Genomic DNA, 53,371 nt, shown 5'->3' on the forward strand with positions numbered 1-53,371 from the left:
GAGCGGTGGCTTGTTGTAGTGGTGGCGCTTGAGCAGCTCGACCACGTTCAGGCTGGCGATGATCTGCTCGCGGTCGGGCTGCAGGTAGTCCCAGTTCTCCGGGCCGGTCTTGGCGGCTGCCGGCAGGGCGTGCAGGCCCAGGACGAGGGCGAGGGCGGTGGTGGAGAAGGAACGCAGCATAGTGATTCGACGCGATGGCAGGTGATAACGCATATTAGGCCGTCTTTTGAGCGCCCGGTTCCATCCGAACCCGGCAGCATAATGCAGAAATCCCGGCACACTGCGCCGGGAGGCACATTCACTATGGAGGCAGCATGAGGGCATTGCAAGGCGTCGAGGGGCAGGTTGAATGGTGCGAGCGGCCCAGCCCGGCCTGCGATGTGGGGCAGATTCGCGTGCGCGTGGCGGCGGCCGGGCTGAATCGCGCGGACCTGCTGCAGCGCGCCGGAATGTACCCGCCGCCGCCCGGTAGCAGCGACATCCTCGGTCTGGAGTGTGCCGGGGTGGTCAGCGAAGTCGGTGCCGGCAGCGCCTGGCAGGTCGGCGACCGGGTCTGCTGTCTGCTGAGCGGTGGCGGCATGGCCGAGGAGGTGGTGGTCGACGCCCGCCATGCCCTGCCGGTGCCGCAGGGGCTGTCGCTGGCCGAAGCGGCGGCGCTGCCGGAGGTGTATGCCACCGCCTGGCTCAATCTGTACCAGCTGGCGGCCCTGAAACCGGGCGAGAAGGTGCTGCTGCATGCCGGTGCCAGTGGCGTAGGCTCGGCGGCGATCCAGCTGTGCAAGGCCTTCGGCAACCCGTGCTGGGTCAGCGTCGGTTCCGCCGAACGGCTGGCCTATTGCGAGAGCCTCGGCGCCCAGGGTGGCGCGCTGCGTGGCGAGAACCTGGAGAGCCTGCGCGATTTCGCCCCGTTCGACGTGATCCTCGATCCGGTCGGCGCCGCCTATGCCGAGCTGAACCTGGCTCTGCTGGCGCGCGACGGGCGCTGGGTGAGTATCGGCCTGATGGGCGGCAGCAAGGCGCAGCTGGACATGGCCCTGCTGCTGGGCAAGCGCATCCAGCTGAGCGGTTCGACCCTGCGCAACCGCGACGACGAGTTCAAGGCCGCGCTGCTCAGCGATCTGGGTCAGCATGTCTGGCCGCTGTTCGCCGAAGGGCGGCTGAAGCCGCAGCTGGAGCAGAGCTTCGCGGCCAAGGACGTGCAGGCCGCCTTCGCCGCCCTGGCGAGCAATCAGGTGTCCGGCAAGGTGGTCTTGCTGATCGACGAGAGCCTGGTCTGAACGACCAGGCGTGTTCGTTCAAGGCACGTCGATACAGCGCAGGCTGTCAGGTTCGACGGCCTCCCGCTGTGGGTCATAGGTGAAGTGCAGAAAGCGGTTCCAGCCCTCCGTGCGCTTGTGCTCGCCGAATGACCAGATGCACTGGCGCAGGCCGTTGCCCTCGCAGCTGAAGCTGCGCACGCTGCTGCTCTGTGGCTGAAATGACCAGCTCAGGTAGCTGGCGATGAAGTCGCCGACCGTCACCGGATTGTTCAGCGTCCCGCCAGCGGGGTGGGTGGAGGTGCCGTTGATTTCACAGGCCAGGTGGGTCTCTGGGATCTCGGCGCTCGCCAGGCGGCTGAGGGCACGCAACGCGCTGCGTGTGTCCTCATCCAGCGGTTGCGCGGCGGCGCAGGTGGTCAAGGCCAGTAGGCAGAGGCCGGTGCTCAGTGTGGTCACGGGGGACATGCTGCGGTGCTCCCTGCAGCGCATGAAAACAGAGGTGCAGCCTAGCCGGCCTGAGCGGCGAGCGCTCAGGCACAGTGCGCACTTCGCATGGGGCGCTTTAGTGCCAGGCGAGGATAGGCCAACCCGCCTGCTCGGCATGGGCGCGCAGGGTCGGGTCCGGGTTGACCGCGCGGGGGAAGTCCACCAGCCCGAGCAGCGGCAGGTCGTTGCGCGAGTCGGAATAGAAGTAGGTGCCGGCCAGGCTTTCCCCTTGCTGCTCCAGCCAGGCCTGCAGGCGCAGCACCTTGCCTTCGCGGTAGGTCAGCACGCCGCGGGTCTTGCCGCTGTAATGGCCGTGCTGCTGCTCCAGGTCGATGGCCAGCACTTCCGCGATGCCCAGACGCTCGGCGATGGCGCTGACCAGGAAATGCGCCGAAGCGGAGATCACCAGCAGGCGGTCGCCGGCGGCGCGGTGCTGGGCCAGGCAGCGCATGGCATCGCTGTAGATGATCGGCTCGATGACGTCCTCGACGAAGGGGCCGACGACGAACTCGACTTCCTCCTCGGTACGGCCCACCAGCGGCGACAGGGTGTAGGCCATGTACTCCTCCATGGCCAGCTCGCCCCGGGAATAGAGGGCCATCAGCTCCTGCTCGCGGGTCAGGAAGCTGTCTGCGTCGACCCACTGGATGGCGGCCATGTGCTTGGCCCACAGCGAGGCGCAGTCGCCGTCGATCAGGGTTTCGTCGAGGTCGAAGATTGCCAGGGCCATCATGCCACCTCCCGGATTGCCTGCTCGTCGATGGTCAGGCCGATGCACTGGCCCTTGCCGATCAGGTCGCCTTCGCGGCGGTTGAGCACGTCGACCACCAGTTGCACGCCATTGGCCTCGACGCGGTAGCGGATGACGTTGCCGAGCAGGCTGTGGCCGAGGACTTCCGCGGCGATGGCGCCGCTGTGGTGCAGCTGGATGGCCTCCGGGCGGATGGCGATGCGGCTGCTGACCGGGCGCAGCAGCAAACGGCTGGCGGTTGGCGCGTCGAGCAGGTTGTAGTTGCCGATGAAACCGGCGGCGAAGGCATCCACCGGCGCGGTGTAGAGGGTCTCGGCGGAACCGCTCTGGACGATCCTGCCGGCGTTCATCAGGAAGATGCGGTCGCTCAGGGTCAGCGCCTCCTCCTGGTCGTGGGTGACGAAGATAGTGGTCAGGCCGAGGTCCTGCTGGATGCCGCGGATCTGCTCGCGCAGGTGCTTGCGGATGCGTGCATCCAGCGCCGACAGCGGCTCGTCGAGCAGCAGCAGGCGCGGGCGGGTGACCAGCGAACGGGCCAGGGCTACCCGTTGGCACTGACCGCCGGACAGCTGGTGCGGGTAACGGCTGGCGAAGTCGCCCAGCTCGACCATCGCCAGGGCCTCCTGCACGCGCTGGGCGCTTTCTTCCTTGCCGACCTTGTGCATGCGCAGGCCGAAGGCGACGTTCTGCGCCACGCTCATGTTGGGGAACAGCGCGTAGCTCTGGAACACCATGCCGATATCGCGCTTTTGCGGTGACAGCGGCACCAGGTCCTGACCGTCGAGGAGGATCTGCCCACCGCCCACGTCGGTCAGGCCGGCGATGCAGCGCAGCAGGGTGGACTTGCCGCAACCGGAGGGGCCGAGCAGGGTGACGAACTCGCCCTGGGCGATTTCGCAGTTGATGTCGCTGAAGATCGAAGTTGCGCCGTAGCTTTTATGCAGGCCGCGGATGCTCAGGTAACTCATGAGAAAGTCCTTTAAGTCTGGTACTCGCTGCGCTCGACGCAGCCTACGGCTTGTCCTTGTTCAGGCGGCTCGCCGCCCAGGTGAAGATCAGCACGAAGAAGAAGTAGGAAATCACCAGCGCGCTGTTGAAGTGGCCGCTGCTGTTTTTCATGTTGTTGAGGTACACCTGCAGGGTTTCGTAGCGGGTGCCGACCAGCAGGTTGGCGAACACGAACTCACCGAACAGAAAGCTGAAGGAGAGGAACAGCGAGACCATCAGGCCCTTGCGCAGGTTGGGCAGCACCACCAGGAATGCGGCTTGCCAGGTGCTGGCACCGAGCAGCTGGGCGGCGTCCATCAGGTCGCGCAGATTGATCGCTTGCAGGTTGTTGGTGATCGCCCGGTACATGAATGGCAGGGCCACGGTGAAGTAGCAGCCGATCAGAATCCATGGCGTGCCGACCATCGCCAGCGGCCCGGAGCCGTAGACCTGCAGCAGGCCCACCGAAGACACCACCGGCGGCACGGCGAAGGGCAGCAGGATCAGGATGTTCATCAGCCCGTCGAGCTTGGGGAAGTGGTAATGCACCACAAACAGCAGCGGCAGGATCAGCACCGTGGCCAGCAACAGGGAACCGAAGCACACCAGCAGCGACTGGCCGAAGGCGGCGAGGAAGCGCGGATCGCTCCACAGCGCCACGTACCACTTGAAGGTCAGGCCGGACGGCAGGATGGTCGCCGACCAGCTGGTGGACAGCGAGTAGAGCAGGGTGCCGGCCAGCGGCAGCAGCAGGATCAGGAACAGTAGCCAGACCACCGTGCGGTGATACAAGGCAGCCGGTTTGGCATCAGCGCGCGACATGGTAGCTCCTCTTCAGCAGCCACTGGTGCGCGGCGGTGATCACCACCATCAGGCCTACCAGTACCATCGCCAGGGCGCTGGCCATATCCGGGTTGAGGCTGATATCGCCGGCGACCATGGCGGCAATGCGGATCGGCAACACGTTGAAGTTGCCGGTGGTCAGCGCGTACACCGTGGCATAGGCGCCGAGGGCGTTGGCCAGGAGGATGACGAAGGTGCCGAGCAGTGCCGGGGTCAGCACCGGCAGGCCGATATGCCGCCAGAAGTCCCAGGTGCCGGCACCGAGCAGCGCGGCGGACTCGCGCCAGTCCTCGCGCAGGGCGTCGAAGGCGGGGTAGAGCAGCAGCACGCCGAGGGGAATCTGGAAATAGGTGTAGAGCACTATCAGTCCATTTTTCGAGTAGAGGTTGAAGCTCTCGATCAGGCCGATCTTGATCAGCAGCAGGGTCAGCGCGCCGTTGAAGCCGAGGATGATGATGAAGGCGAAGGCCAGCGGCACGCCGGCGAAGTTGCTGGTCATGTTGGAGAAGGCCATGACGAAGTCGCGCAGCCTGGAGTCGACCTGGCGCAGCGAGTAGCTGCCGAGCACGGCGATGACGATGCCGAACAGGCTCGACCAGAAGGCAATCTGCAGGCTGTGCTTGATCGCCTGCAGGTAGAACTTGGAGCCGAAGATCTTCTCGTAGTTGCCCAGGCCCCAGGCGTCGCCGACGCTCAGGCTGTGCACCGCGACCCACAGCAGCGGGGCGATCTGGAAGGCGATGAAGAAGATCGCAAAGGGCAGCAGGCACAGCAGGGCCAGCCACTTGCCGCGGTTGGCGCGGGTTTTTTCGACCGTCACTTGAGCAGTTCCTTGCACCAGGGTTTGTCATGCGCTGCGCCGAGCAGGGCGCAGATGGTGCCGCACAGCTCGGTCTGCCGCGGCAGCGCGCTGCCATCCAGGCTGAACGCACTGCCGGCGACGAACAGCGGCACTTCGCGTTCTTCCGCCAGCAGGCCGTTGTGCGAACGGTCGTTGTTCATGCCGTGGTCGGCGGTGACCAGTACCTGGTAGCCGGCATCCAGCCAGCGCTGCAGGTATTCGGCCAGGAGGATGTCGGCGCGGCGCGCGCTGTTGCGGTATTGCGCCGAGTCCAGGCCATGCTTGTGGCCGGCGTCGTCGATGTTCATCGGGTGCACCAGGAGGAAGTTCGGCTGGTGCTGCACGCGCAGGTGCTCCGCGTCGGCGAACAGGTGCGAGTCCGGGTAGTGGTCGGCGTAATAGAAGTGGCCGTGCTGGATCGGCAGGCTGCTGTCGCTGGTGTGGCGGTCGCGGGCCGCATCGAAGGGCGCGCGGTTATACAGCTCGCTCATCCAGTGATAGGCCGCGGCGGCGGTGGACAGGCCGGCTGCGCGGGCGTAGTGGAAGATGCTGCGCTGGTTAGACAGGCGCACCACCTCATTGTGCACGATGCCGCTGTCGATCGGCGCCACGCCGGTCATCAGGCATTCGTAGAGCGGGCGCGACAGCGCGGGCAGCTCGCATTCGAGCTTGTACAGCGCAGCGCGGCCGGCGCCGCAGTAGGCCTGCAGATGGCCCAGCGCATGGCGGGCCACCTCGTAGTTCAGGCCATCCAGTAGCACCAGAATGACGTTGTGTTTCATCGCGCGATTTCCTTGAGCCAAAACGCAGCCCGGCGAGTGCCGGGCTGCGGACGAGCGCTTACTGCATTTCGATGATCACGTTTTCCTGCCACAGCTGCGGCAGCGCCTTGGAGGTGGCCTCCCAGGCAACCGGGTCCTTGATCGGCTGGACCTTGGCGTACTGCGCGTTGGGCAGCAGCTTGGCCTGCACCTCGGCCGGCAGGGTCAGGTGCTCGGCGCGGATCGGCCGGGCGTTGCCCTTGGCCAGGTTGATCTGCCCGGCGTCGCTCAAGATGTACTCGCGCGCCAGCTTGGCCGCGTTGGGGTGCTTGGCGTACTTGTTGATGATGGTGGTGTAGCCGGAGATCACCGAACCATCGGAGGGGATCAGCACTTCGAAGCGGCTCGGGTCGATCTGGTCGCGGTAGGACAGGCCGTTGAAGTCCCAGACGATGCCGACTTCCACTTCGCCTTTTTCCAGGGTCTGGATGGTCGGGTTGGACAGGCCCAGGCGGCCCTGCTTGGCGATCTCGGCGAAGAAGTCCAGGCCCGGCTGGATGTTCTTCTCGTCACCGCCGTTGGCGATGGCGGCGGCCAGTACGCCGTTGACAGCCTGGGCGGCGGCGCTGACGTCACCGATGGCGACCTTGTACTTGCCCTGTTTCAGGTCGGCCCAGGACTGCGGCACGTCCTTGACCAGCTGCTTGTTGACGATGAAGGCGATGGAGCCGGTGTAGGCCAGCATCCAGTGGCCGTCCGCATCCTTGGCCCAGGTCGGAATCTGCTCCCAGGTGGTGGGTTTGTAGGCTTGAGTGACACCCTGCTGCACGGCGATGGGGCCGAAGGCGGCGCCAACGTCGCCGATATCGGCGGTGGCGTTGTCCTTCTCGGCGGCGAACTTGGCGATTTCCTGGGCCGAGCTCATGTCGGTGTCCATGTGCTTGAGGCCATAGAGTTTGCCCAGATCGACCCAGGTGTCCTTCCAGTTGGCCCAGCTATCGGGCATGCCGACGCTGTTGACCTCGCCCTCTGCGCGGGCGGCTTGTTCCAGGCTCTTTACATCCTCGTTGGCCATGGCCTGGTTACCCAGAATAATGGCCGATCCCATCAGTGAAGCCAGCAGCAGGCGTTTCATGGTGAAGCTCCTTAGCAGGGTGAAAGATTGGTCTAGATCAGCAAGACCCAGGCCAATCTAGAAGCTTTCTATGACGTTTTTATGGCGACCCGGCCCCGGTTTCCCTGGGCCGGCCCGCGTCTGCAAGCGTAGACCATGGCTAAGTGGCTGATTTGCCGGAAGACTGCAGGGCCTTGTGGCATGGGGCGTGCAGGTGCCCCGATAGACCTCCGGGCTGTCACGCCACGGTCATCTAGGCTGCCTAGCATGGCCGCACTTTCGGCCGGTCGTGCCCCTTGTTGGTGCTGGTCTATTCCAGAGTGGAGTTTTGCATGCGCGACGAAGCGCCCCGTACCGTTACCGCCATCTGCCGGGCCCTGCAGGAACAGATCGAGCATGGCCTGCTGACGCAGGGCAGCCAGCTGCCGGCCGAGCGCAAGCTCAGCGAACTGTTCGAGACCACCCGCATCACCCTGCGCGAGGCGCTGGGGCAGCTGGAAGCCGAAGGCCTGATCTACCGCGAGGAGCGCCGCGGCTGGTTCGTCTCGCCGCCGCGGCTGGCCTACAACCCGCTGGTGCGCAGCCACTTCCATGCGATGGTGCGCGAGCAGGGGCGGCAGTCCTCCACCGAGCTGCTCAGCGCCCGGCTGATGCCGGCGCCGGTGGATATCTGCGCGTTGCTGGAGTTGCCGGCGCTGTCGGCGGTGCTGCAGATCCGCCGCGCGCGGCGCATCGACGGGCGGCTGGTGCTGTACGTCGAGCACTACCTGAATCCGGCCTATTTTCCCGGCATCCTGCAGTTCGACCTGACCTGCTCGCTGACCGAGCTGTACGCCAGCGAGTACGGGATCCATTACGGGCGGGTGCGTTTCGATATCCTGCCCACCGCCTTGCCGGCCGAGGCGGCGAACAGCCTGAAGACCACCCTGGGCAGCCCGGCGCTGCGCATCACCCGGGTCAACCGCGACCAGCACGGGCGGCTGATCGACTGCGACCTGGAGTTCTGGCGCCACGATGCCATTCACGTCAGCGTCGAAGTGCCGGAGTGAGCGGTGCGGTGCCAGGTTTGCGATGGGTAGGTTGTGGTTGAGCGCAGCGAAGCCCAACGCCAGGGCGGCTGGTTACCAAGAGGTCGGGCTGGGCTCCAATCGTTGGGCTTCGGCGCTGCGCGCCTCAACCCAACCTACGCGATAGCGTTACGCCAGCTCGGCGCTGGCGTAGAAGGCGCTAAGGACTTTCACCAGGTGGGCCAGGTCGTGGCTGCCGGCCAGTTCGCGGATCGAGTGCATGGCGAAGGTCGGCAGGCCGATATCCACGGTGCGCACGCCGAGCTGGCTGGCGGTGATCGGGCCGATGGTCGAGCCGCAGCCCATGTCGCTGCGCACCACGAAGCTCTGCACCGGCACTTCCTCGGCCAGGCACAGGTGGCGGAAGAAACCGGCGGTCTCGCTGTTGGTGGCGTAGCGCTGGTTGCTGTTGACCTTGATCACCGGGCCGGCGTTGAGTTTGGGGCCGTGGTTGGCGTCGTGCTTGTCGGCGTAGTTGGGGTGCACGCCGTGGGCGTTGTCGGCCGACACCAGCAGGGATTTCTGGATGCTGCGGACGAAACCGTCGCCTTCCGGCAGCACGCGGCGCAATACCTGCTCGAGGAACGGGCCGTCGGCGCCGCAGGCCGAGCAGGAGCCGATCTCCTCGTGGTCGGTACAGACCAGCACGCAGGTCTCGTCGCCTTCGGCGCCGAGCAGGGCCTGCAGGCCGGCGTAGCAGGACAGCAGGTTGTCCAGGCGCGCGCCGGCGATGAAGTCCTGGTTGAGGCCGATCACCGCAGCCGGTTGGGTATCGTAGAAGCTCAGCTCGTAGTCCAGCACCGCATCGGCGCTGAGGCCATGCTCGCTGGCCAGGCGGTCGGCGAGCAGGGCGCGGAAATCGGCCGGCTCCTCGCCGGCGATCTGCGCCAGGATCGGCGGCAGTTCGTTCTGCTGGTTGATCGGCCAGCCCTGGTTGGCTTCGCGGTTGAGGTGGATGGCCAGGTTGGGGATGGTGGCGATCGGCAGTTCGAAGTCGATCAGCTGGCTCTGCACCTTGCCACCTTCGCGGAAGGTCACCCGCCCGGCCAGCGACAGGTCGCGGTCGAACCAGGGGGCGAGCAGGGCGCCGCCGTAGACTTCCACGCCGAGCTGGAAGAAGCCCTGGCGCTGCAGTTCCGGCTGCGGCTTGACGCGCAGGCAGGGGCTGTCGGTATGCGCGCCGACCAGGCGCAGGCCGCCTTCCAGGGGGCTGCGCTTGCCCAGCCTGAAGGCGATCAGCGAGGAGTCGTTGCGGGTCACGTAGTAGCGTCCGCCGGCTTCGGTATGCCAGGGCTCGCGCTCGTCCAGGGCCCGGTAGCCGGCGGCCTGCAGGCGCTGGGCCAGGCTGCGGGTGGCGTGGAAGGGGGTGGGCGAGGCCTTGAGAAACTCGATCAGGCCCTGATTCAGCTCTGCACGCATAACGGACTCCAGACGGCGATGCCCCGAGTTTATCGGATTTGTCCGGGGCCGGCCCGCTTTAACTCGGGGTATACGGGCTCTCGGTGCGGGTGCCTGCGGCGCACCCGGAGCCGCTTCAGAATGGCGCCGGACACTCGAAGCGCAGGCGTTCGTCGGTTTGCGGGTGGGTCAGGCTGAGCATGCTGGCGTGCAGGCACAGGCGTGGCCAGGCGGCCAGGGCCTGTGCGTGGGCATACAGACCGTCGCCGAGCAGCGGATGGCCGATCGACAGCATGTGCACGCGCAGCTGGTGGGAGCGGCCGGTGATGGGCGTCAGCTCCACGCGGCAGTAGTCGCCGCAGCGCTCGAGGATGCGCCAGTAGGTCAGCGCGTGCTTGCCCTGCTCATGGTCGACCACATGGCGCGGCTTGGTCGGCGGGTCGTAGCGCAGCGGCAGGTCGATGCTGCCGCTGTCCAGCGCCGGCTGGCCCCAGCACAGGGCGGTGTAGGCCTTCTCGGTCTCGCGGTCGTGGAACTGGCGGGACAGCTCGCGGTGGCTGTCGGCATCGCGGGCCAGCACGATGATGCCGGAAGTTTCCCAGTCCAGGCGATGGACGATGCGCGCTTCCGGGTAGCCGTTTTCCTGCAGGCGGGTCACCAGGCAGTCGCGGTTGTCCTCGGCGCGGCCGGGCACCGAGAGCAGCAGGGTGGGCTTGTTGATCACCAGCAGGGCGGCGTCCTGGTGGAGGATTTCGACATTCGACAGCGGCATGGGAAGACCCAAAATGAAATGGCGGCCATTAAGGCCGCCATTGTTCAACATCAGTGCAGTGAAAACGTAGCGAGCGAAGGTCAGGCAAGGCGAAATCAGGCGAAGAAGCGGAGTTTACATGCCGTAAATGAGCATTCTGAGTCTGATTTCAACGCAGCATCACCGAGCGCAGTAGTTTTCACCGATCGGGCAGGGTGATATTGAGTTCCAGAATGGAGCAGCTGCCCTGGTTTTCCAGCGCGACCTGCACCTGATCCTGCTCGATGTTGACGTACTTGCGGATCACCTCGACCAGTTCCTTCTGCAGGGCCGGCAGGTAGTCCGGCTGGCTGCGCTGGCCGCGCTCGTGGGCGACGATGATCGACAGACGCTCTTTCGCGATCGACGCAGGGGTTTCCTTCTTGCGTTCACGAAAGAAGTCGAAAATGTTCATTAGCGCGCTCCAAACAGGCGTTGCATGATTCCCTTCTTCTGCACATCGAGGAAGCGATGGGGCACTTCCTTGCCCAGCAGGCGGTCGACGGCGTCGCCGTAGGCCTGGCCGGCATCGCTCTGCTCGTCGAGGATCACCGGTACGCCCTGGTTGGAGGCCTTGAGCACGGCCTGGGACTCGGGGATCACACCGAGCAGGTTGATGGCGAGGATTTCCTCGACGTCTTCCACGCCGAGCATTTCGCCCTTGGTCACCCGCTCCGGGTTGTAGCGGGTCAGCAGCAGACGCTCCTTGATCGGCTCCAGGCCCTGTTCGGCGCGGCGCGACTTGCTCGCCAGCAGGCCGAGCATGCGGTCGGAGTCGCGTACCGAGGAGACTTCCGGGTTGGTCACGACGATGGCTTCGTCGGCGAAGTACATGGCCAGGTGCGCACCGGTCTCGATGCCGGCCGGCGAGTCGCAGATCACGTATTCGAAGTTCTGCGACAGCTCGTCGATGACCTTGCCCACGCCGTCCTTGGTCAGCGCGTCCTTGTCACGGGTCTGGCTGGCGGCCAGCACGTACAGGTTCTCGAGGCGCTTGTCCTTGATCAGGGCCTGGGTCAGGGTCGCTTCGCCGTTGATGACGTTGACGAAGTCGTACACCACGCGGCGCTCGCAACCCATGATCAGGTCGAGGTTGCGCAGGCCGACGTCGAAGTCGACGATGACGGTTTTGTGCCCGCGCAGAGCGAGACCGGTGCCGATGGCGGCGCTGGTGGTGGTTTTACCCACGCCACCCTTGCCGGAAGTGACTACGAGGATCTTGGCCAAGGTGATTCACCCCAAATATATGAAAAGGCGGGAAATCCGGCGCCGGTAAACTGGCTTCCGAATGCCCTTTTGCTCCCTGAAATTGGGCCGCAGTATCCGTTAAAGGCGGGTGATGTTCAACACGTCACCCGACAGGCTGACCTGTACCGATTGCCCCCACAGCGGATCGCGACGCAGGTCTTCGGCGGTCTTGTACTGGCCGGCGATGGAGAGCATTTCCGCGCCCATCTGCTGGCAGAAAATCCGTGCCTGGGTATTGCCCTTGACACCGGCCAGGGCGCGCCCGCGCATCGGGCCGTACACATGGATATTGCCGTCGGCGAGAAGTTCCGCGCCGGCGCTGACCGGCGACAGCACCACCAGGTCGCCGCCCTGGGCGTAGATCTGCTGGCCGCCGCGCACCGGGGTGGTGACCACACGGCTGGGCTTGAACACCGGCTCGGCGGGTTTTTCCACCTTCTTGCGGCTTTCCACCGGCTCGACCAGCTTCTCGCGCGCACCGGATGGCGGCAGCACCGGCAGGTCGAGGGCGTTGGCGGCGGCGATGTCTTCCTCGCGGCTGGCGCGAATGGCCAGGGTGCGCAGGCCGTGGTTGCGGCACAGCTCCATCAGCTTGGCCAGGTCGAGGCTGCCTTCGCCGTCCGGCAGCTTGTCCAGGGCCAGTACCAGGGGAATGTTCTGGAAGAAGTTGGGGGCCTGGGCGACCTTGTCGGCCAGCTGGCGGTCCAGGCGCTCCAGGTCATTGTGTGCCAGCTCCAGGATGGTGATGGCGAGCATGCTGCCCTTGAGCTGGAACACGGGGTCTTGGTCGAGGAGATCGGCTTGGCTCATGGTCTTGTCGTGCCTTGTGATGGCGACGACTTATAGCGATAAGACCGTGAGGCCGCAAGCCGCGCGAGTCCTGTAGAATGCCCGGCCTTGTCGTCTGTCCGGAATGGTTCATGGATCGCCCGCCATTTAGTGCCTATTTCCTGCATCCGCGTTTCTGGCTGTTATGGCTGGGGATGGGGCTGCTCTGGCTGCTGGTGCAGTTGCCGTATCTCTGGCTGCTGGTGCTGGGGCGTGGGCTCGGCTGGCTGATGTATCACCTGGCCGGGGCGCGCCGGTACATCATCAGGCGCAATCTCGAGCTGTGCTTTCCCGAGCTGTCGGCCGCCGCGCGCGAGTCGCTGCTGCGGGAAAACTTCGCCTCCATCGGCATGGCCTTCTTCGAGACCGCCATGGGCTGGTTCTGGTCGCAGCGGCGCCTGGCCGGCCTGGCCCACATCGAGGGGCTGGAATTGCTCAAGCAGGCCCAGGCGGAGGGCCAGGGGGTGATTCTCATGGCGGTGCACTTCACCACCCTGGAAATCGGTGCTGCGCTGCTGGGGCAGGTTCATACCATCGACGGCATGTACCGTGAGCACAAGAATCCGGCCTTCGACTATATCCAGCGCCGCGGTCGCGAGCGGCACAATCGCGACGCCACCGCCATCGAGCGGGATGACGTGCGGGCGATGCTCAAGGTGCTGCGCAACGGTCGGGCAATCTGGTACGCGCCGGATCAGGACTACGGTGCGCAGCACAGCGTGTTCGTGCCGCTGTTCGGCGTGCCGGCGGCTACCGTCACGGCTACCAGCAAGTTTGCCCGTCTGGGCAAGGCCATCGTCGTGCCCTTTACCCAGAGCCGCCTGGCCGATGGTCGGGGTTATCAGCTGACCCTCCATCCGCCGCTGGCCGATTTCCCCGGCGAGAGCGAGGAGGCGGACTGCCTGCGTATCAATCAATGGATCGAACAGGTCGTGCGCCAGCACCCGGAGCAGTACCTGTGGGCCCATCGGCGCTTCAAGACCCGCCCGCCGGGCGAGCCGAAGCTGTACAAGAAGCGCCGCCGATAGCCCCTATACTGGCAAAAAGACCCGCGGAAATCGTTCATGAATCAAGCCGTGCACACCGACACCCCGCTGACCGGGCTGATTCTCTCCGGCGGCGGGGCCCGGGCGGCTTACCAGGTCGGCGTGCTCGGGGCGATCGCCGACCTGTTGCCGAATGCCGCGCACAACCCGTTCCCGGTGATAGTCGGCACCTCGGCCGGGGCGATCAATGCCGTTGGCCTGGCCTGCGGCGCCCTGCATTTCAGCGAGGCGATCCGCCGCCTGACCCAGGTCTGGCAGAACTTCCATTGCGACCAGGTCTATCGCACCGACTGGCCCGGCGTGCTGCGCCAGGCCGGGCGCTTCATCGGCCATAGCCTGCTGGGCATGGGCGGGGATATTCCGGTGGCGCTGCTCGACAGCTCGCCGCTGCGCGCCATGCTCGAACGCGAACTGGATTTCTCCGGGATCGCCGCGGCGGTGCGCATGCGCCAGCTGCGCGCGGTGGCGGTGACCGCCTTCGGCTACGAGAGTGGCCAGGCGGTGACCTTCTACCAGGGCCGCGCGACCATCGATCCCTGGTTCCGTCACCGCCGTGTCGGCGTGCCGACCCGTTTGAGCCTCGATCACCTGCTGGCCAGTGCCTCGATTCCGCTGATCTTTCCGCCGGTGAAGGTCAATCGCGAGTACTTCGGCGACGGCGCGGTGCGCCAGTCGGCGCCGATCAGCCCGGCCCTGCACCTGGGCGCCAATCGCGTGCTGGTGGTCGGGGTCAGCGGCAACCCGCTGGGGCGCGAGGCCAACCAGATGGTGCCGCGCCCGCAGAGCGGCAGGCCGCCGAGCCTGGCGCAGATCAGCGGGCACATGCTCAACAGCACCTTCATCGACAGCCTGGAAGGCGATATCGAACTGCTCGAACGGCTCAACCACATGGGCCGCCTGGTGCCGTCCGGCCTGCATCCGCGCGGCCTGGGCCTGAAACCGGTGGAGGTCTTGGTGATCGCCCCCAGCCAGCCGCTGGACCAGATCGCCGCCCGCCACCGCCACGAGCTGGCCAGGTCGATGCGTTTCTTCCTGCGCGGCCCGGGGGCGACCCGCGCCAGCGGGGCCGGGGTGCTCAGCTACCTGCTGTTCGAGCCCGGCTACTGCAACGAGCTGATCGAGCTGGGCTATCAGGACGCCATGGCGCAGAAACAGGAGTTGACCCGTTTCCTCGGCCTGGCCGTGGCCGTGCCGGCGTCAACCGCCAGCGATATGATTGGCGTGACCTCGACGCGCTGAGCGTAGGCTGGGTTGAGCGCAGCGAAGCCCAACGTGAATCGGCCCCGGAGCTGCCCGTTGGGCTTCGGCGCTACGCTCCTCAACCCAACCTACCTGTCTCTCAGGCCTCGGTCAGCTTGTCGTCGCGAAAGTCACGCAGGGCCTGCTCGATCTCCTCGCGGCTGTTCATCACGAAGGGGCCGTACTGCACGATAGGCTCGCCCAGCGGCGTGCCGGCGATCAGCAGCACCCGGGCGCCGGACTCGCTGGCCAGCTCGATGGCGCCCTGCTCGGACAGGCGCACCAGGCGGCTCTTGCCGACCACGTGACCGTTCACCCCCAGTTCGCCCTCGTACACATACAGCAGCACCCGCTGGCCATCGGCCAGGCGCGGGGCGATGCGGCTGCCGGCCGGCAGGTGCAGGTCGAACAGCTGCGGCAGGGTCTGCGGGCGCTGCACGGCGCCGGCCTGCTGCACCTGGCCGTCGTCGAACTGCCCGGCGATCACGCTGACCGCCACGCCGCCTGCGCTGATCAGGCGCGGGATTTCCTCGGGGCTGTAGTCGCGGTAGCCGGCGGCGCCCAGCTTGTCCTTGGCCGGCAGGTTGAGCCACAGCTGGAAGCCGCGCATTACGCCTTCCTGCTGCTGCGGCATCTCGCTGTGGATGATGCCGCGGGCGGCGGTCATCCACTGCACGCCGCCGCTCTGCAGCAGGCCGACGTTGCCCAGGTGGTCCTCGTGGCGCATGCGCCCTTCGAGCATGTAGGTGATGGTCTCGAAGCCGCGGTGCGGGTGCGGGGGGAAGCCGGCGATGTAGTCGTCGGGGTTGTCCGAGCCGAACTCGTCGAGCATCAGGAAGGGGTCGAAACGCTCGATGCCGGCGCCGCCGAACACGCGGGTCAGGCGCACGCCGGCGCCATCCGCAGCAGGTTGGCCGATGTGCTGGGAGACGACTTGGCGGAACTGGGTCATGGGACACCTCCGAAGTGGGAATGTGCCCATGTTATGCCTGTCGATTGAATGGATGGTTGCGAAATGCGCGTCTATTCAATCGAATATATCGATGTTTTTCGCTACTCGGCGATCTGCAGCTTGCGCGCCTCGCGGTACACGTAGCGGATCTTCTCGTACTCGAACGGCGTGTTGAGCTGGCCATAGCGCAGATTGGTGCTGTGGCGCAGGTCGACCACGCGCAGGCCGGTGATTTCCGGGTGGTCGCTGCTGGTTTCGCTCATGTTCAGGTAGTTGATCTGGCTTTCCGCGGCGAAGTCGAAGAGCTTGCCGCCGGTGTCGCGCAGGTTGGACGGGCCGAGCAGCGGCAGCATGACGTAGGGGCCGTCGGGCACGCCGTAGAAGCCCAGGGTCTGACCGAAGTCCTCGCTCTGCCTGGGCAGGCCGAGCCGGCTGGCCGGGTCCCACAGCCCGGCCACGCCGACCGTGGTGTTGAGCAGCAGGCGCCCGCCGGTCTGCAGCGAACGTTTGCCCTTGAACTGCAGCAGGCTGTTGAGCAGGTTGGGCACATCGCCCAGGTTGCCGAAGAAGTTGCTCACCCCGCTGCGCACCAGGCGCGGGGTGACGTAGCGGTAGCCGTTGACCAGCGGCAGGAACACCCATTCGTCGAAGCGGTAGTTGAAGTGGTAGACCCGCCGGTTCCACGATTCCCAGGGGTCGTAGACGTTCAGTGCGCTGAGGGTCGAGCGCTCGAACTCGCGCTGGTCGAGGCTGGGGTTGAACTGCAGTTGGTCCAGAGGGTTGGTGAAGCCGTCGGCATCCGTGGCGGCCTGGGCGGCGCCGGCCAGCAGCGCCAGGCCCAGCAGCAGTGCTGTTGGCGAAATCCCTTGCTTAGCCACGGAAGAACTCCAGCATGGCGTCGCTGTTGACGCGGTAGTTGAGGTTGCCGCAGTGCCCGCCGAGCGGGTACAGGGTCAGGCGCTCGCCGAAGGTGCGGCGCAGGAAGCCGAGGTCGCCGGGGCCGAGGATCAGGTCGTCGGCGTTATGCATCACGGCCACCTTGCTGCTGCCTTGCAGATAGCCCGCCAGGGCGTACAGGCTGGCCTGGTCGACCATTTGCAGCAGGCTGCCGCCGTCGTACTTGGCGCGCCAGTAGGGCAGCAGCTGTTCGCTCAGGTAGCAGTCGAAGTCGCACTGCAGGGCGCGCTCGAAGAAGGGCGTCAGGCTGGTGCCCTCGCGGATCGGGTACTGCGTCGGGGTGATCAGGCCGCGGCGGTTGATCAGGTCCGAGGTGAAGGCGATATCCGCCGAGGAGAAGCGGAAGACACTGCCGATCAGCATGGCCAGCTGTTCGTTGCTGAGCTGCTCGTCCGACTGCAGGAAGTCCTGCAGCATGGCGTCGTTCAGGTCGATACGGCCCTTTTCCTCGAAGTAGTGCGCCAGTTTCTCCAGCATCTGTTCGAAGTAGGTGGTGCCGCTGTCGATGCCCGCGACCCGGGTCTGCACCAGGCGGTCGAGGTTGCTCACCGAGGTGTACAGGTTGACCGGCGGGTTGATCAGCAGCACGCGCTTGAAGTTGAAGCTGCGCATGCGCTCGTCCAGTTCGCTGACGAAGGCCGCGTGCAGCCCGCCCATGCTGTAGCCGACCAGGTGGAACGCGCTGACGTCCAGCCTGGGATGCTGGGCGCGCACGGCCATCATCACCCGGTACAGGTCCTCGGCGTCGGCGCTGGAGATGCCGGGGGTAGCGCTGCGCGAGGCGGCGCTCATGAAGTCGTAGCTGGTCGGCGAGGACAGCTGCACCACGTGGTAGCCGGCGCCGTAGAACAGGCGCTTGAGGTCCTCGGTCTTGCTGCTGGCGTAGTGCGCGCCGGTGCCGGAAATGATGAAGATCAGCGGCGCGCGGCCGTCTTGCCGGGCCAGGCGGTAACGCAGTTTGGTCACCGGCCAGAAGTTCTTCGGCAGCTGGAACTCGCGCTCCGGGCGCAGCTTGAGGGCGTAGTCGGCCTGGTCGATGTCGTCGTCGGCCGGCAGCTGCGGGCGCAGGGCCGGCGGCGTGCTGGCGATGGTCGCCTCGAACGGGTTGCTCAACGGGTAGCCATAGCTGGCGGCGTCGATGTCGGCGGCCTGCACGGGCAGGCCGGCCAGCAGGCTGCCGAGCAGGGCGGCAAGGGCGGGCAGGCGGAACATGGCCGAATCCCTGTGTGGAAGGTATGGGGGCAGTGAATAGCAGGGGTAGGACAAGCGCAAGGGCGAAGAGTGCCATGGCACTCAGTCGACGCGGCTGAGCTGCTCCACCCAGATCAGCTCGCAGGCGCCGTCGCCGGTGTCCTCGCGGGTTCGCGAGCTGAGCCAGCGGAAGCCGTCATCGCCCTTGACCTCGACCAGCTGCCCGCGCAGGGCGATGCGCTGGCCCGGCCGCACCGCGGCCAGGGCGTCGGCCACCGCGGCGTTGGCCGGGATCAGGTGCATGTTGGCGCTGTGGATCTCGATCTCGCGGCGCGGGATGGGGAACTCCTCGACCCGCCAGCGATACCAGCGGTTGCCCTGGCTGATGGCGATTCGCGCCAGCACCTGCGGGTCGGCCATCGGCCCCCAGCCCAGGGCCAGGTCGGTGGGCGAGACCTGGGCGCCGCGGTCGAAGCGGTAGTCTTCGCGGCCGAGCACGCGGGCCTCGAGCTGGAACGGCTCGAGCGGGGTGATGGTGTGCCCGGCCAGGCGGTAGCCGGCCGCATCCGGCTGGCCATGATCCGGCTGGGGCGGCGGCGGTTGCAGCATGGCCCAGCCGAGCCAGAGCACGGACAGGGCGGCGAGGGCATAGAGCAGGCGACGGGCATTCATGGCGTGCATTCTAGAATGCCGTTGTTGCACTAATCAGCAGGCCGATTAAGCTGGGCGCCGCTTTTTCGACCACCGGAGTTCGCCCATGTCCCGTCATCTGCCCTTGCTCGTGTTGTTGCTGCTTCTGCCCCTGTGGCTGGCGGCCAGCTACGGCGTGCGTTTCGCCCTGATGGAGGACAGCCAGTGGGTGGGCCTGTGCGTCGACGAGGCGGCGCGCTGGGAGTGCCAGGCGCGCGCCGGGCTGGGCTGGCTGATCCATTTCCGGGTGATCGCCAGCACCGCCCTGGGCCTGGCGCTGCTGGCCTTCTGCCTGCCGGGGCGCCTGGGTTGGGGCCTGGCCGTGCTGGCGCTGCTGGTCGGCCTGCCGGCGCTGGTGCTGTACAGCGCCAGCCTGGCGGTGTTCGCCGTGGTCCTGGCCGGGTTGCGCCTGGTGCGCAGGGCGCCGGTCAGCGCCTGAAGCCCGGCCGACCATGAACAAGGCTATGTCCCAATAGCCTGTTGCACAGGCCATCGAGCTTTAGTGGGAGCAGATTTATCCGCGATAAACCGGCAGCTCGGCGTAGGCCCTGATCGCCAATGAATTCGCTCCCACGAACAGCCAGAGCAGCCACCGCGAGCGCTTGAGCCAAACAACAGCAACGCGTAACAGGTACATAGCTATGAAAAAAGGGACGCCTGGGCGTCCCTTTTTTGCTTTCCGGCGGCGAGCAGCCTGCGCAGGCTCAGCCGCGCTTGAGACGCAGGCTGCGCCACAGCGCCGCCACCAGCAGCGCCGAGGTGAGCGCCCAGCCGATGGCCTGCAGGTTGTGCGGGCCTTCCTGGTACAGCTGCGGGGCGATGCCGGCGGCGATCAGCACCGCCAGCAGGGCGATTTCCCGGCGCGGGCCGCTAACCGGGCGGCACAGGTAGACCAGGGCCGGCAGCAGCAGGGCCATGCTCGGGAAGCTGCGGTAGCGCGCGTCGAACACCAGCCCCAGCATCAGGATCGCGCCGGCACAGCCGCTGGCGGCCAGCCACCAGCCGCCGCGGCTTTCCAGCCAGGCGAACAGCCCCGCGCGCCAGCCGTTGCGGGCGGACAGGGCCAGGCTGACATGCGCCAGTACGATCAGGTTGAGCAGCAGCAGCGCGCCGGCCCACAGCCACTCGGCGCTGCTGCGGCTGGTGATGCTGGCCAGTTCGCCCCAGCCGGCGATGCAGGCCGCGCCGAGGGCGGCGCTCAGCGGCAGCAGCAGGGCGGCGCGGCGCGACGCCGGGGCACCGGCCAGCAGCAGGCTCAGGCCGAACAGCGCGCCGCTCAGGCCCAGCCACAGCGGCCAGTGCGGCAGGTTGGACACCGGCCCGGCGAGGATGCCCTTGTCGCCACGGTCGGCATCGAACAGGCCCCAGTAGCCGCCGACGGCGCCTTCGCTGTCGCGCTTCCACGGCTGGTCGAAGGCTTCGATCAGGTTGTAGTGCCAGCCATGGTCCTCGGCCAGCTTGACGAAGCCGCGGATGAACAGCGCCTCGTTGACCCGGCTGGGCAGGGCGGTCTCGCGCTGGCGGCCCTCGCTCGGCCAGCCGGTTTCGCCGATCAGGATGTCCTTGGGCGCGTAGCTGTTGCCGAAGGTCTGGCGCACTTCGGCGACCTTGTGCAGGGCGTCCTCGATGCCGCTGGGTTCGTCTTCCCAGTAGGGCAGCAGGTGGATGGTGATGAAGTCCACCGCCGGCGCCACCTCGGGGTGCTGCAGCCAGAACTCCCAGACATCGGCATAGGTGACCGGCTGCTTGATCGCGGCCTTGACCTGGCCGATCAGCTGGATCAGGCGTTCGGCGGTGGCGTCCTTGCGCAGCAGCACCTCGTTGCCGACGATCACCGCGTCGACCACGTCCGGGTAGCGGTTGGCGGTGTCGATCAACGCCGCCACTTCGCGCTCGGTGTCCTGCGGGTTGCTGCTGACCCAGGCGCCGGCGAGCAGCTTCAGGCCATGCTTGCGCGCCAGCTCGGGAATGCCTTCCAGGCCGATCTGCGAGTAGGTGCGGATGCAGGTGAAGCGCTGGGCCAGCAGGGCCAGGTCGGCATCCACCAGTTCGGGACGCAGCACGAAGGGTTGCTGGAAGGGCGACTGGTCCTTGCCGAACGGCGTGTAGGAGGCGCACTGCAGCTTGTGTGTCGGCGTGGCGGCATCGGCCAGCACGACCGGGCGGCCGATGCCGTACCACAGGGCGGCGAGCGCCAGCACGGCGAGCAGGCTGGCGAACAGGTAGGGCAGAACGGGGAAACGGACGGGCTGGCTCATGGCTCTGGATGCGTGGCGACAAAGCCGCGCATCTTAGCGGATCACGGCGCCTTGCGGGCAGTCCGGGCGCTTATGCCTGGTGGTGCAGCCAGGCATGCTGGGGAATGGCGTCCTGCCGCGCGCCACGCCTCTCGACGCGCTGCCAGAGCTTCTCGTGGCAGTAGAACCCCACCGAGTTGCACAGCGGCTCGATCGCCGCCACCAGGCCACTGGCCGCCACGCTGCCGGTCAGCGCATAGGTCACGCCGAAGGCGATGCAGAAGTGCATGGCGGTGAAGGTGAGGGTCTTGAGCATGGCGCACCTCGAAGCAATCGTTGTTTCCTGTGCTGCAGCCTAGGTCGCGCGGCGGTTCCGGTGAAATAAGGTCTGTGCATCGATTCGATAGCGAGAATGCGGTTCTGGCGGGGAGCGCTTGCCCGCCGCGGGACGGGCTCCGCGCCGGCTGGCGCGGCGGCATGGCCCGGTCGTCTGTCCGCCGCGGGGGCTGCCGTTCTCGCATTAGCCTGAATGCAGTACGCCGGGCAACCGGCAGGCGCGGCGCCGCCTCCGACCTGCCGCACGCCACGGCTGGCGGGGCCTAAGACTTTGGTCGAGAAAGCCCGGCTGCTACGACTAAGGTCGTCTGTCAGCCGTTGGCCGGCCAACTAGAGTGAACTCACCAGCAACCCATGCTGCGGAGGACAACAACAATGAACGACAGCATCTACAAGCGGATTGAACAGAATCCGCAATTCCAGGAACTGGTCGCCAAGCGCGAACGCTTTGCCTGGATCCTATCCGCCATCATGCTCGGCATGTACGTGGCCTTCATCCTACTGATCGCCTTCGAGCCGCAACTGCTCGGAACCCGTATCAATGCCGACTCGCCCATTACCTGGGGGATTCCCCTGGGTGTCGGTCTGATCGTTTCCGCCTTCGTGCTGACCGGTATCTACGTCAAGCGCGCCAACGGCGAATTCGACCGTCTGAACAAGGCCATTCTCGACGAGGTGCAGAAATGATCGCGCGACTCCTCACTGCCATAGGTCTGCTGGCCCTGGCTCCGGTCCTCTGGGCTGCCGGTGCGATTGAGGGCGACGTACAGCGTCAGCCGCTCAACACCTCGGCCATCGTCATGTTCCTCGCCTTCGTCGGCGCCACCCTGTACATCACCTACTGGGCGTCCAAGCGCAACACCTCGACGTCCGACTTCTACACCGCCGGCGGCAGCATCACCGGCTTCCAGAACGGCCTGGCGATCGCCGGCGACTACATGTCGGCGGCCTCGTTCCTGGGTATTTCCGCGCTGGTCTTCACCTCCGGCTATGACGGCCTGATCTACTCGATCGGCTTCCTGGTCGGCTGGCCGGTGATCCTGTTCCTGATCGCCGAACGCCTGCGCAACCTCGGCAAGTACACCTTCGCCGACGTGGCCTCCTACCGTCTCGGCCAGACCCAGATCCGCACCCTGTCCGCCAGCGGCTCGCTGGTGGTGGTGGCGTTCTACCTGATCGCGCAGATGGTCGGTGCCGGCAAGCTGATCGAGCTGCTGTTCGGCCTCGACTACCACGTCGCGGTGGTCCTGGTCGGTATCCTGATGGTGCTCTACGTGCTGTTCGGCGGCATGCTGGCGACCACCTGGGTGCAGATCATCAAGGCCGTGCTGCTGCTCTCCGGTGCCTCCTTCATGGCGCTGATGGTGATGAAGCACGTCGACTTCGACTTCGCCCGTCTGTTCAGCGAAGCCATTGCCGTGCACCCGAAAGGCGAGGCCATCATGAGCCCCGGCGGCCTGGTGAAGGATCCGGTGTCGGCCATCTCCCTCGGCCTGGCCCTGATGTTCGGTACCGCCGGCCTGCCGCACATCCTGATGCGCTTCTTCACCGTGTCGGATGCCAAGGAAGCCCGTAAATCGGTGTTCTACGCCACCGGCTTCATCGGCTACTTCTACATCCTGACCTTCATCATCGGCTTCGGCGCGATCCTCCTGGTCAGCACCAACCCGGCCTTCAAGGACGCCACCGGCGCCCTGCTCGGCGGCAACAACATGGCGGCCATCCACCTGGCCAACGCCGTGGGCGGCAGCTGGTTCCTCGGCTTCATCTCGGCCGTGGCCTTCGCCACCATCCTCGCCGTGGTCTCCGGGCTGACCCTGGCCGGCGCTTCGGCGGTGTCCCACGACCTGTATGCCAGCGTGTTCCGCAAGGGCCGCGTCAACGAGAAGGATGAGCTGCGCGTATCGAAGATCACCACCGTATGCCTCGGCGTACTGGCGATCGTGCTCGGCATCCTGTTCGAGAAGCAGAACATCGCCTTCATGGTCGGTCTGGCCTTCTCCATCGCGGCCAGCTGCAACTTCCCGGTACTGATCCTCTCCATGTACTGGAAGAAGCTGACCACCCGGGGTGCCATGATCGGCGGCTGGCTCGGCCTGATCACCGCCGTGGCGCTGATGATCCTCGGCCCAACCGTGTGGGTGCAGATCCTCGGCCATGCCGAAGCCATCTACCCCTACGAGTACCCGGCGCTGTTCTCCATGGCGATTGCCTTTGCCGGTATCTGGTTCTTCTCGATCACCGACAAGTCCGCGGCAGCCAGCGAAGAACGTGCACGCTTCTACTCGCAGTTCGTCCGCTCGCAGACCGGCCTCGGCGCCAGCGGTGCGGTGTCCCACTAACCTGCACGTTTCTCCGTGTGATTGGGCAGCCCTCGGGCTGCCCTTTTTTGTGGGCGGGAAAACGCACCGGAGGCCACATCGAGGATCGGTCTGTTGCCGGGGCTGCGGGCAGTGCCGCCGTTGCCGGGCGGGTTGGCTGCGGCCAGCGTTGGCGAGGTGCGGATTGGTCTGCCGATGCTGTTCGGGTTTATCCTGCTGGCCCACCTGTTGGAACAGAAGACCGGCGTCTTGCCTTGCTGAGCGGGCGCATAAGGAGCACGGATGCACGAGGGTAAGTGGCTGGCGGCATTCTGCCTGGTCAGCTCCGCTGCACGGGCGGAACCAATTGACTGCGCCGCCCTGGATGCCGCGGTCAAGACCGGGGCCGAGCACCGCCCCTATATCGGCGAGGTGATCGGCCAGGGGCGTGCGCCGTTCCATTCGGCGCCGGATGCGGCCTGCCCGATTCGCGGCAAGTTCATCATTCCCGGTGATGGCGTCGCCATCTACTCCGAATACGGCCCCTGGTCGCAGATCCTCTACCCGGCTGGCGGCGAGGAAGATGCCGGTGTCTGGGTACGCAGCGAGCGCCTGCGCGTGCTGTCCAGACCGGATGGGGAGAACCGCCGATGAGCGCCCCCCGGCAACCCGTGCCGGATTTGCCGCTGGTGCTCTATCCTTCACGCGGGAAAACCCTGCTTCTGCTGTTGGGCTGCCTGCTGTTCAGCGGGGTGGGCGTATGGATGGTGCTCGACGGCGTGCTGCTCGGTTATTTCTGTGCGCTGCTGTTTGCCCTGGGCGCCCTGGTATTTGTCACGCAGTTGCACCCGCGCGCCGCTTATCTGCAGCTGGACGAACAGGGCTTCACCTACTGCAGCCTGTTTCGCGCACACCGCATTCGCTGGGCTGCGGTGGCCGGTTTCGCGGTGGTGCGCATGGGCAGCAACTCGCTGGTGGCCTGGAACTTCGCCCAAGGCCATGTGCCGCACGGCCGTGGCCCGGCCCTTTCGCAGGCGCTGTCGGGGTACCACAGTGCCTTGCCGGATACCTACGGTCTGCGCGCCGACGCTCTGGCGCAGCGGCTCAATGCCTTGTGCCTGGCCCAGCGGTTAGCCATGCGCTGATCGATTCGCCGACTGTTATCCAATCACCGAGGGAGAGTGCCATGCCCGCAGATCGCAAGATCGACTACATCGAGTTGCCCGCCCGTGACCTGGAGCAGGTCAAGACCTTTTACCACGAGGTGTTCGGCTGGCAGTTCGTCGACTACGGCCCGGAGTACTGCGCCTTCAATGACGGGCGCCTGGACGGCGGCTTCTACCAGGCCGACCGGCAGGCCTCGACCGCCAATGGCTCGGTGCTGGTGGTGCTGTATGCCGACGATCTGGAGGCGGCGCTGGCGCGGGTGCGTGCGCACGGCGGGACGATAGTGCGGGATATTTTCAGCTTTCCCGGGGGCCGCCGTTTCCAGTTCGCCGACCCCAACGGCAACGAGCTGGCGGTGTGGTCGGCGCACTGAAGGCGGGTTGTCCTTGAGCGGCGTTCGCGGCTGCGGCAGGGGCCTGAGCGGGGCAGGGCGCGCGTTGCGCGCACCCTGCGGGCGAGCTTAGAGCTTCTTCGCCGAGACGATCAGCACCGGCTGGCGCGGTACGTTCTGGTGCATGCCGCGGTTGCCGGTCGGCACCTGGGCGATCTTGTCGACCACGTCCATGCCGCGCACCACCTTGCCGAATACCGCGTAGCCGAAATCACGGCCGCCGTGGTCGAGGAAGGCGTTGTCCTTGTGGTTGATGAAGAACTGGCTGGTGGCCGAGTCGACCACCTGGGTGCGGGCCATGGCCAGGGTGCCGCGCTCGTTGCGCAGGCCGTTGTCGGCCTCGTTCTTGATCGGCGCCTGGGTGTCCTTCTCGCTCATGTCGGCATCGAAGCCGCCGCCCTGGACCATGAAGCCGGGGATGACCCGGTGGAACTGGGTGCCGTCGTAGAAGCCGGATTCCACATAGGCAAGGAAGTTCTGCGTACTGATCGGCGCCTTGTCGGCGGCCAGCTCGATCTCGATTTCACCGAGGCTGGTGGTCAGCAGCACGTGCGGGTTGGCGACGGGAGCGGCCAGCAGGTTGAGGCTGAGCAGCAGGCTGCTGGCGGCGAGGGCAAGTTTCTTCAGCATGGGTAGGTCCTTGTTGTGGGTCAGAGGTGTTCGACGCTGTCGATGAAGTCGAGCAGGGTGGTGTTGAAGCGTTCGGGCTGGTCCATCGGCGTGGCGTGGCGGGACTGCTCGATCACCACCAGGCGCGCATTGCGCATGGCCTGCACATAGCGCTGCTTGTGCGCCACCGGGGTGTAGTCGCGGTCGCCGCTGATCACCAGGGTAGGACAGGTGATCGCGCCCAGGCGTTCCCATACGCTCCAGCCGATGATCGCATCGAGGCTGGCCAGGTAGGCGCGCTTGTCGTTCTGCGGCCAGCGCTGCTCGATCTTCTGCCGCAGCTCGGCCTGTTCCGGGCGCGGGAAGAGGATGCGCCCCAGGCCCTTGCCGATGGTTTCCAGGCTGAGCAGGCGCGACAGGCTCCAGCGCTTGAGCAGCTGCCAGCGCTCGTTCAGGTTCTTGGCCCGCACTTCCGGGGTGCTGTTGACTATGGTCAGGCTCAGCAGCAGCTGCGGCTGGTCGACCGCCAGCTGGAAGGCGATCATGCCGCCCATGGAGATGCCGACCAGGTGCACCCGCTCCAGGCCCAGGTGCTCGATCAGGGCCGCCACGTCGTCGGCAAAGGCCTGGATGCTGTAGGCCTCGCGCGGTTTGCCGGAGCGGCCGTGGCCGCGCACGTCGAGGGCGATCAGCCGATGCCTGGCGCTCAGTGCCGGCAGCTGGTACTCCCAGTCGCGAATGCTCGAGCCGAGGCCATGCACCAGCAGCAGCGGGGTGCCCTGGCCATAATCCTCGAAGTGCAGCTGGCAGCCGGCGTGTGCGAAATAGGACATGGGGTGGCGTTCTCTCAGTTGCCCGGCAGCGGCGCGGCGAACGGCGCGTCCAGCGGGGCGGCATCGAAGGTCTTGATCAGCTCGACGAGGATCTGGGTGGCCGGGCCCAGGGGCTTGTCCTTGTTGGCATACAGCGAGAAGGAGGGGTTGCGCGTGCCACCCTGGGCCAGCGGCAGCGGCTTGAGCAGGCCTTCGCGCAGTTCGCGCTCGATCGCATGGCGTGGCAGCCAGGCGAAGCCCAGGCCGCTGCTGACGAAGGAGGCGGCGGTGGGCAGGCTGCTCACCGTCCAGCGCTGTTCGGCACCGAGCCAGCCGACATCGCGCGGCTGGGTGCGCCCGGAGTCGCGGATCACCACCTGCATCTGGCTTTCCAGGTCCTGGAAGGTCAGCTCGCGCTGCAGGCGGTGCAGGGCGTGATCGGGGTGGGCGACGGCGACGAATTCGATGCTGCACAGCTCGGTGCCCAGGTAGCCGGGAATGCTCAGGCCGGTGATGGCCAGGTCGGCGGTGCCTTCCAGCAGCACTTCCTCGACCCCGGACAGCACCTCCTCGCGCAGGCGTACGCGGCAGCCGCGGCTCTGCGGGATGAAGGCCGACAGCGCGCGCACCAGGCGCACGTTGGGGTAGGCGGCATCGACCACCAGGCGCACCTCGGCTTCCCAGCCCTGCTCCATGGAATGGGCCAGGTCTTCCAGCTGGCTGGCCTGCTTGACCAGTTGCCGCGAGCGGCGCAGCAGCACTTCGCCGGCCTCGGTGAGCACCGCCTTGCGCCCGTCGATGCGCAGCAGCGGCACGCCGAGCTGCTCCTGCATGCGCGCCACGGTGTAGCTCACCGAGGATTGCGAGCGGTGCAGCCCCTCGGCGGCCTGGGCGAAGCCGCCGTGGTCGACCACCGCCTGCAGCGTGCGCCATTGATCGAGGGTGACACGGGGCGCTTTCATCGTTGCTTCCTCTTCTCTACTCTTGACGTCCCTTGAAGGAGACTGCCGCATGAAAAAGCTTTGCCTGGCACTGGTCGCTCTGTTGCCGCTCACCGCCGTCGCGTATCCGGTGGAGATGAACAAGCAGATGAATGGTGCCGAAGTGTCGGCGACCGCCGAGGACATCGACAGCGATATCGGCTCGGTGATGCTCTACAACTACGGCCAGCGCGCCGCCCAGTGCAAGGCGACGTTCCGCAATGGCCCGGATGCGCCGCGCACGCGCAAGATCGATCTGGCGCCGGGGCAGAACAGCAACCTGACGGTGAAGTTCAACCGCAACGTGATCAAGCTGCGCATCGACCTGGTCTGCAAGCCCATCTGAGCCAGGCCAGCTGAATCGAGCTGTTGGCAGCCTAGTGCGCGGTTGCCAACAAATCAACTTAATCGATAGTTAATAGCTGTTTTTTGCGCTTTTTTATCGAACTGCATCGCCCTAATCTGCCCCCATCGACGCACAACAACCCCCGATGGAGGTAAGCCCCATGTCCCGTGTCCTGGTTATCGAAAGCAGCGCCCGCAAAGAAGGTTCCGTATCCCGTCAGCTGACCGCCGACTTCATCGCCCAGTGGCAGGCCGCCAACCCGCAGGACCAGATCCAGGTTCGCGACCTGGCCGTGGAGCAGGTGCCGCACCTGGATATCGACCTGCTCAGTGGCTGGATGAAGCCCGCCGAGCAGCAGAACGAGGTGGAAAAGGCCGCCGCGGCCCGCTCCAACCTGCTCACCGACGAGCTGCTGGCCGCCGATGTGCTGGTCCTGGCGGCGCCGATGTACAACTTCGCCATCCCCAGCACCCTGAAGTCCTGGCTGGATCACGTGCTGCGCGCCGGCGTCACCTTCAAGTACACCGAGACCGGCCCGCAGGGCCTGCTGAGCGGCAAGCGCGCCTATGTGCTGACCGCCCGCGGCGGCGTCTACAGCGGCAGCAGCCTGGATCACCAGGAACCCTACCTGCGCCAGGCGCTGGGCTTCGTCGGCATCCACGACGTGACCTTCATCCACGCCGAAGGCCTCAACCTGGGCGCCGAGTTCCACGACAAGGGCCTGGCCCAGGCCCGCGAGCAGCTGGCCAAGGTCGCCTGACGCCCCCCGTTTCCCCGGGCCGACGCTCCTCGGCCCAAGCCTTGACCCGCCCGGCCGCGATGGCCCGGCGGGTCGTTTTTTATGACTTGCCATCCCTGGCGGTCACCCTTCGGCTCGTCGCTGTGCGACGTTACAAATTGGCTATGTACCAGCTCCCTGTTGCACAGACCATCGAGCTTTAGTGGGAGCGGATTTATCCGCGATAAACGGGCCGCTCGGCGTAGGTCCTGATCGCGAATGAATTCGCTCCCACGAACAGCCAGAGCAGCCACCGCGAGCGCTTGAGCCAAACAACAGCAACGCGTAACAGGCACATAGCCTGAAAATTGCTCCCGGCCATTGTTTATCCGCCCTCTCGCTCTCCCCCGGGCGCGCTTGCGTTCGCCAATCCCTCCGCCTGTACGCTCACTTTTTCAAGCAACTGTGTTTGAAATAGTGCACGCCCTGTGTTGGGATGGTCGCCACTCAATCCTGGGCCCGGAGGCTCCAGTGCATCTGTCTGGTCGTGGTGTGGCGCTGTCGGTGGCGGCGTCGGTGCTGTTCGTGCTGATTCCGGGCTACGTGCGCGAGCTGGCGCCGCTGGATGGGCTGCAGGTGTTCGCCCAGCGCATTCTCTGGTCGATTCCTGCCGTCCTGCTGCTGGTCGCCCTGGCGCGCCAGTGGACGGTATTGGGCGCAGCTTTTACGCGCCTGCGCCGCGAGCCGCTGCTGTTGCCGGCCCTGCTGCTGGCGGCGGCGCTGATGGGCGTGCAGTGGCTGCTGTTCGTCTGGGCGCCGCTGGCCGGGCGCATGCTCGAAGTCTCGCTCGGCTACTTCCTCCTGCCGCTGGCCATGGTGCTGGTCGGCCGGCTGTTCTATGGCGAGCGCTTGCGCCCGCTGCAGCGCCTGGCCGTGGCCTGCGCGCTGCTCGGCGTGGCCCATGAGCTGTGGCTGACTCAGGCATTCTCCTGGGTGACCCTGGTCGCCGCCCTGGGCTATCCGCCGTACTTCATGTTGCGCCGCTGGATGCGCCTGGATGCGCTGTCCGGCTTTGTCCTGGAGATGCTGGTGCTGGCGCCGTTGGCGCTCTGGCTGATCCACGCCCATGGCCCGCTCGGCGTGTTCGGCCAGGCGCCGCAGCTGTGGTGGCTGCTGCCGGGGCTGGGCCTGCTCAGTGCCCTGGCCTTCGGCGCGATGATGGCGGCCAGCCGCCTGCTGCCGCTGGGGCTGTTCGGCATTCTCAGCTATGTCGAGCCGGTGCTGCTGTTCGCCCTGGCGGTGCTGTTTCTCGGCGAGACCTTCGACCCCCGGCAGCTGTGGACCTATGCGCCGATCTGGCTGGCGGTGCTGCTGACTGGCTGGGACAGTGCGCGCCTGCTGCGCAGGCAGGCGCGCCAGGGTTTCTGAGCGGGCTGGTGTCTTGGGCTGCGCAAGCGCCGAGGTTCCGGCAACTCAGTCCAGCACGTTCTGCAGCACTTCGTAGATGATCCCGGTGGCGATGGCGACCAGCACCACATCGGTGCCGGCCTGCTGCCATTCGTAGCCGTCGTAGTGCGGCAGCTGGCTCTGCAGGCGGCTGTCGAAGCGCTTGGCGATCCCCGGTGGCAGCGGCTTGCCGCGCGCCAGGTTCTTGCGGATGCCCGGCGGCAGGGCCTGGGTCGGGCCGATCAGCTCGCGGTTGTTGCCGAGGGTGATGCGCACCTGGCCGATATCGATGCTCGGCCCGTGCAGGTCGACCTGCACTTCGTCACTGCCGCCGCCGTGCTTGTCCTGTTTGTCGTTTTTGGGGGCGGCCAGCGCGCTGTTCAGGCCGATGGCCAGGGCCAGGCCGGTGACTGCGAGAAGCAAGGAACGGGACATGGAATTACTCCGCAAAGAGGCTGGGGCGAGTGGTGGCGCACAGAGGCTGCGCGCCCTGCAGTGTGGCTGAAAACCCGCTGCGCTGCGAAGCCGGCGATAACGGCTTTTGGCACCGGCTCACGCTCTGGCTGCCGGCCTGCTCAGGCGGCCACGCGGGCCCGCCCGGCCAGCAGGCGCACAATGGCGTTGAGCAGCAGGCCGTAGAGCGGCACGAACAGCATCAGGCTGACGGCCAGCTTGACACCGTAGTCCACGGTGGCGATTTCCACCCAGTGTTCGGCCATGAAGGCATTGCTGCTGCGCCAGAACGCCACGGAGAAGAAGGCGAAGGTATCCAGCAGGTTGCCAACTATGGTCGACAGGGTGGGGGCGATCCACCATTGCGGCAGGCGGCGCAGGCGGTCGAATACCTGGATGTCGAGGATCTGCCCGAGCACGTAGGCGAGGAAGCTGGCCACGGAAATGCGCAGGACGAATTCGTTGAACTCACCCAGAGCCGCCACGCCATGGAAGGCACCTTCCTGGAACAGCACCGAGACCACATAGGACGCCAGCAGCGCCGGCAGCATGACCCGGGCGATCACCTGGCGTGCCGGGCCCTTGCCGAGCAGGCGCACGGTCAGGTCGGTGGCCAGGAAGATGAACGGGAAGCTGAACGCGCCCCAGGTGGTGTGCCAGCCGAACAGGGTGATCGGCAGCTGCACCAGGTAGTTGCTGGCGATGATGATGAGGATGTGGAACGCAATCAGCAGCGCCAGCGCGGAGCGCCGCCGCTGCTCGGGAAGCAGGGACATGGCAGGACCTTTTTAGTCAATGGGGTTAGGGAACCCATGCCCGCCGGGATTGGCAGGCGGCGCGCATTCTATCCGCTTGTTCAGCTTTGTACAAAAAACAGACAGTCTCCGGCGCGGCCTGGCCGAGCGGAAAACTGCCGTTCGGCCGGTGCCGGGCGGCTTTTTGCACGACAGAGGCGGTCATTTACCCTGACAACCGGTAATCTATGCGGCTGTTTTGCTGATTCTCTGTCGAGGTATGCCCCGTGTTCGCCCAATTCGCCCTGCATGAACGCCTGCTCAAGGCCGTCGCCGAGCTCAACTTCACCGAGCCGACGCCGGTGCAGCAAGCGGCGATTCCGCCGGCACTGGAAGGGCGCGACCTGCGGGTGACGGCGCAGACCGGCAGCGGCAAGACCGCGGCCTTCGTCCTGCCGCTGCTCAACCGCCTGATGGGCGATGCCCTGCCGCGGGTGACCATCCGCGCGCTGATCCTGCTGCCGACCCGCGAACTGGCCCAGCAGACGCTCAAGGAGGTCGAGCGTTTCTCCCAGTTCACCTTCATCAAGTCGGGGATGATCACCGGCGGCGAGGACTTCAAGGTGCAGGCCGCCATGCTGCGCAAGGTGCCGGACATCCTCATCGGCACCCCGGGGCGCCTGCTCGAACACCTGAATGCCGGCACCCTCAAGCTCAATGACGTGGAAGTGCTGATCCTCGACGAAGCCGACCGCATGCTCGACATGGGCTTCTCCGAAGACGTGCAACGCCTGGCCAAGGAGTGCGGCAATCGCCAGCAGACCATGCTGTTCTCCGCCACCAGCGGCGGCAACGGCCTGCGCGAAATGGTCGCCAGCGTGCTGCGCGAGCCGGTGCACCTCAAGCTCAACAGCGTCAGCGAGCTGAACGAGGGCACCCGCCAGCAGATCATCACCGCCGACCACAACTACCACAAGGAACAGCTGGTCGAGTGGCTGCTGGCCAACGAGACCTACCAGAAGGCGATCATCTTCACCAACACCCGGGTCCAGGCCGACCGCCTGTGGGGCAAGCTGGTGGCGGCCGAGCACAAGGTGTTCGTGCTGCACGGCGAGAAGGACCAGAAGGACCGCAAGCTGGCCATCGACCGCATCAAGCAGGGCGGGGCCAAGGTACTGGTGGCCACCGACGTGGCAGCCCGCGGCCTGGATGTCGACGGTATGGACCTGGTGATCAACTTCGACATGCCGCGTTCCGGCGACGACTACGTGCACCGCATTGGCCGCACCGGGCGTGCCGGTGGCGAAGGCCTGGCCATCTCGCTGATCACCCACAGCGACTGGAGCCTGATGTCGAGCATCGAGCGCTACCTCAAGCAGCGTTTCGAGCGGCGCAATATCAAGGAGCTGAAAGGTATCTACCAGGGGCCGAAGAACCTCAAGGCCTCCGGCAAGCCGGTCGGGCCGAAGAAGAAAAAGGTCGATAAGAAGGACGCCAAGAAACCGGGCGCCAAGGCTGCCGCACCCAAGCGCAAGCCCAGTGCGCGACCGAACAACGCACCGTCCGCGGTGGTCAGCCAGGACGGCCTGGCACCGCTCAAGCGCAAGAAGCCGGCGGCGGAATAAGGAAAGGGGGCCAGATGGCCCCCTTTTTTGTCGCTGCGCTGCCCGGTTAACGCCGATGCAGACACCCTGTGGGAGTGGCTTTAGCAGCATCGCGGATAAATCCGCGCCCACAGAAAAACGCTCTGCAAGGGCCCTGGTCAGGGCACGATCAGGATCTTTCCGTCGCGCTCGCCGCTGGCGGCTGCGGCGATGGCCTGCTTGATCTGGCTGACATTGTAGGTCGCGGCAACCCGCGCCTTCAGCTTGCCGGCGGCGATCAGCTGGGTCAGTTCGCCGAAGACCTTGAACTGCTCGGCCGGGGTGGCCTTCTGGAACCACTTGGCCAGCCAGAAGCCGCGCAGGGTGACGTCGCGGAACACGAACGAGGCGGCCGAGACCTGGCACGGCTGGCCGCTCATCAGGCCGTAGTTGACCAGCACGCCGCCCTCGCAGAGGGACGCGGCCAGGTGGTCGGTGGCCACGCCGCCGATGGCATCGATGCCCAGGCGCACCGGCGCGCCAGCGGTGGCTTCGCGCACGCGCTTGAACAGGTCGGGGCCGTCGACCAATACCACGTCGCCGCCTTCGGCCTGTACCCCGGCAATCGCCGACTCGCGGCGCACCACGTTGATGGTCTTGAAGCCGCGCAGCTTGGCCAGCTGGATCAGGTAGCCGCCGACGCCGGAGTTGGCGGCGTTCTGGATCACCCAGTCGCCCGGCTGCAGGTCGACGAACTGGCTGAGCAGCAGGGAGGCGGTCGGCGGGTTGATGGTCATCATCGCCAGTTGCTGCGGGTCGGCGTCCGGCAGCGGGATCAGCTTGTCGGCCGGGGCATGCAGGTGGGTGACCCAGGTGCCGCAGCCGACCGGCAGCAGCACGGTCTGGCCGACCTTGAGGTGCTTCACCCCGTCACCCAGCGCCTCGATCCGGCCGACGCCCTCGTTGCCGCCAATCGCCGGCAGCGGCGGCAGCATGCCGTATTCGCCAGTGAGGGTGAGCACGTCGGAGGGGTTGATCGGCGCCGCCAGGACCTTGACCAGCGCCTGCCCGGCCGGCAACGGCGGCAGGGTCAGTTCGACCGCTTCGATGACGTCCTGGGGCACCTTGCCGCGGTGCTGGTATTCGGCTTTGAGCATGGGAGTTCTCCAAGGGGGGCACAAGGCAGTGAGGGTTCTGAGTCTAGCCCCTGGTGACCGGCTGCGGATGAATCGGCTGGCATACGTATGGTTGATGGCATGTTGCTGGCCAGGCAGCCTATTCTTGGCCATGGATCGGGGGTGGGCATGGGGCGTTGTGGCTGGCTGGCGGGTTTGATGGGGTTGACGTGCGCTGCGGCGGCCGAGCCCTTGCATATCGGTTTCGGTACGCACAAGCCGCCCTATGTGTTCGAGGGCGAGGCGCGGGGCCTGGAATACGACCTGGTGGCGGCCGCGGCGCGGGAGGCCGGTTTTACCCTGCAGGCGCATTACGCCCCGATGGAGCGCCTGCACCTGGCGCTGCGCCGCGGCGACCTGGACGGCATCGCCACCACCAATCCGCGCAGCGGCATACCGGCGCACTACTCGGCGACCTATATCCATTACCACAACGCGGCCGTGGCCCTGAGTTCGCGCGGCTACCGGATCCACAGCGTCGACGATTTGGCCGGTTACTCGGTGAGCACCTTCCAGCGTGCGCGTTACCTGCTCGGCCCGCAGTTCCAGGCCATGGCCGCCGCCAATCCGCGTTACCGCGAGGAGGCGCAGCAGATCAACCGCAACCGCCTGCTGTACAGCGGGCGGGTCGAGGTGGTGGTGGGCGATCCGCGCATCCTGGGTTACTTCAACCGCGAGGTGGCGGGGCAGGTGGATACCCGCCAGGCGCTGACCTGGTACCAGGTGCTGCCAGCCACGCCCTACAGCGTCGGCTTTCGCCTGGATGCGCAGCGCGCGCGCTTCGACCGCGGCCTGGCGGCGATCCGCGCCAGTGGCGAGTACCTGCGGATCGAGCAGCGCTACGCCGATTACTGAGAACCTGTCTACGATCCCCTGACTGTCGGCCATACTGCGTTAAAAAGGCTATGTACCAGTTCCGTGTTGCACAGGCCATCGAGCTTTAGTGGGAGCGGATTTATCCGCGATAAACAGGCAGCTCGGCGTAGGCCCTGATCGCGAATGAATTCGCTCCCACGAACAGCCAGAGCAGCCACCGCGAGCGCTTGAGCCAAACAACAGCGCGGCGTAGCAGCGCGTAACAGGTTCTGAAGGAGCGTCAGAACTTCTCGTTCGGCCCCAGGTAGCGCCACTGCCCGACCGGCAGCTTGGCCATGCCGGTGCGGCCGATGCGTAGGCGGCGGATGCCGTCGACCTGCAGGCCGACGCTTTCGCACATGAAACGCAGCTGGCCCGGCTGCACCGCCTTGATGGCGAAGCGCAGACGGTTCTCGCTCTGCCAGCTGACCTTGCACGGCGCCAATGTCACGCCCTTGTAACTGAGGCCGAAGGCCAGGCGCTTGAGGCCGTTGCTGGCGATCTCGCCGCTGACCTCGACCACGTATTCGTGCTCCAGTTGGTCGCCGTCGTCCTTGAGCAGACGGATCACCGAGCGGTTCTGGCTGAACACCAGCAGGCCGCTGGCATCGGTTTCCAGAGGAGTGAGCATGTCCAGGCGGGTGAAGTGGCGCTGCAGCGGACGAATGCCGCTGGCATCGTTTGCCATCTGGTTGGCCCGGGTCAGCAACTGCTGCACCGAGTTGGCCCCCAGGCCACAGCCCAGACCGGCCGGCTTGTGCAGGATGATGGTCACCGGCGGCAGGGTTTGCGCCACAGCGCCCGGCAGCAGGGCGATCTGCTCGTCGCGCACCTTGAACTGCGGCTCTTCCACCACGCGGCCGTCGACGGTGACCCAGCCGTTCTCGATATACAGCTCCGCCTCGCGGCGCGAGCAGGGCAGCTGTTGGGTCAGGCGTTTGGACAGACGCTCGGGTTCGCTCATGGTGGCTACAGTCACAAAAGGAAATGAAGGGTGATTGTAACCGGCCTGGGCCCGCCGCCGGGACTGTGCGACAACAATGCTGCCATTGAGGAGGAACACCCATGCTCAAGCACCTGTTGCCCGCGGGCCTGTGCTGCCTGCTGCTGGGCTGGTCGCTGCCGGCGCCAGCGCAGGTGGAGAACAGCGAACTGGGCGAGCTGACCCTGGAGGTGCTGGTGGGCGGCCTGGAGCACCCCTGGGGCCTGGCGTTCCTGCCGGACGGGCAGGGCAGCCTGATCAGCGAGCGGCCCGGACGCCTGCGCTGGCTGGACGGCCAGGGCCGCCTGTCGGCGCCGCTGCGCGGCGTGCCGGCGGTGTTTGCCCAGGGCCAGGGCGGACTGCTGGATGTGGCGCTGTCGCCGGATTTCGCCCGCGATCGCCTGGTCTACCTCAGCTATGCCGAGTCGGATGCCAGCGGCGAGCGGGCCGGCACGGCGGTCGGCCGCGGCCGGCTGAGTGACGACCAGCTGGCCCTGGAGGGCTTTGCGGTGATCTTTCGCCAGCAGCCCAAGCTGTCCACCGGCATCCACTTCGGCTCGCGGCTGGTGTTCGATCGCCAGGGGCTGCTGTTCATCACTCTGGGCGAGAACGGCCAGCGCGCCGCCGCCCAGCAGCTGGACAAGCTGCAGGGCAAGCTGGTGCGCCTGCATGCCGATGGCCGCATCCCGGCGGACAACCCCTTCGCCGCTCGGGCCGGGACGCGCGGCGAAATCTGGTCCTACGGCCATCGCAATGCCCAGGGCGCGGCGCTCAATCCCTGGAGCGGCCAGCTGTGGCTGCACGAGCACGGCCCGCGCGGCGGCGACGAAATCAATATCCCCCTGGCCGGCAGGAACTACGGCTGGCCGCTGGCGACCCATGGCGTCAACTACAGCTTCCTGCCGATCCCCGAGGCCAGGGGCGAGCGGGTGGCCGGCACCGAGCCGCCCCATCATGTCTGGGAAAAGTCGCCGGCGCTCAGCGGTATGGCGTTCTACTCGGCCGAACGGTTCCCGGCCTGGCGGCACAACCTGTTCATCGGCGCCCTGGCCGGGCAGGCGCTGATCCGCCTGCAACTGGACGGTGACAGGGTGGTGCACGAGGAACGCCTGCTGGCTGAGCGCGGCTGGCGCATCCGCGACGTGCGCCAGGGGCCCGATGGCTACCTCTACCTGCTGACCGACGAGGCCGACGGCAAGCTGCTGCGTCTGGGCTTGCGCCAGCCGTAGGGGGCGGCTGGCGCCTAGTGCGCCAGGGTTTCCAGGGCTTCTTCCGGGGCCTGCACGGCGATCAGTTCCGGTGGCAGCGGCTCGGTGACCACGCTGAAGTCGCTGATGCGGATGGCGCCGCGGCCTTCGCCGAGCAGGTGGAAGGAGAACGCCTTGCGCGTCTTGGGGTTGTCGAAGTCGAAGCTCAGCGTCACCGTCTTGCCGCGCTGCAGGGCCGGCAGCTCGGGAATGCTCAGTTGCACGTCGCGGTCGAATTCCTTGGTCTTCAGGCGCAGGCTGGCGCCGTGGCGATCCAGGCGCACGGCCTCGATCTTCAGGGTCACGCGGGTGCGCGTGCCTTCGGGCATTTCCAGGTATTGCGCGCCGATCAGGTTGTCCGCCCAGTCATCGCGCGCTTCGCTTTTCAGGTCGATGCGCTCGCGGTTGGCGAACTGGTAGCGCTGGCCGACCTGCCCGCCGCTGATCGACTGGTCGAGCAGGGCGGCGCGCTGGCTGACCAGGCGTGCCTGCTTGCCGCTGATGCGCCCGAGGTACTCGGCCTGGTCGGCAATGAAACCCTTGCTGGCATAGCGCCGGCAGACCTGCTGGAAGTTGCACTCGGTGAACACGGCGCCGTCGTGCTGGCGCAGCATGCCGTTGGTGTAGGACATGATCTCGCGGCTGCTGCTGTAGTCGCGGAACAGCGAGCGCCCGGCGATGTTGTCCGGCACCGGCAAGGCGAAGTAGTCGAGTACCGAGGCGGTCAGGTCGACGTGGCCATAGACGCCGGGCTTGACCTTGGGCAGGGCGGCCTGGTCGGGCGCCAGCACCAGGTTGAAGCCCCAGGCCGAAGCCAGGCGCACGTTTTCCAGGCCGTGGGACTCGTCGGAGGTGACGATCACCAGGGTGTCCTTGAGCACGCCCTGTTTTTCCAGGCCTTCGAGGAAGTCGGCCACCGCGTCGTCCAGGTAGCCTATGGCGGCCTGCTTGGCGGTGGGGTAGCGCTCCAGGTACTGCTTGGGCGCGGAGTAGGGCTGGTGGGTGCCGACGGTGAGCAGGGTGAGCATCCACGGCTGCTTGTGCTTGCGCAGCTGCTTGACGTAGCCGAGGGCGCCTTCGAAGTAGGCCTTGTCGTCCATGCCCCAGGGGAATTCCAGGTAGGGCTTGTTGCGGAACCACTCGCGGCCGTGGGTCTGCTGGAAGCCCATCTGCGGCATGATCTGGTCCTTGGCCATGAAACGCAGCCCTGCGCCCTGCAGGAAGTGGGTGCTGAAGCCCTGGGAGCGCATCTGCGCCGGCAGGCATTGCTCGCTGCGCGCCTGGTTGTTGAGCAGTTCGACGCCCTTGGGCGTGCCCGAGTCGAGCTTGCTGTAGTCGCCGCAGAGCATGGCGTACAGGCCGCGGATGGTCTGGTGGCTGTGCAGCACGTAGTCGGGGGTGGTCATGCTGCGCTCGGCCCACTGGCTCAGGCGCGGCATCAGCTCTTCGCTGTAGCTGCTGTCGATCGCCGCGCGGTTGGCGGCGATATAGGCCCCGGGAATGCCTTCCAGGGTGACGATCAGCACGTTGCGCGCCTTGCCGGCGCCGGCCAGCAGCGGCGTCCCGGCGAGGTCCAGTTTGCTCAGGCCGGCGATATCCGGCGGGCTGCTGGCGTCGTCGCCGTCGAGCCAGTCCTCGACGCCGAGCTGGGCGCGGTTGAGGCTTTCCGCCAGGAGCTTGTGCGGCAGGTTGAACTGCTGCCATTGGTCGGCTTCGCTGGGGTTGAAGCGCTGGTCGGCGGCGTGGCCCAGGAGCAGGGCCAGCGGCACGGTCAGGCTGTAGCGCGGCAGTGCCGGCCAGCGCCTGCGCCCGCTGAGCAGGCAGGCCAGGGCGATGCCGATCAGGGCGATGGCCAGCGCGGGATAAGTGATCCCGGCGCCCTGGGTGGAGCGGCCGACGAACTGCGGGTCACTCAGGTATTTCAGGTCGCCCGGTTCGGGCATGCGGCCCACGGCCGCGACCAGTTCGGCATTGCCCAGCAGCATCAGACCCCAGGCCAGTATCAGCGGCACCGCGAGCAGCGGGCGGCGGTAGCTGAGCAGCAGCAGCAGGCTGCCGATGCCGAGGTCGGACAGGTAGCCGGCCAGGCTCGACCAGCCCAGCCAATAGCGACTGGCAATCGGCAGGATGATGAACAGCAGGCCGAGGGCGCAGAGCGACACGGCAGGGTATGGCAGCCAGCGGCTGAAGGGACGCACAGGAGCTCCTGAAATCGGACAGCGAGAATCCGTGTAGCTAGGACCAGTTCGGCGAGCCGAAGTTGCTGCCTGCCATGATTCTGAAACATGACCGTGCTACGCGCCAGTGCCGAATGTGCGGCAAACCGGCCGCAGGCGAGGAGCGGGCGTACCGGGCGACGAAGGGGCGCCGGCCATTCGCCCGCCGGGGCAGCGCGCGGCAGTGGCAACGGGTAGAATGCCGGCCTTGCAGACAAGGTGGTGAACATGGCTCTGATCGGGCGCTACAACTCATTGCAGGTGGTCAAGCAGGCCGACTTCGGCCTCTATCTCGACGGCGGCGCCGACGGTGAAATCCTCCTGCCCAACCGCTACGTGCCCAAGGGCGAACCGAGCGAAGTCGGCGACTGGCTCAACGTGTTCGTCTACCTGGACAGCGAAGACCGCATCATCGCCACCACCGAACGGCCCAAGGTCCAGGTGGGCGGCTTCGCCAGCCTCAAGGTGGTCGAGATCAACCGGGTCGGCCTGTTCCTCGACTGGGGCCTGCCCAAGGACCTGCTCCTGCCGCATTCGGAAGAGAAGCGTCCGCTGCAGGTCGGCGACTACTGCGTGGTGCATGTCTACCTGGACAAGCGCACCAAGCGCATCACCGCCACCGCGCGCCTGGACCGCTACCTGGACAACACGCCGCCGCGCTACAAGGTCGGCGAGGCCGTGGATCTGCTGGTGGTGGAGCAGACCGACATGGGCTTCAAGGCCATCATCAACAACCAGCACTGGGGCCTGATCCACAAGAACGAGGCGTTCAAGTTCCTCCGTAGCGGCATGCAGGAGAAGGGCTTCATCAAGGAGCTGCGTGCCGACGGCAAGATCAGCCTGAGCCTGCAGCCGGTCGGCCAGGCCGCGGCCAGCAGCCTCAGCGAGCAGATCCTGGCCCGCCTGCGCGAGCAGGGCGGCAGCCTGGCGCTGAGTGACAAGAGCGAGCCTGCAGCCATCACCCAGGCGTTCGGAGTGAGCAAGGGCAACTTCAAGAAGGCCATCGGCGGCCTGTTCAAGCAGGGGCTGATCGTCATTCACGACGATCGCATCGAGCTGGTCTAGGGTTCCAGCTCGCCTGGCAGCCAGCGCTGGTAGATACGGCTGAAGCTGCCGTCGGCCTTCATCTGCTCGAGCGTTGTCTGCCAGCGGCGGATGATCGCGTCATCGGTTCCGGGCCAGAAGGTGATGTAGCCGAGCGAGGTGCGGTAGGGGAAGGCCACCTCGACTTCGGCCGGGGTCAGGTAGTCGACCTGGCTGGCCGCCTCGCCCTGGCTGTAGAAGCTCAGGTTGTCGGCCACGATCAGCTTGACCCGGCCACGGCGCAGCATCTTGAACATCTGCTGCGGTTCGGTGACGCCCTGCAGGTTGCGCATGCCCTTGGCGCTCAATTCCTGGTAGGTGAACCAGTCGCGGGGTATGGCGATGGCCTCGACCCGCTGCAGGTCGGCAGCGTTGCGGATCTGCACGCCGGAGCCCTTGAGGGTGTAGAAGGCGTCGCGGGCCAGCAGGATCGGGCCCACCCACTTGAAGTGCGGTTCCCGTTCCTGGGTGCGAATGGTCGCGAACAGCGCCGTGTTCGGCGTTTTCTGGACGGTCTGATAACCGCGGGCCCAGGGCACGACCTGAATGCTCGCCGGTTCGCCGAGGCGCCGGAGAATCTCGCGTACCACCTCGCTGGCCATGCCTTCGGCCCGCCCGTCGCGACTGAAGCTCACCGGCGGATATTCCTCGGTGTAGAGCTGCAGCATGGGCGCCTCTGCGGCTCGCAGTGACGCGCTGCAAACCAGTGCGAGCAACAGCAGCGCCAGGCTGCGCATAGGCGAATGTCCCAATCAGGAAGCGCTTTCGGTAGCGCGAGTTTGCACCGATCCGGCGGTGCTGCAATCAGACCTTCTGCTGAGTCAGGGCTTGCGTGCTACCAGCACGGCGCGGGTCGGAGCCGGCAGGCCTTCGACGGTGCGGCCGTGGTCGGCCGGGTCGAGGAAATCCGGCAGCGACTGGAAGCGCATCCAGTCGGTGGCGCGCTGCTCCTCGACGCTGGTCACCGAGACGTCCACGCACTGCACGTCGACGAAGCCGGCGCGCCGCAGCCACAGCTCCAGGGCCGGCACCGAGGGCAGGAACCAGACGTTGCGCATCATCGCGTAGCGATCTTCCGGCACCAGCACCTGCTGGGCATCGCCTTCCACCACCAGGGTTTCCAGCACCAGTTCGCCACCCTTGCGCAGGCAGTCCTTCAATTCCAGCAGATGGTCGATGGGCGAGCGGCGGTGGTACAGCACGCCCATGGAGAACACCGTGTCGAAGCCTTCGAGTTTGCCCGGCAGTTCTTCCAGGGCCAGCGGCAGGTGCCAGGCCGGCAGGTCCGGCAGGTAGCGTTTGACCGCGAGGAACTGGTTGAGGAACAGCCAGTTGGGGTCGACGCCGACCACGCTGCCAGCGCCGGCGCCGAGCATGCGCCACAGGTAGTAACCGTTGCCGCAGCCGACATCGAGGATACGCTTGTTGCGCAGGTCCAGGTGCGGGGCGACTCGCGCCCATTTCCAGTCCGAACGCCATTCGGTGTCGATGTGCACGCCGAACAGGTCGAACGGCCCCTTGCGCCAGGGGATCAGGCCCTGCAGGGCGCCCAGCAGCTGGGCGCGGCTGGCCTCATCGCAGGGGCCGTCGAGCCGCAGCTGCTCGCGCAGTTCCCGGCGTTCGGCCTGCAGTGCCGGCAGGCTCTGCACGGCGGCGTACCAGCGCTGCAGGTCGCCGTGGCCGACCGCCAGCTTGGCGTCGATCTGTGCCGGCAGGTCGGCCGCCCAGTCCTGCAGCGGGCTGCCGGCCAGGGTCTGTTGCAGGGCGTCGAGGTCGAGGGCGGCGATCATGGCAGGGCCACCAGCGAGGCGAAGTTGAGGCACTGGAACCACGGCACCACCTGGCTGAAGCCGGCGGCGAGCAGGCGTTCGCGGTGCTGTTCCAGGCTGTCCGGCTTCATCACATTTTCCAGGGCGCTGCGCTTCTGGGCGATTTCCAGCTCGCTGTAGCCGTTGGCGCGCTTGAAGGCGATGTGCAGGTCGGTGAGCAGGGCGTTCTGCTGCTCGTCCTCGAAGCGCAGCTTCTCCGAGAGGATCAGTGCGCCGCCGGGCAGCAGGGCCTGGCGGATGCGCGTGAGCAGCGCCAGGCGCTGCTCGGGGGCGATGAACTGCAGGGTGAAGTTGAGCGCCACCAGGGAGGTCGGGGCGAACTCCAGGGCGAGGATGTCGCCTTCCTGCACCTCCACCGGCAGCAGCTCCTGGAACATCGAGTCCTGGGCGTGCAGGTACTCGCGGCAGCGCTCGACCATGGCGTGCGAGTTGTCCACCGCGATCACCCGGCAGCCTTCCGTGCGTACATGCCGGCGCAGGGCCTGGGTCACCGCGCCGAGGGAGCTGCCCAGGTCGTACAGCGCCGAGTTGGGTTGGGCGAACTGCGCGGCCAGCACGCCGATGTTCTCGACAATGGTCGGGTAGCCGGGCACCGAGCGCTTGATCATGTCCGGGAACACCCGCACCACGTCCTCGTTGAAGGTGAAATCCTGCAACTCGGCATGGGGCTGGGCGAAGAGGCGGTCGGGCTGGGTGGTCACGGCGATTCCGGCGGTTCTGGCGAAAAGGCCGGCATTTTAGCCAAGAGCCGGCCCCGGCCCAACCACCATCACTTCAACTGGTCGGAAAAGAATTCGCCCGCGCCCTGCAGCGGGCCCAGCGGGTTGCGCTTGACCTCGTAGCGGCGGATGTTCGGCTCGCCGTTGCTGACCTTGTGCACCAGCACGTCGTCGACCAGCACGAACACTGCGCGGAAGGTCCAGCCCTGCAGCTCGCGCTGCTTGCGGAAGTTGAGCACGTCGGCCCAGAAGCTGCCGACCCGCTGGGTGTCGGTCTTGTTGAATTCGAAGGCGTAGCCGATGCAGCGGTCCTTGGCCTCCAGGCACTGGATCAGGCTGGCCGGCAGGTAGTCGATGGGTACGTTGGGCTGCACGAACATCAGGCGCAGGTCGATGAACGAGAGCATCTTGCCGTTGCCCTGGGCCAGCGGGTCGAAGCCCAGGGAGAACAGCTCCGTGCGCGTGGTCTTGCCGGGCACGGCCTGGGCGTAGCGGACTTCCGCATCGAGATAGTCGCTGAATGGCGAAATCGCCTCGGCGCGCTCGCTGGGCAGCAAGCTGCTGCAGCCCGCCACGCACAGCAATGGGAACAGCATGATGACCCATGTGTGGCCGCGCATCATCCTCTCCTGATTAGCCCCTATCTCTCTCTATAGACGATTTGGCGGAGGCCTGCCGTCTCAAAATTTGCACACAAGGTAAAGGCTTGTTACACCCGTGCCGTGCCGAGGATGGCGAGGGTTGAGGGGCTGGCGCTGCGGGCGGCGGGGGATGGCCTCAAGGGCATGGGCCGGCCAGCGGATGCTTGTCCCAGAGCGCTGGCGGGCGGCTGGAGCGGCTTGCTCGGCAGGGCCGTCGCGGGTTTCCCCATCGCCTTTGTCGGGGAGGCTTTCCCGACGAACGGAACCACGGGAGCGCCCTTGGCCGCGGGCTGTCGAGCAATCGCTGCCCCTGCGGATTGTCCGTCCCGCTAGGGTCGCGGGCTGGCCGGCAGCACCGTGGCGGCGGCCGGGCGAGGCCGGCTCGGCTGCAGGGCCAGCACCGAGGCGGCGATGCCCCACTGGCCCAGCCAGTAGCTGAGGATGATGGCGTAGCGGGCACCCTCGAAGGGGGCGACGAAGCGGTTGAGGCCGATCAGGCTGTCCGACAGCACGAACAGCAGCGCGCCGCCTGCGGCCAGCCAGTTCGAGCGGGCGCTGCCGGCCGTGCCCAGGCGGGCCAGGGCACGCCAGAGCATGCAGCCGATGGCCAGGCTGTAGACGGCGACCGGCAGCAGCAGTGCGCCCAGGCCGGCGCTGGCCAGCAGGGCGAACATGCCGCCGGCGACCAGGCCGGCCAGCAGCAGGGCGAAGGGCGCCGGGCGCCGACACGCGCCGAGGTAGGCGACCAGATAGGCCAGGTGGGCGAGCAGGAACGCGCCGAGGCCGAAGACGAACAGATCGGCCGGCCATTCCAGCAGCAGGTCGCCGACCAGGGACAGCAACAGGCCACTGCCGATCCAGCGCCGGTAGGCACTGGGTGGCGCGCTGCGCAGCCACAACAGCAGGGCGATCATCGGCAGGGGTTTGCTCAGCAGGCACAGGCTCTTGAGTTCGAGTTGCAGGCCGAGCAGGAACAGGGCAACGCCGCCGAGGGCGAGCAGGCAGACAAACAGGCGCATGGGGTGGGCTCTCGTTTTTGCCCATTATTGCCGCCGCGCGCCGCGCGGGGCGGGCCCTGCACGCCAGGGCGAGCGGCCAATGGCGTCAGCGCGCTGCCGGCGCGGCCAGCCGGCTCAGCGCACCTCGATCCGGCAGTCGAGGGTCTTGGCCGGCGCCACCCCGGTTTCCCAGGGCCGCTGGTAGTGCATCAGCAGGCGCCCGCTGCCGTTGTGCTGCGCCAGGTAGCGCCAGGTCGACTGCCCGGCGCTGCCGACCAGGCCGGCGTCTTCCGGGGTGGTGTAGACCTCCGGGCCGAGGCTGCGCAGCACGCCCGGCGCGGCATCGGCCACCACCCAGCGAAAACCGGTGGTCGGGTTGCTGGGCAGGCGGATGGTCAGGGTCTGGCCGTTGCGCAGCTGCATCGGGCACTGGCCCAGCTGTTTTTCCTCCAGGCTGACGCTACTGGGTTGCTGCTGGGCGCAGGCGGCCAGGAGGATGAGGGCGGCGGGCAGCAGCAGGCGCTGGGGGCGGTTCATGGCGGGACTCCGGTGGCAACGAAAACCCGCACAGCATAGCGGTAATGGACCGGCGCTGGCATGGCCCCGCTGCGCGGGGCGGCATGCCGTGCCGGGCCCGGCGGTCAATCGAAGAGCAGCTTGGCCACGTCGGCGAAGCGCTTGGCGAAGTGCACGCTGAGCCCTTCCTTGAGGTAGTCCGGCAGCTCGGCGAAGTCGCCGCGGTTGGCTTCCGGCAGGATCAGCTCATTGATCTTCTGCCGCCGCGCGGCGATGACCTTCTCCCGTACCCCGCCGATCGGCAGCACCTGGCCGGTGAGGGTCAGCTCGCCGGTCATCGCCACGCCTTTCTTCGGCGCCTGGTTGCGCGCCAGGGAGAGCAGGGCGCTGGCCATGGTGATGCCGGCGCTGGGGCCGTCCTTGGGCGTGGCGCCTTCCGGCACGTGCAGGTGGACGAAGGCCTGGTCGAAGAAGCCGGGGTCGCCGCCGAAGGGCTTGAGGTGGGAGCTGATATAGCTGTAGGCGATCTCCGCCGACTCCTTCATCACCTCACCCAGCTGGCCGGTAAGCTTGAAGCCGCGATTGAGGGTGTGGATGCGCGTGGCCTCGATCGGCAGGGTGGCGCCGCCCAGGCTGGTCCAGGCCAGGCCGGTGATCACCCCGACCCCGGACAGCAGCAGCTCGCTGCGAAACAGCGGCATGCCCAGGTAGCTTTCCAGGTCCCTGGGGCCGATCTTCACCTTGCGCTCCGGCTGCTCCAGCAGCTGGACCACCGCCTTGCGCACCAGCTTGCCGAGCTGCTTCTCCAGCTGGCGCACCCCGGCCTCACGGGCGTAGCCGTCGATCACCGCCTTCAGCGCCGCATCGCTGATGCTCAGCTGCGCCTTGCGCACCCCGGCCTTTTCCAGCTGCTTGGGCCACAGGTGGCGCTTGGCGATGGCCAGTTTTTCCTCGGCGATATAGCCGGACAGGCGGATCACTTCCATGCGGTCGAGCAGCGGCCCGGGGATCGAGTCCAGGGTGTTGGCGGTGCAGACGAACAGCACCTTGGACAGGTCCAGGCGCAGGTCCAGGTAGTGGTCGAGGAATTCGACGTTCTGTTCCGGGTCGAGGGTTTCCAGCAGCGCCGAGGCCGGGTCGCCCTGGAAGCTGGTGCCCATCTTGTCGATCTCGTCGAGCATGATCACCGGGTTCATCACCTCGACGTCCTTCAGTGCCTGCACCAGCTTGCCGGGCAGGGCGCCGATGTAGGTGCGGCGGTGGCCCTTGATTTCCGCCTCGTCGCGCATGCCGCCCACGCTGAAGCGGTAGAACGGCCGGCCCAGGCTCTCGGCGATGGACTTGCCGATGCTGGTCTTGCCCACCCCCGGCGGGCCCACCAGCAGCACGATGCTGCCGGCGATCTCGCCCTTGAAGGCGCCGACGGCGAGGAATTCGAGGATGCGCTCCTTCACGTCATCCAGGCCGGCATGCTGGGCATCCAGCACCCGGCGTGCGCGCTTGAGATCGAGCTTGTCCTCGCCGAGCACGCCCCAGGGCACGCTGGTCGCCCAGTCCAGGTAGTTGCGCGTCACCGCGTACTCCGGCGAGCCGGTCTCGAGGATGGCCAGCTTGTTGAGTTCCTCGTCGATGCGTTTCTGCGCCTGGGGCGGCAGGCTCTTGCCGGTTAGGCGGGCGCGGAACTCGTCGACGTCGGCGCTCCTGTCGTCCTTGGTGATGCCCAGCTCCTGCTGGATGATCTTCAGCTGTTCCTTGAGGAAGAACTCGCGCTGGCGCTCGCCGATCTGGCGATTGACCTCGGCCGACAGCTCGTTCTGCAGGCGCGCCACTTCCACTTCCTTGCGCAGCAGCGGCAGCACCTTCTCCATGCGCTTGAGGATCGGCACGCAGTCCAGCACCTCCTGCAGCACCGCGGCCGGGGCGGTGGTCAGGGTGGCGGCGAAGTCGGTCAGCGGCGAGGGCTGGTTGGGGCTGAAGCGGTTCAGGTAGTTCTTCAGCTCCTCGCTGTACAGCGGGTTGAGCGGCAGCAGTTCCTTGATCGCGTTGATCAGCGCCATGCCATAGGCCTTGACCTCGTCGCGCGGGTCGTCGGCGCTCAGCGGGTATTCCACCTCGGCCAGGTAGGGCGGGCGATGGCGCTTGAGCCAGCCGCGGATGCGCACCCGCGACAGGCCCTGGGCGACGAACTGCAGCTTGCCGTCGACGCGGCTGGCGTGGTGGATGCGTACCAGGGTGCCGTGCTCGGGCAGGCTGGCGGTATCGAAGTGGCGCGGGTCATCCAGCGGCTGGTCGACGTAGAACAGCGCCAGGCATTTGTGCTCGGTGTTGGCCACCAGGTCGAGGGTTTCGGCCCACTGCTCTTCGCTGACGATGACCGGCAGCACCTGCGCCGGGAAGAACGGGCGGTTGTGGATCGGGATGACGTACAGCTTGTCCGGCAGGTTCTGCCCCGGCAGGGCCAGGCGGGTGCCCGGGGCCGTGATGAATTCCGCGTGGTTGTCTTGCTCGCTCATGGGACCCTTCCAGATCGATCGCTCTGCAAGGATAGATGGGGCGAGCCGGCCGGCTTTTCAATCCGCCATTCAGTTCAGGCGCTGGCGCAGCTGGCCGAGCTGCTCGTCGATCAGCGGAGTGAGCAGGCCGAAGCACTCGGCCGGGGCGATCAGCACCCGCGGCGGGTCGATCAGCTGCCGCTGCAGGCTGTCCAGGGCCCGCGCCAGGCCGCTCTGGCGTGCCGCGCGCGGTTGCAGGCGCTGGCTCAGGTAGCGCAGCTGCACCTGCAAGGGCAGCGGGCAGCGCGGCGCCCCGGCGCCGCGCACGGCCAGGCCGCGCAGGCGGGCCAGCTCCTCCAGCTCGCGGCAGTCGCGGGCGATGCCGGCGGGCTCGGCGTGCAGGCCGACCAGCCGCAGCTCGAGCAGCTGGGTGTGTTCCAGCAGCAGCTCGATCAACTGGCAGTGGCCGTCGAAATCGCCGGCCTGCTGGCGCAGCGGCAACCAGCGCCGGCGCAGCCGGTCCAGGGCCGGATCGGCCGGGGCGCCGCGCCAGAGCGCGTCGATCTCCGCGGCCAGGGCCTGGCATTGCTGGCGCGCCGATGCACCGCCCTGGCCGCCGAGGCCGCGGTGCTTCTGGATGCGTTGGAGCAGCTCCAGGCACAGCAGCAGGCCTTGCTGCAGGGCCTGGCGGCGCTGCTGCGCGCGGTCGCGCTTGCGCCAGCGGAACAGCCCGGCGCCGAGCAGCAGGGCGGCACTGGCGGCGCCGGCGAGCAAGAGAGTGGGGCTCATGGCGCGGTGCCTCCGGTCAGACGGGTGAGGTACAGGGTGAGGTCGTGCAGCTCATGATTCTCTGCGCTCTGCTGCTGCAGGGCGGCGCCGATCTGGTGCAGCTGCTGGTTGAGCGACTGGTTGGCCTGGGTGTGCTCGGCCAGGGCCTGGCGCATGGCGCCGAAGCGCTGCAGGGTGTCCTGGCTGAAGTCGGCCTGGCTCCGCAACTGCTCCGCCAGCTGGCTGCTCTGCCGGCCGCTGGCGTCCAGCAGCTCGCGGTGCTCGCCGACTTCGCCGTGCACCTGGCCGACGGCCTGGGCGATCGCGCCGACCACGGCGGTGATCTCGCTGGCCGCGCTGTCGGTGGATTGCGCCAGGTTGCGCACCTCCGCGGCGACCACGGCGAAGCCGCGGCCATGCTCGCCGGCGCGGGCCGCCTCGATCGAGGCATTCAGGGCCAGCAACTGGGTCTGCTTGGCCAGCGCCTGGATCAGTTGCACGGCGCGCTCCACCGCGCCGGTGTGCTGCAGCAGCTGGCCCACCGCTTCGGCGGTGCGGCCCAGGCTGAGCTGGATGCCGTGCATGGTGGCGCCCACCTGTTGGGCATCCTGGCGGCCGTCCTCACTCATTTGGTGCATCCGGGCGAAGGCCTGCAGCGCCTGTTCGGCCAGACCTTCGATGTGCAGCAGGGTCTGGCTGATTTCCTCGCTGGCGGCGGCGATCATGTCGACCCGCTGGCTCTGCTGTTCGCCCTGCTGCTCGGTCTGCCTGGCCATGTGTTCCAGCGCGGCGCTGGCGAACTGCACCTCGCTGCGCAGGCGCTCGGCACTGCGTTGCTCGCCGCTGCAGCTGACCAGCAGCTGCGCCACTTCGGCCTGGCCACCGAACAGGCTGGCGAGCTGCTGCAGGAGGCGCTGCTGGTCGCGCTGCAGGCGCCGCCAGAGCAGGTGCTGGGCGCCGCCGAGATAGAGCAGCAGGAGCAGCAGCGCGGCGGCCGGGTAGGGCTGGCCGAGCAGGGCCAGCAGGGTGGTGGCGAGGGCGAGCAGGGCGAGCAGCCAGGCGCGCGCAGAGCCGCAGCGTTCCAGGCAGTAAACGCCGAGTTCCAGCATAGGGGCATCCAACTTCAGACAGGGCAGTAATGCGAGGGCGTAGCAAGATGCTGGCCAGCCGGGCAGATTTGCCTGCCGCCTGTCGGTAGCCCTGTCGTCGGGCGGCCCGACTGGGTAAAGTGCAAGATTACCCCCGACCTGCACCCGCACATGCTCAAAGCCCGCCTGCTGCGCCTGGATGACCAGGCCCACGAACATGCCCACGACTATCACCAGCTGGTGATGTCGCTGTCCGGGCGCGCGGAATTCGAGGTCAATGGCCGCGGCGGCGAGGTCTGCCGCATGCGTGCCTGCCTGGTGCCGGGCGATGCCGACCACCAGTTCGCCGGCATGGGCGACAACCGCATGCTGATTCTCGACCTGGACGAGCAGGGCACGTCTTCGGAAGACCTCAGCCTGCTCGCCGAGCTGTTCGAGAGCCCGCGCTACCCGGCGCTGGATGCCGACTTCCAGAACCTGCTGAGCTACGCCGGGGCCGAGCTGGCGCGCTATGGCAGCGACCCGCACCTGGCCCGCGCCCTCGGCGGCGTGCTGCTGCGCGCCCTGCACCTGCGCCTGTTCGGCGAGCAGACCGCGCCGGGAGGCGGCGCGCTGGATGTCGAGCGGCTCGACCGCTACATCGCCGAGCACCTGGCGCGGCGCATCACGGTGATCGAGCTGGCCCAGGTCGCCTGCCTGAGCCCGAGCCACTTCCACGCCCAGTTCAAGGACAGCCTCGGCCTCACTCCGCACCAGTACCTGCTCAAGACCCGCCTCGACCGCGCCGCGCGCCTGCTGCGCGAGAGCCCGCTGCCGCTGGTGCGGATCGCCGAGGAGTGCGGCTTTTCCAGCCAGAGCGCGCTGACCACGGCGATGCGCCGCTACCTCGGCCTCACCCCCAAGCGCCTGCGCAACCAGTAAGCGCCAGGCCAGCGGCTCCACCCACCGTTAGCGCAGCACTCAGTCGCCGGTCGCCACCGGGCGGGCCGGGTCGGTCACCCATTCGCTCCACGAACCGGCATACAGCTGCGCCAGCGGGTAGCCGGCCAGGCACAGGGCGAACAGGTTGTGGCAGGCGGTGACGCCCGAGCCGCAGTAGGCCACCAGTTCCTGCACCGGGCGCTCGCCAAGCAGGGCGGCGAAGCGCTGACGCAGCTCGGCGGCGGGCAGGAAGCGCCCGTCGCTGTCCAGGTTGTCGGTGAACAGCGCACAGCGGGCGCCGGGGATATGCCCGGCGACCGGGTCCAGCGGTTCCACCTCGCCGCGAAAGCGCGGCAGGGCACGGGCGTCGAGCAGGGTCAGGGCCGGGCTGTGCAGGTCCTGCTGCAGCTGCGCGGCATCGCGCAGCAGGCTGGGGTCGGCCTGGCCGCTGAAACTGCCGGGGCTGACTGCCGGGATGGCGGCGTCCAGCGCCAGGCCGGCGGCCTTCCAGGCCTTGAGCCCGCCATCGAGCAGGTACACGCCTTCGCGCTTGCCCAGCCAGGCCAGCAACCACCAGGCGCGCGCGGCGAAGGCGCCGGGGCCGTCGTCGTACAGCAGCACCTCGCTGTCCTGGCTGATGCCCCAGGCGCGCAGGCGCGCGAGCAGCTGGGCCGCCTCCGGCAGCGGGTGGCGTCCGGTCCGGCCCTTGTGCACCGGGCCGGACAGGTCACGTTCCAGGTCGGCGAACTGCGCGCCGGGAATATGCCCCTCGGCGTAGCTGCGCGCGCCATAGCCCGGGTCGTCGAGGGCGAAGCGGCAGTCGAGGATCACCAGGTTCGGCTGGTGCAGGCGGGTCTGTAGTTGAGCGGGGTTGAGCAGTTGCGCGAGCGGCATGGGAACTCCGTTGGCGGATGCGGGACGGTAATCAGCATAGGAACAGGGCGCGGCGTTGTCGCCCTGTTGCGGGTCGGGCTCAGCGGTACTGCAGCTTGCCGATGCGGTCGTTGTTCAGGCTGCCGAAGTAGAGGTAATTGCCCACCGGCTTGACCGAGGTGACCATGCGCAGGTGGGTGCCGCTGGTGTCGTGCAGGCTCTGCACGATCTGCCCCTGCTCGTTGAGCGCGATGACCAGGCCGTAGTCCTGCGGCTTGGGCCACATGGAGCGCGGCAGCTTGGCCAGCTGGGCCTTGAGCCAGGGCTGGTTCTGCAGGAAGTCGGCGTCGGCCTTGCGCGGGGTCGGCAGGGCCACCCAGAAGGTGCCGGCGCGGTCGCCCTGCAGGTTGTCCGGCATGCCCGGCAGGTTGTCGATGAACACGTCGTGGCTGCCGGCCTTGTCGCCTTTCAGCCAGTAGCGGGTGATGCGGTAGCGGTAGGTCTCGTTGACCAGCACGAAGTCCTCGTTCTGCGACAGCGTCACGCCGTTGGCGAAGTAAAGGTCCTTGAGCAGGGTCTCGGTCTTGCCGGTGGCCGGGTCGTAGCGCAGCAGGCGGCCGTAGGGGCGGCCTTCGAGCAGGTCGAGCAGGTAGTCCGGCTGCTGGAACTTGCTGGAAGCATCGCTGAAGTAGATGCGCCCGTCGCTGGCGATGTCGAGGTCGTCGGTGAAGGTAAACGGCACGCCGTCGGCTTCGGTTGCGAGCACTTCGGTCTGCCCGGTGGGGCTGATGCGCAGCAGGCCCTTGTAGGCGTCGGCGACGATCAGGTTGCCCTGGGCGTCGAAGTCCATGCCCAGCGGGCGGCCGCCGGTGGCGGTGAGCACATCGAGCTTGCCGTCCGCGGCGATGCGCACGATGCGCCCGTCATGCAGGCCGGCATGGACGCGGCCCTGGGCGTCCACGGCGGTGTCTTCCGGGCCGTGGATCTGGCCCTGGGCCAGCAGCTCGGCCTTCATCAGGCTGTCGTTGGGCTCCAGTGCACCGGTCATCAGCGGCGCCAGCGGCGGTTGCCAGGCCAGCGGGTCGATCGGGCTGGGGGTGAGGGCCAGGTAGCCGGCCGCGCCAGCGATCGCTAGGGCCAGCAGGCTTAGGAGTTTCTTCATCTTGTTCTTCCCTGTGGTGAGGTGGCGGCAGTGTAACGTTTCACTGCGCCGATAGGGCCGCGCCGAGGTGCTGGAATATCGGGATATAAGCCAGGCGTTCGGTGCTGGCAAATGCCCGGCCCGCGTGCCGGGCATATATACTGCGCGACATTGCCCAAGGAGTGCCGCGTGGCTATCGATATTCAGTGGATCCTCGACGACGCCAGCCTGGCCCGTCACTGCGCCGACTGGCGGCGTCTGCCGTTCGTTGCCCTCGACACCGAGTTCATGCGGGTCGACACCTTCTACCCGATCGCCGGCCTGCTGCAGGTGGGCGATGGCGAGCGCGCCTTCCTCATCGACCCGCTGAGCATCGGCGACTGGTCGCCCTTCGCCGCCTTGCTCGAAGACCCAGCCCTGGTCAAGGTGCTGCACGCCTGCAGCGAAGATCTGGAGGTGTTCCTGCGCCTGACCGGCAGCCTGCCCAGCCCGCTGTTCGATACCCAGCTGGCCGCCGGCTACCTCAACCTGGGCTTCTCCATGGGCTATTCGCGCCTGGTGCAGGAGGTGCTCGGCATCGAACTGCCCAAGGGCGAGACCCGCTCCGACTGGCTGCAGCGCCCGCTGTCGCCGACCCAGATCAGCTACGCCGCCGAGGATGCCCAGCACCTGGCCGAGGTCTACCGCGTGCTGCAGCCCAGGCTGAGCGCCGACAAGCTGGCCTGGGTGCTGGAAGACGGCGCCGAGCTGATCGCCAACCTGCGCCGCGAAACCGACCCGGAGCAGCTGTACCGCGAGGCCAAGCTGGCCTGGAAACTGTCGCCCCAGCAACTGGCGGTGATGCGCGCCCTGTGTGCCTGGCGTGAGCGCCAGGCACGGGCGCGCAACCAGCCGCGCAACCGCATCATCCGCGAGCATTCGCTGTGGCCGCTGGCCAAGACCCAGCCGGACAACCTGGTGGCCCTGGCGCGCATCGAAGACATGCACCCCAAGACCGTACGCCAGGATGGCGAAACCCTGCTCGCCCTGATCAAGCAGGCCGGCAGCCTGGCGCCGGCCGAATGGCCCGAGGCGCTGCCGGCGCCGCTGCCGCTGGAGTCCACCGCGCTGCTGAAGAAGCTGCGCGCGGTCGGCCAGCGCGAGGCCGAGCGCCTGCAGATTGCCCCGGAACTGATGTTGCGCAAGAAATCCCTCGAAGCCTTGCTGAAAAGCGGTTACCCGGACGGCCCCTACCAGCTGCCGGACAACCTCAAGGGCTGGCGCCGTG

The 53,371-nt window shown here is 67.0% G+C and carries 57 protein-coding genes (2 of these 57 cut by a window edge); 19 read left to right on the forward strand and 38 right to left on the reverse strand.

The genetic code is table 11. The features are described from left to right. A protein-coding gene (locus tag F3I16_RS06755; protein ID WP_160492967.1) for a carboxy terminal-processing peptidase crosses the window boundary here: on the reverse strand, positions 1 to 180 show its 5' portion. The gene continues 1,896 nt to the left of window position 1, outside the view; 180 of the gene's 2,076 nt are visible here — the first part of the coding sequence; it begins with the start codon at positions 178 to 180; its stop codon lies beyond the left edge, outside the window. A 134-nt stretch (positions 181 to 314) separates the two neighbouring features. Here F3I16_RS06755 and F3I16_RS06760 point away from each other — a divergent pair, with 134 nt between their 5' ends. Beyond that, positions 315 to 1,277, forward strand: a complete 963-nt coding sequence (locus tag F3I16_RS06760; RefSeq protein WP_160492968.1) for an NAD(P)H-quinone oxidoreductase — start codon at positions 315 to 317, stop codon at positions 1,275 to 1,277. 18 nt (positions 1,278 to 1,295) lie between these two features. On the opposite strand, the gene F3I16_RS06765 is transcribed toward F3I16_RS06760, so the two are convergent. The 7 genes from F3I16_RS06765 to F3I16_RS06795 all read right to left on the reverse strand — a co-directional run bounded on the left by F3I16_RS06765 (position 1,296) and on the right by F3I16_RS06795 (position 7,063). After that, complete coding sequence (locus tag F3I16_RS06765) at positions 1,296 to 1,724, reverse strand: hypothetical protein (protein WP_160492969.1); 429 nt, start codon at positions 1,722 to 1,724, stop codon at positions 1,296 to 1,298. A gap of 97 nt (positions 1,725 to 1,821) precedes the next feature. Further along, complete coding sequence (locus F3I16_RS06770) at positions 1,822 to 2,475, reverse strand: HAD family phosphatase (RefSeq protein ID WP_160493396.1); 654 nt, start codon at positions 2,473 to 2,475, stop codon at positions 1,822 to 1,824. Next, positions 2,475 to 3,464, reverse strand: coding sequence for an ABC transporter ATP-binding protein (locus F3I16_RS06775; protein WP_160492970.1), 990 nt, complete (start codon positions 3,462 to 3,464; stop codon positions 2,475 to 2,477). Before F3I16_RS06775 ends, F3I16_RS06770 begins: the two co-directional genes overlap by 1 nt. 43 nt (positions 3,465 to 3,507) lie before the next feature. Further along, positions 3,508 to 4,305 (reverse strand): ABC transporter permease, encoded by a 798-nt coding sequence (locus F3I16_RS06780; protein ID WP_160492971.1) that lies wholly within the window; start codon positions 4,303 to 4,305, stop codon positions 3,508 to 3,510. Further along, the gene (locus tag F3I16_RS06785; protein ID WP_160492972.1) at positions 4,292 to 5,146 is read right to left on the reverse strand and encodes an ABC transporter permease subunit; all 855 of its coding nucleotides are present in this window, start codon (positions 5,144 to 5,146) and stop codon (positions 4,292 to 4,294) included. The genes F3I16_RS06780 and F3I16_RS06785 overlap by 14 nt, the downstream gene beginning before the upstream one ends. Further along, entirely contained in the window at positions 5,143 to 5,949 is an 807-nt protein-coding gene (locus F3I16_RS06790) for an alkaline phosphatase family protein (protein ID WP_160492973.1), read from the reverse strand. Before F3I16_RS06790 ends, F3I16_RS06785 begins: the two co-directional genes overlap by 4 nt. 58 nt (positions 5,950 to 6,007) lie before the next feature. Continuing rightward, complete coding sequence (locus F3I16_RS06795; protein ID WP_160492974.1) at positions 6,008 to 7,063, reverse strand: ABC transporter substrate-binding protein; 1,056 nt, start codon at positions 7,061 to 7,063, stop codon at positions 6,008 to 6,010. A 311-nt stretch (positions 7,064 to 7,374) separates the two neighbouring features. Here F3I16_RS06795 and F3I16_RS06800 point away from each other — a divergent pair, with 311 nt between their 5' ends. After that, positions 7,375 to 8,091 carry a UTRA domain-containing protein gene (locus tag F3I16_RS06800; protein ID WP_160492975.1) on the forward strand — a complete coding sequence of 239 codons (717 nt, stop codon included), beginning with the start codon at positions 7,375 to 7,377 and terminating at the stop codon, positions 8,089 to 8,091. Positions 8,092 to 8,238: 147 nt separating this feature from the next. On the opposite strand, the gene F3I16_RS06805 is transcribed toward F3I16_RS06800, so the two are convergent. From F3I16_RS06805 to minC, 5 genes are all read right to left on the reverse strand, one after another. Then, positions 8,239 to 9,528 carry a M18 family aminopeptidase gene (locus tag F3I16_RS06805; protein WP_160492976.1) on the reverse strand — a complete coding sequence of 430 codons (1,290 nt, stop codon included), beginning with the start codon at positions 9,526 to 9,528 and terminating at the stop codon, positions 8,239 to 8,241. 115 nt (positions 9,529 to 9,643) lie between these two features. Beyond that, positions 9,644 to 10,279, reverse strand: a complete 636-nt coding sequence (locus tag F3I16_RS06810) for an RluA family pseudouridine synthase (protein WP_160492977.1) — start codon at positions 10,277 to 10,279, stop codon at positions 9,644 to 9,646. Between the two features lie 178 nt (positions 10,280 to 10,457). Continuing rightward, positions 10,458 to 10,712 carry a cell division topological specificity factor MinE gene (minE, locus tag F3I16_RS06815; protein WP_021701941.1) on the reverse strand — a complete coding sequence of 85 codons (255 nt, stop codon included), beginning with the start codon at positions 10,710 to 10,712 and terminating at the stop codon, positions 10,458 to 10,460. Next, positions 10,712 to 11,524 (reverse strand): septum site-determining protein MinD, encoded by an 813-nt coding sequence (gene minD, locus F3I16_RS06820; protein ID WP_160492978.1) that lies wholly within the window; start codon positions 11,522 to 11,524, stop codon positions 10,712 to 10,714. The genes minE and minD overlap by 1 nt, the downstream gene beginning before the upstream one ends. 99 nt (positions 11,525 to 11,623) lie before the next feature. After that, positions 11,624 to 12,355 carry a septum site-determining protein MinC gene (gene minC / locus F3I16_RS06825; RefSeq protein ID WP_160492979.1) on the reverse strand — a complete coding sequence of 244 codons (732 nt, stop codon included), beginning with the start codon at positions 12,353 to 12,355 and terminating at the stop codon, positions 11,624 to 11,626. A 110-nt stretch (positions 12,356 to 12,465) separates the two neighbouring features. Between minC and F3I16_RS06830 the strand changes: the two genes are divergently transcribed. Together F3I16_RS06830 and F3I16_RS06835 are read left to right on the forward strand one after the other, a co-directional pair. Then, positions 12,466 to 13,401, forward strand: coding sequence for a lipid A biosynthesis lauroyl acyltransferase (locus tag F3I16_RS06830; protein WP_160492980.1), 936 nt, complete (start codon positions 12,466 to 12,468; stop codon positions 13,399 to 13,401). A gap of 36 nt (positions 13,402 to 13,437) precedes the next feature. Next, complete coding sequence (locus F3I16_RS06835) at positions 13,438 to 14,658, forward strand: patatin-like phospholipase family protein (protein ID WP_160492981.1); 1,221 nt, start codon at positions 13,438 to 13,440, stop codon at positions 14,656 to 14,658. A 100-nt stretch (positions 14,659 to 14,758) separates the two neighbouring features. On the opposite strand, the gene F3I16_RS06840 is transcribed toward F3I16_RS06835, so the two are convergent. From F3I16_RS06840 to F3I16_RS06855, 4 genes are all read right to left on the reverse strand, one after another. Continuing rightward, on the reverse strand, positions 14,759 to 15,610 hold the full coding sequence (locus F3I16_RS06840; RefSeq protein ID WP_160492982.1) for a pirin family protein: 852 nt from the start codon (positions 15,608 to 15,610) through the stop codon (positions 14,759 to 14,761). A gap of 101 nt (positions 15,611 to 15,711) precedes the next feature. Beyond that, a complete protein-coding gene (locus F3I16_RS06845; protein WP_160493397.1) occupies positions 15,712 to 16,473 on the reverse strand; it encodes a VacJ family lipoprotein in 762 nt (253 codons plus the stop codon). A 7-nt stretch (positions 16,474 to 16,480) separates the two neighbouring features. After that, on the reverse strand, positions 16,481 to 17,779 hold the full coding sequence (locus F3I16_RS06850) for an alpha/beta hydrolase (protein ID WP_160492983.1): 1,299 nt from the start codon (positions 17,777 to 17,779) through the stop codon (positions 16,481 to 16,483). A gap of 81 nt (positions 17,780 to 17,860) precedes the next feature. Continuing rightward, positions 17,861 to 18,430, reverse strand: coding sequence for a hypothetical protein (locus F3I16_RS06855; protein WP_160492984.1), 570 nt, complete (start codon positions 18,428 to 18,430; stop codon positions 17,861 to 17,863). A gap of 85 nt (positions 18,431 to 18,515) precedes the next feature. On the opposite strand from F3I16_RS06855, the gene F3I16_RS06860 reads away from it, so the two are divergent. Further along, on the forward strand, positions 18,516 to 18,887 hold the full coding sequence (locus F3I16_RS06860; RefSeq protein WP_160492985.1) for a hypothetical protein: 372 nt from the start codon (positions 18,516 to 18,518) through the stop codon (positions 18,885 to 18,887). A 265-nt stretch (positions 18,888 to 19,152) separates the two neighbouring features. Here the strand turns inward: F3I16_RS06860 and F3I16_RS06865 are convergent, their stop codons facing one another. Together F3I16_RS06865 and F3I16_RS06870 are read right to left on the reverse strand one after the other, a co-directional pair. Then, positions 19,153 to 20,706, reverse strand: coding sequence for a beta (1-6) glucans synthase (locus tag F3I16_RS06865; RefSeq protein ID WP_160492986.1), 1,554 nt, complete (start codon positions 20,704 to 20,706; stop codon positions 19,153 to 19,155). A 70-nt stretch (positions 20,707 to 20,776) separates the two neighbouring features. Further along, positions 20,777 to 21,001, reverse strand: a complete 225-nt coding sequence (locus F3I16_RS06870) for a DUF2061 domain-containing protein (RefSeq protein ID WP_160492987.1) — start codon at positions 20,999 to 21,001, stop codon at positions 20,777 to 20,779. 395 nt (positions 21,002 to 21,396) lie between these two features. Here F3I16_RS06870 and F3I16_RS06875 point away from each other — a divergent pair, with 395 nt between their 5' ends. From F3I16_RS06875 to F3I16_RS06895, 5 genes are all read left to right on the forward strand, one after another. Continuing rightward, positions 21,397 to 21,708: a DUF485 domain-containing protein gene (locus F3I16_RS06875; protein WP_160492988.1), complete on the forward strand. Its 312-nt coding sequence runs from the start codon at positions 21,397 to 21,399 to the stop codon at positions 21,706 to 21,708. After that, positions 21,705 to 23,363 carry a cation acetate symporter gene (locus F3I16_RS06880; protein ID WP_160492989.1) on the forward strand — a complete coding sequence of 553 codons (1,659 nt, stop codon included), beginning with the start codon at positions 21,705 to 21,707 and terminating at the stop codon, positions 23,361 to 23,363. Before F3I16_RS06875 ends, F3I16_RS06880 begins: the two co-directional genes overlap by 4 nt. Positions 23,364 to 23,624: 261 nt before the next feature. Next, positions 23,625 to 23,975, forward strand: a complete 351-nt coding sequence (locus F3I16_RS06885) for a hypothetical protein (RefSeq protein ID WP_160492990.1) — start codon at positions 23,625 to 23,627, stop codon at positions 23,973 to 23,975. Beyond that, positions 23,972 to 24,466 (forward strand): STM3941 family protein, encoded by a 495-nt coding sequence (locus F3I16_RS06890; protein WP_160492991.1) that lies wholly within the window; start codon positions 23,972 to 23,974, stop codon positions 24,464 to 24,466. The genes F3I16_RS06885 and F3I16_RS06890 overlap by 4 nt, the downstream gene beginning before the upstream one ends. A gap of 41 nt (positions 24,467 to 24,507) precedes the next feature. Continuing rightward, a complete protein-coding gene (locus F3I16_RS06895) occupies positions 24,508 to 24,861 on the forward strand; it encodes a VOC family protein (RefSeq protein ID WP_160492992.1) in 354 nt (117 codons plus the stop codon). Between the two features lie 87 nt (positions 24,862 to 24,948). Here F3I16_RS06895 and F3I16_RS06900 read toward each other — a convergent pair whose 3' ends face one another. Genes F3I16_RS06900 through F3I16_RS06910 form a run of 3 tightly spaced genes read right to left on the reverse strand, consistent with a single transcriptional unit; the run spans position 24,949 to position 27,262 of the window. Further along, entirely contained in the window at positions 24,949 to 25,509 is a 561-nt protein-coding gene (locus F3I16_RS06900) for a peptidylprolyl isomerase (RefSeq protein WP_160491098.1), read from the reverse strand. A 20-nt stretch (positions 25,510 to 25,529) separates the two neighbouring features. After that, positions 25,530 to 26,321: an alpha/beta fold hydrolase gene (locus F3I16_RS06905; RefSeq protein ID WP_160492993.1), complete on the reverse strand. Its 792-nt coding sequence runs from the start codon at positions 26,319 to 26,321 to the stop codon at positions 25,530 to 25,532. A 14-nt stretch (positions 26,322 to 26,335) separates the two neighbouring features. After that, the gene (locus F3I16_RS06910) at positions 26,336 to 27,262 is read right to left on the reverse strand and encodes a LysR family transcriptional regulator (RefSeq protein WP_160078818.1); all 927 of its coding nucleotides are present in this window, start codon (positions 27,260 to 27,262) and stop codon (positions 26,336 to 26,338) included. 49 nt (positions 27,263 to 27,311) lie between these two features. Between F3I16_RS06910 and F3I16_RS06915 the strand changes: the two genes are divergently transcribed. The 3 genes from F3I16_RS06915 to rarD all read left to right on the forward strand — a co-directional run bounded on the left by F3I16_RS06915 (position 27,312) and on the right by rarD (position 29,772). After that, on the forward strand, positions 27,312 to 27,626 hold the full coding sequence (locus F3I16_RS06915; protein WP_160492994.1) for a 3-phosphoglycerate kinase: 315 nt from the start codon (positions 27,312 to 27,314) through the stop codon (positions 27,624 to 27,626). A gap of 160 nt (positions 27,627 to 27,786) precedes the next feature. Then, positions 27,787 to 28,386, forward strand: a complete 600-nt coding sequence (locus F3I16_RS06920) for an FMN-dependent NADH-azoreductase (RefSeq protein WP_160078820.1) — start codon at positions 27,787 to 27,789, stop codon at positions 28,384 to 28,386. 489 nt (positions 28,387 to 28,875) lie between these two features. Next, positions 28,876 to 29,772, forward strand: coding sequence for an EamA family transporter RarD (gene rarD / locus F3I16_RS06925; RefSeq protein ID WP_160492995.1), 897 nt, complete (start codon positions 28,876 to 28,878; stop codon positions 29,770 to 29,772). 45 nt (positions 29,773 to 29,817) lie between these two features. Here the strand turns inward: rarD and F3I16_RS06930 are convergent, their stop codons facing one another. Next, positions 29,818 to 30,225, reverse strand: a complete 408-nt coding sequence (locus F3I16_RS06930) for an anti-virulence regulator CigR family protein (protein ID WP_160492996.1) — start codon at positions 30,223 to 30,225, stop codon at positions 29,818 to 29,820. A gap of 140 nt (positions 30,226 to 30,365) precedes the next feature. Further along, the gene (locus F3I16_RS06935; RefSeq protein ID WP_160492997.1) at positions 30,366 to 31,019 is read right to left on the reverse strand and encodes a 7-cyano-7-deazaguanine/7-aminomethyl-7-deazaguanine transporter; all 654 of its coding nucleotides are present in this window, start codon (positions 31,017 to 31,019) and stop codon (positions 30,366 to 30,368) included. Between the two features lie 245 nt (positions 31,020 to 31,264). On the opposite strand from F3I16_RS06935, the gene F3I16_RS06940 reads away from it, so the two are divergent. Beyond that, positions 31,265 to 32,602 carry a DEAD/DEAH box helicase gene (locus tag F3I16_RS06940; protein WP_160492998.1) on the forward strand — a complete coding sequence of 446 codons (1,338 nt, stop codon included), beginning with the start codon at positions 31,265 to 31,267 and terminating at the stop codon, positions 32,600 to 32,602. A gap of 137 nt (positions 32,603 to 32,739) precedes the next feature. Here F3I16_RS06940 and F3I16_RS06945 read toward each other — a convergent pair whose 3' ends face one another. Next, positions 32,740 to 33,717, reverse strand: coding sequence for a zinc-dependent alcohol dehydrogenase family protein (locus F3I16_RS06945; RefSeq protein WP_160492999.1), 978 nt, complete (start codon positions 33,715 to 33,717; stop codon positions 32,740 to 32,742). Between the two features lie 177 nt (positions 33,718 to 33,894). On the opposite strand from F3I16_RS06945, the gene F3I16_RS06950 reads away from it, so the two are divergent. Next, complete coding sequence (locus tag F3I16_RS06950) at positions 33,895 to 34,590, forward strand: ABC transporter substrate-binding protein (protein ID WP_256670110.1); 696 nt, start codon at positions 33,895 to 33,897, stop codon at positions 34,588 to 34,590. Positions 34,591 to 34,831: 241 nt separating this feature from the next. Here F3I16_RS06950 and F3I16_RS06955 read toward each other — a convergent pair whose 3' ends face one another. Further along, a complete protein-coding gene (locus F3I16_RS06955; protein WP_160493001.1) occupies positions 34,832 to 35,554 on the reverse strand; it encodes an rRNA pseudouridine synthase in 723 nt (240 codons plus the stop codon). A 101-nt stretch (positions 35,555 to 35,655) separates the two neighbouring features. Here F3I16_RS06955 and F3I16_RS06960 point away from each other — a divergent pair, with 101 nt between their 5' ends. Further along, positions 35,656 to 36,801 (forward strand): PQQ-dependent sugar dehydrogenase, encoded by a 1,146-nt coding sequence (locus F3I16_RS06960; RefSeq protein ID WP_160493002.1) that lies wholly within the window; start codon positions 35,656 to 35,658, stop codon positions 36,799 to 36,801. Between the two features lie 14 nt (positions 36,802 to 36,815). On the opposite strand, the gene F3I16_RS06965 is transcribed toward F3I16_RS06960, so the two are convergent. Next, complete coding sequence (locus tag F3I16_RS06965) at positions 36,816 to 39,017, reverse strand: LTA synthase family protein (RefSeq protein WP_160493003.1); 2,202 nt, start codon at positions 39,015 to 39,017, stop codon at positions 36,816 to 36,818. Positions 39,018 to 39,263: 246 nt separating this feature from the next. Here F3I16_RS06965 and F3I16_RS06970 point away from each other — a divergent pair, with 246 nt between their 5' ends. Beyond that, a complete protein-coding gene (locus tag F3I16_RS06970) occupies positions 39,264 to 40,100 on the forward strand; it encodes a S1 RNA-binding domain-containing protein (protein ID WP_160493004.1) in 837 nt (278 codons plus the stop codon). Here the strand turns inward: F3I16_RS06970 and F3I16_RS06975 are convergent. The 9 genes from F3I16_RS06975 to F3I16_RS07015 all read right to left on the reverse strand — a co-directional run bounded on the left by F3I16_RS06975 (position 40,097) and on the right by F3I16_RS07015 (position 49,388). Beyond that, complete coding sequence (locus F3I16_RS06975; protein ID WP_160493005.1) at positions 40,097 to 40,786, reverse strand: ABC transporter substrate-binding protein; 690 nt, start codon at positions 40,784 to 40,786, stop codon at positions 40,097 to 40,099. The two genes, F3I16_RS06970 and F3I16_RS06975, sit on opposite strands and share 4 nt — an antisense overlap. 153 nt (positions 40,787 to 40,939) lie before the next feature. Continuing rightward, positions 40,940 to 41,908, reverse strand: coding sequence for a tRNA 5-methoxyuridine(34)/uridine 5-oxyacetic acid(34) synthase CmoB (gene cmoB / locus F3I16_RS06980; RefSeq protein ID WP_160493006.1), 969 nt, complete (start codon positions 41,906 to 41,908; stop codon positions 40,940 to 40,942). Continuing rightward, positions 41,905 to 42,648, reverse strand: coding sequence for a carboxy-S-adenosyl-L-methionine synthase CmoA (gene cmoA / locus F3I16_RS06985; RefSeq protein WP_160493007.1), 744 nt, complete (start codon positions 42,646 to 42,648; stop codon positions 41,905 to 41,907). Before cmoA ends, cmoB begins: the two co-directional genes overlap by 4 nt. 68 nt (positions 42,649 to 42,716) lie before the next feature. Continuing rightward, positions 42,717 to 43,286, reverse strand: a complete 570-nt coding sequence (locus tag F3I16_RS06990) for a hypothetical protein (RefSeq protein ID WP_256670111.1) — start codon at positions 43,284 to 43,286, stop codon at positions 42,717 to 42,719. Positions 43,287 to 43,636: 350 nt separating this feature from the next. Continuing rightward, positions 43,637 to 44,326 carry a lysoplasmalogenase gene (locus tag F3I16_RS06995; RefSeq protein ID WP_160493009.1) on the reverse strand — a complete coding sequence of 230 codons (690 nt, stop codon included), beginning with the start codon at positions 44,324 to 44,326 and terminating at the stop codon, positions 43,637 to 43,639. Positions 44,327 to 44,440: 114 nt separating this feature from the next. Next, positions 44,441 to 44,842, reverse strand: coding sequence for a protease inhibitor I42 family protein (locus F3I16_RS07000; protein ID WP_160493010.1), 402 nt, complete (start codon positions 44,840 to 44,842; stop codon positions 44,441 to 44,443). Positions 44,843 to 44,946: 104 nt separating this feature from the next. Beyond that, entirely contained in the window at positions 44,947 to 47,334 is a 2,388-nt protein-coding gene (lon, locus tag F3I16_RS07005; RefSeq protein ID WP_160493011.1) for an endopeptidase La, read from the reverse strand. 69 nt (positions 47,335 to 47,403) lie between these two features. Continuing rightward, positions 47,404 to 48,102, reverse strand: coding sequence for a hypothetical protein (locus tag F3I16_RS07010; protein ID WP_160493012.1), 699 nt, complete (start codon positions 48,100 to 48,102; stop codon positions 47,404 to 47,406). Then, complete coding sequence (locus F3I16_RS07015) at positions 48,099 to 49,388, reverse strand: methyl-accepting chemotaxis protein (protein ID WP_372239606.1); 1,290 nt, start codon at positions 49,386 to 49,388, stop codon at positions 48,099 to 48,101. The genes F3I16_RS07010 and F3I16_RS07015 overlap by 4 nt, the downstream gene beginning before the upstream one ends. Between F3I16_RS07015 and F3I16_RS07020 the strand changes: the two genes are divergently transcribed. Then, complete coding sequence (locus F3I16_RS07020; RefSeq protein WP_160078838.1) at positions 49,341 to 50,090, forward strand: AraC family transcriptional regulator; 750 nt, start codon at positions 49,341 to 49,343, stop codon at positions 50,088 to 50,090. The genes F3I16_RS07015 and F3I16_RS07020 overlap by 48 nt on opposite strands. Positions 50,091 to 50,129: 39 nt before the next feature. Here the strand turns inward: F3I16_RS07020 and F3I16_RS07025 are convergent, their stop codons facing one another. Beyond that, on the reverse strand, positions 50,130 to 50,984 hold the full coding sequence (locus F3I16_RS07025; protein ID WP_160493013.1) for a sulfurtransferase: 855 nt from the start codon (positions 50,982 to 50,984) through the stop codon (positions 50,130 to 50,132). Positions 50,985 to 51,063: 79 nt separating this feature from the next. After that, positions 51,064 to 52,125: an SMP-30/gluconolactonase/LRE family protein gene (locus F3I16_RS07030; RefSeq protein ID WP_160493014.1), complete on the reverse strand. Its 1,062-nt coding sequence runs from the start codon at positions 52,123 to 52,125 to the stop codon at positions 51,064 to 51,066. A 168-nt stretch (positions 52,126 to 52,293) separates the two neighbouring features. Between F3I16_RS07030 and rnd the strand changes: the two genes are divergently transcribed. Then, positions 52,294 to 53,371 carry the 5' portion of a ribonuclease D gene (gene rnd / locus F3I16_RS07035; protein WP_160493015.1) on the forward strand. Its footprint extends 41 nt past the window's final position, so only the first 1,078 of its 1,119 coding nucleotides appear in the window; it begins with the start codon at positions 52,294 to 52,296; its stop codon lies off the right edge, out of view.

Origin of the sequence: Pseudomonas sp. L-22-4S-12, from assembly GCF_009799935.1 — a bacterium.
In the GTDB taxonomy this organism is placed as follows: Bacteria; Pseudomonadota; Gammaproteobacteria; order Pseudomonadales; family Pseudomonadaceae; genus Aquipseudomonas.

Bases quoted from the DNA above. Each gene is read 5' to 3' on its own strand.
- F3I16_RS06975 (WP_160493005.1), bottom strand. From the start codon at position 40,786: ATGCTGCAGCTCTACACCGAGGAATATCCGCCGGTGAGCTTCAGTCGC.
- F3I16_RS07000 (WP_160493010.1), bottom strand. From the start codon at position 44,842: ATGAACCGCCCCCAGCGCCTGCTGCTGCCCGCCGCCCTCATCCTCCTG.
- F3I16_RS06795 (WP_160492974.1), bottom strand. From the start codon at position 7,063: ATGAAACGCCTGCTGCTGGCTTCACTGATGGGATCGGCCATTATTCTG.
- F3I16_RS06855 (WP_160492984.1), bottom strand. From the start codon at position 18,430: ATGAATGCCCGTCGCCTGCTCTATGCCCTCGCCGCCCTGTCCGTGCTC.
- F3I16_RS06840 (WP_160492982.1), bottom strand. From the start codon at position 15,610: ATGACCCAGTTCCGCCAAGTCGTCTCCCAGCACATCGGCCAACCTGCT.
- F3I16_RS06865 (WP_160492986.1), bottom strand. From the start codon at position 20,706: ATGAGCCAGCCCGTCCGTTTCCCCGTTCTGCCCTACCTGTTCGCCAGC.
- F3I16_RS06900 (WP_160491098.1), bottom strand. From the start codon at position 25,509: ATGCTGAAGAAACTTGCCCTCGCCGCCAGCAGCCTGCTGCTCAGCCTC.
- F3I16_RS06775 (WP_160492970.1), bottom strand. From the start codon at position 3,464: ATGAGTTACCTGAGCATCCGCGGCCTGCATAAAAGCTACGGCGCAACT.
- F3I16_RS06990 (WP_256670111.1), bottom strand. From the start codon at position 43,286: ATGCGCGGCCACACATGGGTCATCATGCTGTTCCCATTGCTGTGCGTG.
- F3I16_RS06880 (WP_160492989.1), top strand. From the start codon at position 21,705: ATGATCGCGCGACTCCTCACTGCCATAGGTCTGCTGGCCCTGGCTCCG.
- F3I16_RS07025 (WP_160493013.1), bottom strand. From the start codon at position 50,984: ATGCCGCTCGCGCAACTGCTCAACCCCGCTCAACTACAGACCCGCCTG.
- F3I16_RS06955 (WP_160493001.1), bottom strand. From the start codon at position 35,554: ATGAGCGAACCCGAGCGTCTGTCCAAACGCCTGACCCAACAGCTGCCC.
- F3I16_RS06830 (WP_160492980.1), top strand. From the start codon at position 12,466: ATGGATCGCCCGCCATTTAGTGCCTATTTCCTGCATCCGCGTTTCTGG.
- minC (WP_160492979.1), bottom strand. From the start codon at position 12,355: ATGAGCCAAGCCGATCTCCTCGACCAAGACCCCGTGTTCCAGCTCAAG.
- F3I16_RS06860 (WP_160492985.1), top strand. From the start codon at position 18,516: ATGTCCCGTCATCTGCCCTTGCTCGTGTTGTTGCTGCTTCTGCCCCTG.
- F3I16_RS06950 (WP_256670110.1), top strand. From the start codon at position 33,895: ATGGGGTTGACGTGCGCTGCGGCGGCCGAGCCCTTGCATATCGGTTTC.
- F3I16_RS06910 (WP_160078818.1), bottom strand. From the start codon at position 27,262: ATGAAAGCGCCCCGTGTCACCCTCGATCAATGGCGCACGCTGCAGGCG.
- F3I16_RS06935 (WP_160492997.1), bottom strand. From the start codon at position 31,019: ATGTCCCTGCTTCCCGAGCAGCGGCGGCGCTCCGCGCTGGCGCTGCTG.
- F3I16_RS06765 (WP_160492969.1), bottom strand. From the start codon at position 1,724: ATGTCCCCCGTGACCACACTGAGCACCGGCCTCTGCCTACTGGCCTTG.
- F3I16_RS06970 (WP_160493004.1), top strand. From the start codon at position 39,264: ATGGCTCTGATCGGGCGCTACAACTCATTGCAGGTGGTCAAGCAGGCC.
- F3I16_RS06800 (WP_160492975.1), top strand. From the start codon at position 7,375: ATGCGCGACGAAGCGCCCCGTACCGTTACCGCCATCTGCCGGGCCCTG.
- F3I16_RS06780 (WP_160492971.1), bottom strand. From the start codon at position 4,305: ATGTCGCGCGCTGATGCCAAACCGGCTGCCTTGTATCACCGCACGGTG.
- F3I16_RS06915 (WP_160492994.1), top strand. From the start codon at position 27,312: ATGAAAAAGCTTTGCCTGGCACTGGTCGCTCTGTTGCCGCTCACCGCC.
- F3I16_RS06770 (WP_160493396.1), bottom strand. From the start codon at position 2,475: ATGGCCCTGGCAATCTTCGACCTCGACGAAACCCTGATCGACGGCGAC.
- F3I16_RS06895 (WP_160492992.1), top strand. From the start codon at position 24,508: ATGCCCGCAGATCGCAAGATCGACTACATCGAGTTGCCCGCCCGTGAC.
- F3I16_RS06760 (WP_160492968.1), top strand. From the start codon at position 315: ATGAGGGCATTGCAAGGCGTCGAGGGGCAGGTTGAATGGTGCGAGCGG.
- F3I16_RS06890 (WP_160492991.1), top strand. From the start codon at position 23,972: ATGAGCGCCCCCCGGCAACCCGTGCCGGATTTGCCGCTGGTGCTCTAT.
- F3I16_RS06960 (WP_160493002.1), top strand. From the start codon at position 35,656: ATGCTCAAGCACCTGTTGCCCGCGGGCCTGTGCTGCCTGCTGCTGGGC.
- F3I16_RS06850 (WP_160492983.1), bottom strand. From the start codon at position 17,779: ATGTTCCGCCTGCCCGCCCTTGCCGCCCTGCTCGGCAGCCTGCTGGCC.
- F3I16_RS06805 (WP_160492976.1), bottom strand. From the start codon at position 9,528: ATGCGTGCAGAGCTGAATCAGGGCCTGATCGAGTTTCTCAAGGCCTCG.
- F3I16_RS06905 (WP_160492993.1), bottom strand. From the start codon at position 26,321: ATGTCCTATTTCGCACACGCCGGCTGCCAGCTGCACTTCGAGGATTAT.
- F3I16_RS06870 (WP_160492987.1), bottom strand. From the start codon at position 21,001: ATGCTCAAGACCCTCACCTTCACCGCCATGCACTTCTGCATCGCCTTC.
- F3I16_RS06920 (WP_160078820.1), top strand. From the start codon at position 27,787: ATGTCCCGTGTCCTGGTTATCGAAAGCAGCGCCCGCAAAGAAGGTTCC.
- F3I16_RS06875 (WP_160492988.1), top strand. From the start codon at position 21,397: ATGAACGACAGCATCTACAAGCGGATTGAACAGAATCCGCAATTCCAG.
- lon (WP_160493011.1), bottom strand. From the start codon at position 47,334: ATGAGCGAGCAAGACAACCACGCGGAATTCATCACGGCCCCGGGCACC.
- F3I16_RS07015 (WP_372239606.1), bottom strand. From the start codon at position 49,388: ATGTTCGTGGGCCTGGTCATCCAGGCGCAGCAGGCGGGCTTTGAGCAT.
- F3I16_RS07030 (WP_160493014.1), bottom strand. From the start codon at position 52,125: ATGAAGAAACTCCTAAGCCTGCTGGCCCTAGCGATCGCTGGCGCGGCC.
- F3I16_RS07020 (WP_160078838.1), top strand. From the start codon at position 49,341: ATGCTCAAAGCCCGCCTGCTGCGCCTGGATGACCAGGCCCACGAACAT.
- cmoB (WP_160493006.1), bottom strand. From the start codon at position 41,908: ATGATCGCCGCCCTCGACCTCGACGCCCTGCAACAGACCCTGGCCGGC.
- F3I16_RS06810 (WP_160492977.1), bottom strand. From the start codon at position 10,279: ATGCCGCTGTCGAATGTCGAAATCCTCCACCAGGACGCCGCCCTGCTG.
- F3I16_RS06995 (WP_160493009.1), bottom strand. From the start codon at position 44,326: ATGCGCCTGTTTGTCTGCCTGCTCGCCCTCGGCGGCGTTGCCCTGTTC.
- F3I16_RS07010 (WP_160493012.1), bottom strand. From the start codon at position 48,102: ATGAGCCCCACTCTCTTGCTCGCCGGCGCCGCCAGTGCCGCCCTGCTG.
- F3I16_RS06930 (WP_160492996.1), bottom strand. From the start codon at position 30,225: ATGTCCCGTTCCTTGCTTCTCGCAGTCACCGGCCTGGCCCTGGCCATC.
- F3I16_RS06885 (WP_160492990.1), top strand. From the start codon at position 23,625: ATGCACGAGGGTAAGTGGCTGGCGGCATTCTGCCTGGTCAGCTCCGCT.
- minE (WP_021701941.1), bottom strand. From the start codon at position 10,712: ATGAACATTTTCGACTTCTTTCGTGAACGCAAGAAGGAAACCCCTGCG.
- F3I16_RS06790 (WP_160492973.1), bottom strand. From the start codon at position 5,949: ATGAAACACAACGTCATTCTGGTGCTACTGGATGGCCTGAACTACGAG.
- F3I16_RS06945 (WP_160492999.1), bottom strand. From the start codon at position 33,717: ATGCTCAAAGCCGAATACCAGCACCGCGGCAAGGTGCCCCAGGACGTC.
- F3I16_RS06835 (WP_160492981.1), top strand. From the start codon at position 13,438: ATGAATCAAGCCGTGCACACCGACACCCCGCTGACCGGGCTGATTCTC.